Origin of the sequence: Microcoleus sp. MON1_C5 (assembly GCF_036701875.1) — a bacterium.
In the GTDB taxonomy this organism is placed as follows: Bacteria; Cyanobacteriota; Cyanobacteriia; order Cyanobacteriales; family Microcoleaceae; genus Microcoleus.
Genome location: NZ_JAUBRN010000048.1, coordinates 1 through 57,671, shown reverse-complemented (window position 1 = coordinate 57,671; position 57,671 = coordinate 1). Strand labels below are relative to the sequence as shown.

Annotated in this window: 46 protein-coding genes (2 of these 46 only partly in view); 23 read left to right on the top strand and 23 right to left on the bottom strand. The window is 47.0% G+C overall.

Annotated elements, in window-relative coordinates; translation table 11 throughout:
* A protein-coding gene (locus tag QUA71_RS21235; protein WP_190663637.1) for a KH domain-containing protein crosses the window boundary here: on the bottom strand, window positions 1–39 show its 5' portion. Its footprint begins 513 nt before the window's first position; the window shows 39 of its 552 coding nt (coding positions 1–39); the start codon lies at window positions 37–39; its stop codon lies beyond the left edge, outside the window.
* Window positions 1–262, bottom strand: partial view of a 30S ribosomal protein S16 gene (gene rpsP, locus QUA71_RS21230; protein WP_006633724.1) — the 5' portion only. Its footprint begins 23 nt before the window's first position; the window shows 262 of its 285 coding nt (coding positions 1–262); its start codon is at window positions 260–262; the stop codon falls past the left edge of the window. Before rpsP ends, QUA71_RS21235 begins: the two co-directional genes overlap by 62 nt.
* Before the next feature lie 81 nt (window positions 263–343).
* Window positions 344–1,678: a D-alanyl-D-alanine carboxypeptidase gene (locus QUA71_RS21225; RefSeq protein ID WP_333288000.1), complete on the bottom strand. Its 1,335-nt coding sequence runs from the start codon at window positions 1,676–1,678 to the stop codon at window positions 344–346.
* Between the two features lie 214 nt (window positions 1,679–1,892).
* On the opposite strand from QUA71_RS21225, the gene plsX reads away from it, so the two are divergent.
* The 7 genes from plsX (at window position 1,893) to QUA71_RS21190 (ending at window position 8,875) form a co-directional block, all read left to right on the top strand.
* A complete protein-coding gene (gene plsX / locus QUA71_RS21220; protein ID WP_333288008.1) occupies window positions 1,893–2,942 on the top strand; it encodes a phosphate acyltransferase PlsX in 1,050 nt (349 codons plus the stop codon).
* Between the two features lie 163 nt (window positions 2,943–3,105).
* A complete protein-coding gene (locus QUA71_RS21215; RefSeq protein ID WP_190663635.1) occupies window positions 3,106–4,107 on the top strand; it encodes a beta-ketoacyl-ACP synthase III in 1,002 nt (333 codons plus the stop codon).
* 405 nt (window positions 4,108–4,512) lie between these two features.
* On the top strand, window positions 4,513–5,394 hold the full coding sequence (fabD, locus tag QUA71_RS21210) for an ACP S-malonyltransferase (protein ID WP_190663634.1): 882 nt from the start codon (window positions 4,513–4,515) through the stop codon (window positions 5,392–5,394).
* Window positions 5,395–5,637: 243 nt separating this feature from the next.
* Window positions 5,638–6,351, top strand: a complete 714-nt coding sequence (locus QUA71_RS21205; RefSeq protein ID WP_333287997.1) for a PspA/IM30 family protein — start codon at window positions 5,638–5,640, stop codon at window positions 6,349–6,351.
* A 10-nt stretch (window positions 6,352–6,361) separates the two neighbouring features.
* Window positions 6,362–7,306: a phosphate ABC transporter substrate-binding protein gene (locus QUA71_RS21200; protein WP_333287995.1), complete on the top strand. Its 945-nt coding sequence runs from the start codon at window positions 6,362–6,364 to the stop codon at window positions 7,304–7,306.
* A gap of 242 nt (window positions 7,307–7,548) precedes the next feature.
* Window positions 7,549–8,187: a lysophospholipid acyltransferase family protein gene (locus QUA71_RS21195; RefSeq protein WP_333287993.1), complete on the top strand. Its 639-nt coding sequence runs from the start codon at window positions 7,549–7,551 to the stop codon at window positions 8,185–8,187.
* A gap of 154 nt (window positions 8,188–8,341) precedes the next feature.
* Entirely contained in the window at window positions 8,342–8,875 is a 534-nt protein-coding gene (locus QUA71_RS21190; RefSeq protein ID WP_333287991.1) for a hypothetical protein, read from the top strand.
* A 266-nt stretch (window positions 8,876–9,141) separates the two neighbouring features.
* Here the strand turns inward: QUA71_RS21190 and QUA71_RS21185 are convergent, their stop codons facing one another.
* The 9 genes from QUA71_RS21185 to QUA71_RS21145 all read right to left on the bottom strand — a co-directional run bounded on the left by QUA71_RS21185 (window position 9,142) and on the right by QUA71_RS21145 (window position 20,341).
* Window positions 9,142–9,687 (bottom strand): GAF domain-containing protein, encoded by a 546-nt coding sequence (locus QUA71_RS21185; RefSeq protein ID WP_333287989.1) that lies wholly within the window; start codon window positions 9,685–9,687, stop codon window positions 9,142–9,144.
* A 165-nt stretch (window positions 9,688–9,852) separates the two neighbouring features.
* Window positions 9,853–10,443 carry a YdcF family protein gene (locus tag QUA71_RS21180; protein ID WP_333287987.1) on the bottom strand — a complete coding sequence of 197 codons (591 nt, stop codon included), beginning with the start codon at window positions 10,441–10,443 and terminating at the stop codon, window positions 9,853–9,855.
* 710 nt (window positions 10,444–11,153) lie between these two features.
* Window positions 11,154–11,984: a GUN4 domain-containing protein gene (locus QUA71_RS21175; protein ID WP_333287985.1), complete on the bottom strand. Its 831-nt coding sequence runs from the start codon at window positions 11,982–11,984 to the stop codon at window positions 11,154–11,156.
* 154 nt (window positions 11,985–12,138) lie between these two features.
* The gene (locus QUA71_RS21170) at window positions 12,139–13,281 is read right to left on the bottom strand and encodes a hybrid sensor histidine kinase/response regulator (RefSeq protein ID WP_333287983.1); all 1,143 of its coding nucleotides are present in this window, start codon (window positions 13,279–13,281) and stop codon (window positions 12,139–12,141) included.
* A 151-nt stretch (window positions 13,282–13,432) separates the two neighbouring features.
* Window positions 13,433–16,081 (bottom strand): GAF domain-containing protein, encoded by a 2,649-nt coding sequence (locus QUA71_RS21165; RefSeq protein WP_333287981.1) that lies wholly within the window; start codon window positions 16,079–16,081, stop codon window positions 13,433–13,435.
* A 582-nt stretch (window positions 16,082–16,663) separates the two neighbouring features.
* Window positions 16,664–17,797 carry a glycosyltransferase gene (locus QUA71_RS21160; RefSeq protein ID WP_333218123.1) on the bottom strand — a complete coding sequence of 378 codons (1,134 nt, stop codon included), beginning with the start codon at window positions 17,795–17,797 and terminating at the stop codon, window positions 16,664–16,666.
* Window positions 17,798–17,825: 28 nt separating this feature from the next.
* Window positions 17,826–18,008 (bottom strand): hypothetical protein, encoded by a 183-nt coding sequence (locus tag QUA71_RS21155; protein WP_333287979.1) that lies wholly within the window; start codon window positions 18,006–18,008, stop codon window positions 17,826–17,828.
* Between the two features lie 483 nt (window positions 18,009–18,491).
* On the bottom strand, window positions 18,492–19,640 hold the full coding sequence (locus QUA71_RS21150; protein WP_333048204.1) for an NAD-dependent epimerase/dehydratase family protein: 1,149 nt from the start codon (window positions 19,638–19,640) through the stop codon (window positions 18,492–18,494).
* 110 nt (window positions 19,641–19,750) lie between these two features.
* A complete protein-coding gene (locus tag QUA71_RS21145) occupies window positions 19,751–20,341 on the bottom strand; it encodes a chromophore lyase CpcT/CpeT (protein ID WP_190663621.1) in 591 nt (196 codons plus the stop codon).
* Between the two features lie 233 nt (window positions 20,342–20,574).
* On the opposite strand from QUA71_RS21145, the gene QUA71_RS29340 reads away from it, so the two are divergent.
* Entirely contained in the window at window positions 20,575–20,724 is a 150-nt protein-coding gene (locus QUA71_RS29340) for a KTSC domain-containing protein (protein ID WP_445243814.1), read from the top strand.
* A 347-nt stretch (window positions 20,725–21,071) separates the two neighbouring features.
* Here the strand turns inward: QUA71_RS29340 and petL are convergent, their stop codons facing one another.
* On the bottom strand, window positions 21,072–21,173 hold the full coding sequence (gene petL, locus QUA71_RS21140) for a cytochrome b6-f complex subunit PetL (RefSeq protein ID WP_006633742.1): 102 nt from the start codon (window positions 21,171–21,173) through the stop codon (window positions 21,072–21,074).
* Window positions 21,174–21,250: 77 nt separating this feature from the next.
* Between petL and aroB the strand changes: the two genes are divergently transcribed.
* Window positions 21,251–22,345, top strand: a complete 1,095-nt coding sequence (gene aroB / locus QUA71_RS21135) for a 3-dehydroquinate synthase (protein WP_190663620.1) — start codon at window positions 21,251–21,253, stop codon at window positions 22,343–22,345.
* Between the two features lie 96 nt (window positions 22,346–22,441).
* On the opposite strand, the gene QUA71_RS21130 is transcribed toward aroB, so the two are convergent.
* Complete coding sequence (locus QUA71_RS21130; RefSeq protein WP_333287976.1) at window positions 22,442–23,212, bottom strand: tetratricopeptide repeat protein; 771 nt, start codon at window positions 23,210–23,212, stop codon at window positions 22,442–22,444.
* Between the two features lie 192 nt (window positions 23,213–23,404).
* Here QUA71_RS21130 and QUA71_RS21125 point away from each other — a divergent pair, with 192 nt between their 5' ends.
* Window positions 23,405–24,247: a stomatin-like protein gene (locus QUA71_RS21125; RefSeq protein WP_333218116.1), complete on the top strand. Its 843-nt coding sequence runs from the start codon at window positions 23,405–23,407 to the stop codon at window positions 24,245–24,247.
* On the opposite strand, the gene folP is transcribed toward QUA71_RS21125, so the two are convergent.
* The 5 genes from folP to QUA71_RS21100 all read right to left on the bottom strand — a co-directional run bounded on the left by folP (window position 24,238) and on the right by QUA71_RS21100 (window position 28,385).
* Entirely contained in the window at window positions 24,238–25,107 is an 870-nt protein-coding gene (folP, locus tag QUA71_RS21120; RefSeq protein ID WP_333287975.1) for a dihydropteroate synthase, read from the bottom strand. The two genes, QUA71_RS21125 and folP, sit on opposite strands and share 10 nt — an antisense overlap.
* 108 nt (window positions 25,108–25,215) lie before the next feature.
* Complete coding sequence (locus tag QUA71_RS21115) at window positions 25,216–26,154, bottom strand: formylglycine-generating enzyme family protein (RefSeq protein ID WP_333287973.1); 939 nt, start codon at window positions 26,152–26,154, stop codon at window positions 25,216–25,218.
* A gap of 190 nt (window positions 26,155–26,344) precedes the next feature.
* The gene (gene tpiA / locus QUA71_RS21110; protein WP_333288007.1) at window positions 26,345–27,070 is read right to left on the bottom strand and encodes a triose-phosphate isomerase; all 726 of its coding nucleotides are present in this window, start codon (window positions 27,068–27,070) and stop codon (window positions 26,345–26,347) included.
* Window positions 27,071–27,145: 75 nt separating this feature from the next.
* The gene (locus QUA71_RS21105; RefSeq protein ID WP_333139202.1) at window positions 27,146–27,331 is read right to left on the bottom strand and encodes a PCP reductase family protein; all 186 of its coding nucleotides are present in this window, start codon (window positions 27,329–27,331) and stop codon (window positions 27,146–27,148) included.
* A gap of 100 nt (window positions 27,332–27,431) precedes the next feature.
* Window positions 27,432–28,385 (bottom strand): hypothetical protein, encoded by a 954-nt coding sequence (locus QUA71_RS21100; RefSeq protein ID WP_333287971.1) that lies wholly within the window; start codon window positions 28,383–28,385, stop codon window positions 27,432–27,434.
* 873 nt (window positions 28,386–29,258) lie between these two features.
* Between QUA71_RS21100 and QUA71_RS21095 the strand changes: the two genes are divergently transcribed.
* Both QUA71_RS21095 and QUA71_RS21090 read left to right on the top strand, forming a co-directional pair.
* The gene (locus QUA71_RS21095) at window positions 29,259–30,263 is read left to right on the top strand and encodes a PleD family two-component system response regulator (protein WP_333287969.1); all 1,005 of its coding nucleotides are present in this window, start codon (window positions 29,259–29,261) and stop codon (window positions 30,261–30,263) included.
* A 350-nt stretch (window positions 30,264–30,613) separates the two neighbouring features.
* Window positions 30,614–36,652 (top strand): response regulator, encoded by a 6,039-nt coding sequence (locus tag QUA71_RS21090; RefSeq protein ID WP_445243813.1) that lies wholly within the window; start codon window positions 30,614–30,616, stop codon window positions 36,650–36,652.
* A gap of 318 nt (window positions 36,653–36,970) precedes the next feature.
* Here the strand turns inward: QUA71_RS21090 and QUA71_RS21085 are convergent, their stop codons facing one another.
* Window positions 36,971–40,828 (bottom strand): GAF domain-containing protein, encoded by a 3,858-nt coding sequence (locus QUA71_RS21085; protein WP_333287965.1) that lies wholly within the window; start codon window positions 40,826–40,828, stop codon window positions 36,971–36,973.
* A 321-nt stretch (window positions 40,829–41,149) separates the two neighbouring features.
* On the opposite strand from QUA71_RS21085, the gene QUA71_RS21080 reads away from it, so the two are divergent.
* Complete coding sequence (locus tag QUA71_RS21080) at window positions 41,150–41,371, top strand: hypothetical protein (RefSeq protein ID WP_333287963.1); 222 nt, start codon at window positions 41,150–41,152, stop codon at window positions 41,369–41,371.
* Window positions 41,372–41,381: 10 nt separating this feature from the next.
* Here QUA71_RS21080 and psbC read toward each other — a convergent pair whose 3' ends face one another.
* Together psbC and psbD are read right to left on the bottom strand one after the other, a co-directional pair.
* Window positions 41,382–42,761 (bottom strand): photosystem II reaction center protein CP43, encoded by a 1,380-nt coding sequence (gene psbC, locus QUA71_RS21075; protein WP_190663611.1) that lies wholly within the window; start codon window positions 42,759–42,761, stop codon window positions 41,382–41,384.
* A 157-nt stretch (window positions 42,762–42,918) separates the two neighbouring features.
* Complete coding sequence (gene psbD, locus QUA71_RS21070; RefSeq protein ID WP_006633757.1) at window positions 42,919–43,977, bottom strand: photosystem II D2 protein (photosystem q(a) protein); 1,059 nt, start codon at window positions 43,975–43,977, stop codon at window positions 42,919–42,921.
* A gap of 205 nt (window positions 43,978–44,182) precedes the next feature.
* Between psbD and QUA71_RS21065 the strand changes: the two genes are divergently transcribed.
* The 7 genes from QUA71_RS21065 to QUA71_RS21035 all read left to right on the top strand — a co-directional run bounded on the left by QUA71_RS21065 (window position 44,183) and on the right by QUA71_RS21035 (window position 52,985).
* Window positions 44,183–44,749 (top strand): photosystem I assembly protein Ycf4, encoded by a 567-nt coding sequence (locus QUA71_RS21065; protein WP_190661038.1) that lies wholly within the window; start codon window positions 44,183–44,185, stop codon window positions 44,747–44,749.
* Window positions 44,750–45,065: 316 nt separating this feature from the next.
* On the top strand, window positions 45,066–45,851 hold the full coding sequence (locus QUA71_RS21060) for a peptidylprolyl isomerase (RefSeq protein WP_333287960.1): 786 nt from the start codon (window positions 45,066–45,068) through the stop codon (window positions 45,849–45,851).
* A gap of 218 nt (window positions 45,852–46,069) precedes the next feature.
* Window positions 46,070–47,326: a beta-ketoacyl synthase N-terminal-like domain-containing protein gene (locus QUA71_RS21055; RefSeq protein WP_333287958.1), complete on the top strand. Its 1,257-nt coding sequence runs from the start codon at window positions 46,070–46,072 to the stop codon at window positions 47,324–47,326.
* 336 nt (window positions 47,327–47,662) lie between these two features.
* Entirely contained in the window at window positions 47,663–48,766 is a 1,104-nt protein-coding gene (locus QUA71_RS21050) for an ATP-binding protein (RefSeq protein ID WP_333287956.1), read from the top strand.
* 188 nt (window positions 48,767–48,954) lie between these two features.
* Window positions 48,955–50,832, top strand: coding sequence for a DNA mismatch repair endonuclease MutL (gene mutL / locus QUA71_RS21045; protein ID WP_333287954.1), 1,878 nt, complete (start codon window positions 48,955–48,957; stop codon window positions 50,830–50,832).
* Window positions 50,833–51,154: 322 nt separating this feature from the next.
* Complete coding sequence (locus QUA71_RS21040) at window positions 51,155–51,979, top strand: SirB1 family protein (RefSeq protein ID WP_333288005.1); 825 nt, start codon at window positions 51,155–51,157, stop codon at window positions 51,977–51,979.
* A 319-nt stretch (window positions 51,980–52,298) separates the two neighbouring features.
* On the top strand, window positions 52,299–52,985 hold the full coding sequence (locus QUA71_RS21035) for an alpha/beta hydrolase (RefSeq protein ID WP_333287952.1): 687 nt from the start codon (window positions 52,299–52,301) through the stop codon (window positions 52,983–52,985).
* Window positions 52,986–53,139: 154 nt separating this feature from the next.
* Here QUA71_RS21035 and QUA71_RS21030 read toward each other — a convergent pair whose 3' ends face one another.
* Window positions 53,140–53,604, bottom strand: a complete 465-nt coding sequence (locus tag QUA71_RS21030) for an SRPBCC family protein (RefSeq protein ID WP_190661051.1) — start codon at window positions 53,602–53,604, stop codon at window positions 53,140–53,142.
* Between the two features lie 147 nt (window positions 53,605–53,751).
* Between QUA71_RS21030 and QUA71_RS21025 the strand changes: the two genes are divergently transcribed.
* The 3 genes from QUA71_RS21025 (at window position 53,752) to QUA71_RS21015 (ending at window position 57,189) form a co-directional block, all read left to right on the top strand.
* A complete protein-coding gene (locus QUA71_RS21025; RefSeq protein ID WP_333287950.1) occupies window positions 53,752–54,969 on the top strand; it encodes a transposase in 1,218 nt (405 codons plus the stop codon).
* A gap of 84 nt (window positions 54,970–55,053) precedes the next feature.
* Window positions 55,054–56,730 (top strand): mechanosensitive ion channel, encoded by a 1,677-nt coding sequence (locus QUA71_RS21020; RefSeq protein WP_333287948.1) that lies wholly within the window; start codon window positions 55,054–55,056, stop codon window positions 56,728–56,730.
* Between the two features lie 303 nt (window positions 56,731–57,033).
* Window positions 57,034–57,189, top strand: coding sequence for a hypothetical protein (locus QUA71_RS21015; RefSeq protein ID WP_333287946.1), 156 nt, complete (start codon window positions 57,034–57,036; stop codon window positions 57,187–57,189).
* Window positions 57,190–57,671: the final 482 nt, after the last annotated feature.

The window sequence follows — 57,671 nt, the reverse complement described above, 5'->3', positions numbered from 1 at the left end:
ATTCAACGTTGGCTCCGGCTCCGACTTGTTCAAATACATGGGCTTTTCTCAGGATGTCACGCACGGTGTCAGTTGGCTGAGCGCCTTCTTGCAGGCGCTTGACAATCGCTGGAACATCCAGCCTGGTTTCGTTATTTCTGGGGTTGTAATAGCCGAGCTCTTCTAGGGGACGGCCGTCGCGGCGAGTAGAACTGTTCATCGCTACAATCCGGTAGCTTGTCTCGCGTTTTTTCCCGTATCTCTTCAATCGCAGTTTGATCATCTTCTTGCACAATAGTCTTGTTCCAATTCTAAGCTATTTTGTCAATGCTCCTTCCCCGAACCCCAACTCAACCCGTATTTCTTAACCTCCGACCAAAATATCGCTACGATTTGCTGCCCCCAAGGCAGGTCTGGCGCCGTCAATGTGCGGTGTAATTGCTAGTGGCAAAATCGATGCTGTTCCCCACTGCTGCACCAATTTTTGCAAAAATATATCCTGCTGTGCTCTCAAAGAGTCCCAATCTGTGCCGCGATTAATAATTGCAAACCAAACTAAACCCCGATCGCGCGTGGGTATGGCTCCAGCCAAAGCAATCACCGTGTCCAAAGTACCAGTTTTCACCACAGCCGACGGCGGAATGTGCCGATGTTCCACAGTGCCTTTATCGCGCCCGGACACCGGAAACAAGTCAGCAATCGTCAGCCCAGTAGTCTGAAGGTTGCGGGCGATCGCCTGCATCATCCCACAAGCCGCCCTCGGAGACATCTGATTTTCCAATCCCAATCCCGAACCGTTAACTAATTGAAGTTCCTCCTCCGGCACCCCCGCAGCCCAAATCGCTTGCTGCTGGACTATTTTTGCCCCGCCCAAATCGTCTGCCAGCATCTGAGCTATTTCATTATCGCTGTGGACGTTCATCTGCTTGAGAATTTCGGCTAAAGGAAGCGATCGGCGCTTCAGCAGCAAACGCCCCGAAGTCACAAATTTCTCAGCAATGACGCTGCCGGCCACCGTTACTTGCGGCTTTCTAGTTCCTGGAGCCATCTTAGAATACATTGCCACCACGTCCGCAGGCCAATTGCTACCCTCAAGAGCTTGCCGCAGTATCTCCCCCGCCACCAAAGGATCGGACTGGTAATTCATGCGGAAATTGCCTGTCACCACCAAATTTCCCACCACGCGCTCGATACCCATTTGATTGAGAGCATTACCCACGGCGATCGCCTCCTCCCACACAAACAGCGGATCGCCCCCGCCACTGACCACCAAATCTCCCTGCAATACACCATTGCTAATCGGCCCCGTTGCTCGGAACCGCGTTTCAAACTGATAATCCGGGCCCCAAGTCTCCAGGGACGCCAGAGAAGTAGCAATCTTAGTCAGCGAAGCCCCAGGCATCAGCGTCTTGCCCTGCTGACTTACCAGCGGCACCATTCCCGCTTGCACCCAAATTCCCTGATTCCCATCAATCAGGTTCTTGTCTTTCAAATCTTTTAAATATTCCCGCACCGTCGCTTCTGCTGGCAAGTCTGGATTTGCCGCATCTATTCCCCCAAAAGCCAAATCTTCGGCCACCACTAACCCGGGTATCCCTCCCCGCCAAGCCAGCACTGACGCAGCATTAGGCCCGACACTGCGTACCCCAGCCATGTCCAGCCACAGAGACACGATCCCTGAGCTAAATAAATCCAGCATTTTTTACTCCTAAAGTCATGTAAACTATTGCATTGATTTTTTCAATTTGCAGTCAAAAATAGTAAAGTAGTGACAAAACAAGTTCTATCAGAGTAGTCGGAAATGAGAATTGTCCGATCGCCGTTGCGAGCGGATTTTAGTTCTTTATTCAGACTTCTGGATTCACGCTCCTGACTTCCTGGTAGAATTTTTAGTGTTTCTCAAACATTGGTCAATGGGATCGACACGCGCAAGAATTGCAATAGACGCTATGGGCGGGGATCATGCCCCCGCCGAAGTTGTAGCTGGAGCGCTTAAGGCACAAGAAGAATTAGGCGTAGAGATTTTGCTCGTGGGCGACCCGCAGCAAATAGAAGACTCGCTCCGGCAACAAGACGCGATCGGCCGCGTCTCTACAGGTCAGCTAGAAATCGTTCCTTCTGAAGGAGCGGTGGAAATGCACGAAGAACCTTTGAGTGCCCTCAAACGCAAGCCCAACGCTTCGATTAACGTAGCGATGAACTTGGTAAAGCAGCAGCAAGCTGATGCTGTGGTGTCCGCCGGTCACTCCGGCGCGGCAATGGCTGCTGCCCTGCTGAGGTTGGGGCGGCTCCCCGGAATCGATCGCCCTGCGATCGGTGCGGTTTTACCGACAATGGTAGCGGGCACCTCTGTACTCATTCTCGATGTCGGCGCTAATGTGGACTGCCGCCCCAAATTTTTGGAGCAGTTCGCTCTTATGGGAACTATTTACAGCCAGTGCGTGCTGGGCGTCGCCGAACCTAAAATCGGCCTTCTCAACATTGGCGAAGAACCTTCTAAAGGCAACGACGCAGCGGTGCGTACCCACCAGTTATTGGTGGACAACCCGAACATTCCTTTTGTGGGCAATGCCGAAGGCCGCGACGTGCTGTCGGGGAAATTCGACGTGATTGTCTGCGACGGGTTTGTCGGCAACGTGTTGTTGAAGTTTGCCGAAGCGGTGGGCGAAGTCGTCGTGCAAGTGCTGAAGGAAGAATTAGTCAAAGGACTCCAACATCAAATTAACGATCCTCTGCTGCAAAAAAGCTTGCAAGGATTTAAGCAGCGGGTAGACCACGTTGAACACGGCGGCGGTTTGCTATTGGGCGTTGCTGGAGTTTGCATTATCAGCCACGGTTCGTCTCAAGCTGGCTCGATTTTTAATGCCATTCGTTTGGCGAAGGAGGCTATTGACAACCAAGTGCTGGAGCGAATTCGATCGTCCAATCACCAAAGCGCTCTGGAACAAGAAGCTGTGAATTAGAGGCAGTAAGTAGGAATTAAAAATTAAAAATGTAAAATTAAAAATGTCAGATTAAACCAACTGTTTTGCTTAAAATAAAGTAATTTCAGCAGTTTAAAAAATAATTTTAATTGGTAATTTTTAATTTTTAATTTCTCGATCTATCGCTCATAAATGGAGAGGAATGTTGCAGCAATCAGGGTTCGGCATTGCCGTCACGGGTAGCGGTTCTTGTACACCGCAGGTTTCGCTGGATAATAACGGTTTGAGTCAGATAGTAGAAACTTCTGACGAGTGGATTGGGGCGCGGACGGGCATTCGCTCCCGCAGGCTGGCAGACGATCGCACTTCTTTGTGCGATTTAGCCTCGGAGGCATCGCTTCAGGCGATCGCAATGGCAGGAATTTCGCCGACAGATATCGATTTGATTATTTTGGCCACCTCAACTCCTGACGATTTGTTTGGCACTGCCAGTAAAATTCAATATCAGTTGGGCGCGACAAAAGCAGTGGCTTTTGATTTGACAGCAGCTTGTTCAGGCTTTGTTTTTGGTTTAGTTACAGCCTCGCAGTTCATTCGGACAGGGGTTTATCAAAATGTTTTGCTGATCGGAGCCGATATTTTATCTCGGTGGGTGAATTGGTCGGATCGGGGTACTTGCATTCTCTTTGGAGACGGTGCAGGTGCTGTGGTATTACAAGCTTCAGAAGTCGATTCCTTTTTGGGATTTGAAATTCGCAGCGACGGCACGCAAAATTCGTCTCTCAATTTGGCTTACAAAGCCGAGTCAAAAGAATTAATTGAGGGCGTCAGCGTCGCAGTTGGCGGATTTCATCCCATCACAATGAACGGTCAAGAAATCTATCGCTTTGCCGTAAAAAAAGTGCCGGAAGTCATAGAAAAAGCTATGTTTCGGGCTAATATTAACGCTGCAGAAATTGACTGGCTGCTGTTGCACCAAGCCAATCAGCGGATTCTCGATGCAGTTGCCCAAAGACTAAAGATTCCCCCCGAAAAAGTAATCAGCAATTTGGCAAAGTACGGCAATACCTCAGCGGCTTCAATTCCCATTGCCTTAGACGAAGCCGTGCGTCTGGGTAAAGTTAAACCGGGCGATACTATTGCTGCGGCTGGTTTCGGTGCAGGTTTGACTTGGGGGGCGGCGATTTTTAAATGGGGAAGGTAATATTTGGCGGCCGGCTGTAAACTTGCCCTGCTTATTGTCGGGGCTGTGACACTTGCAAAATACAAATCCTTGAACGCGCCATACATAGGGCAAGGTGCACAGCCGCACACCCCCGGGGCAGGTGTTATTGACAAGCGCGCCCGGAAATAGAAAATCCTCTATTCTTCGATCGACTTTCCCCACCTAGAAGGTGGAAAATTTTGTTACTGCTATTAATTTAATTAAAGTAGCAAAAAAAATATAAACTTCGTAAAAACTGCAATTATTATGTTATAATTGTGAGTCGCGAGTAGATAGTTCGTTAACCGAAAGATAGCGGATACCAGCGAGCGAACTTAGAAGCGGGAAACAAAGAATTTTTGCAATCACCAATTAGCAACCACCAATTAGCAGATTACCGGAAAAATGACTAAAACAGCATGGGTATTTCCCGGGCAAGGTTCCCAGGCGATCGGGATGGGTGCAGACTTATTAAACTTGCCAACAGCCAAAGCCAAATTTGAGCTCGCTAAAGAAATTTTAGGTTGGTCTGTCGCGGAAGTTTGCCAAAAAGAAGAAGCAAAACTATCTCGGACTCTCTACACTCAGCCTTGCTTGTTCGTAGTAGAAAGTATTTTGACCGACTTAATGCGAGAAAAAAGCGATCGACCAGCGGTAGTTGCCGGTCACAGTTTAGGAGAATATGTTGCCCTCTACGCAGCAGGCGTCTTTGACTTTGAAACCGGATTGCGCTTAGTCAAACGGCGCGCCGAACTCATGGACACTGCCTCCGGCGGTCAAATGGTGGCTTTGATCGGGTTCGACAGGCAGGAACTAGAATTGCAAATTCAATACAGCCGAGACGTAGTGCTGGCAAACGACAACAGCGAAGCACAAGTCGTGATTTCTGGAACGCCCGCAGCAGTAGAAGATTTGCTTGCCAAAATCAAAGTCAAACGCGCCGTTAAATTGAATGTTTCTGGTGCGTTTCACTCTCCCCTGATGGCCGGGGTGGCGGCAGAGTTTCAACTAGCCTTAAAGTCTGCAAGGTTTTCCGATGCTAAAATGCTGGTGCTCTCGAACGCAGAACCGTCAGCCACTACCAGCGCAGCCACTTTAAAGCAGCGGTTGACTCAGCAGATGACCAAAGGCGTGCGGTGGCGAGAAATTTCGCTGCAACTGCCGCAGCAAGGAATCGATCGCGTAGTGGAAATTGGCCCCGGCAAAGTTCTGACAGGTTTGATCAAACGGACTTGTCCGGATTTAGCGCTGGTAAATGTTAGCAGTTTTGCAGATTTGCCCGCTTAATCTATTTTTAACCTGCGATCAAATCGCAGGCCATAAAATTCAGAGTTAACACTCCCTAAGATTGCCCAAAAATGAATCGCACAACAGGCAACTCCGAATATTGGCTGTTGTGCAAATTGGGGATAGACGATCCAGACAGCTAGAAAATCTTTATCAAAAATGTAGATATCGATCGACCTGACGGGACGATCGACAAATCCTGATGTAAACTAGGCGTAAAAACCAAGCTTATCTGGTATTTATATGAAAAAAGTTCTTTACTGGTTGATGGGCGACAAGGCAGGCAGAACCATAGTAGGTGCCTGGAATTGGATGTGGGGACTGCCCGTAGAATCCGGCGGCAAAGTGTCGGTAGCGGTAGCCGAAGAGTCGCTGCGATCGATGCAAGAATCCGTGCAAAAGCTAGCAGCAGCAGTCTCCACCCAAGTTGCAGCCTACCAGCGCGCCAAAACGAAATATGAAGAAAAAGTTAGAGAAATGCAAACCGTAGAGCGCCAAGTCATCACAGCCCAGCGCAACGGCAACGAAGAAGCAGCCCGCTTGGCAATGGCGAAGGTAATTCAGACAGAACAAATTCTGCCGCAGTTAGAAGCTCAAGTAAAACAAGCCGAACAGTACGTCAACGCTTCCAAAGACAAGCTAAATCGAGAGCGGATGAAGCTGGAAGCCTACAAAACTGATATGCAAAATATGAAAGATATGGCTGAGATTAACGAAGCTCTCCGATCCATATCCAAAGTCAACAACGACCTCAGTATCGATTCAGCTCGATCGCAATTTGAGCAAGCCAAAAACGCCGTCCACGGCCGGAACCTCCAACAGCAAGCTTTAGCAGAACTATCTGAAAACCCGCAAGAAAGACTTCAGGCAGAATTAGAAAATATGACCTTAGACGATGAAGTTAATCGCAGGCTAAAAATGTTAGACGACCCCAACAACAAAGAACTTCCCAGCTAAGGAGAATTTTATGGCTAAGAGCGGGCCTCCCCCCATAGTTTTTATCCTGTTATTTCTCTTGCTAGCCGGTGGTGGCTGGTTCTTTTTTCTGAACAAACCAGCAGCACAGGATGCTAATAATACACCCAGTGCCACACCCTCAGGCGGTAGTGGAGCCAATCTGCCTCCCGTAGCGCCAGTAGTCGGCGGTGCTTCACCTGTGGCAGCTAGTTCCTTTGCGCTTCCTGCTTCCGTAGCTGCGGGTACGACCGTGAGAATTGACGGTTCTACCAGCATGGTGACAATCAATCAGAACCTCAAGAACGGCTTTCAAGGCAAGTTTTCCGGCACGACAGTCGATACCAAAGCGAACGGTTCTGAAAAAGGAATTCAGGATTTGGCGGGGGGAACAGCCGATATTGCAGCGGTATCGCGACCTTTGACGGCTCAAGAACAAGGTCAGGGTTTAGCAGCGGTGCCTGTTGCCCTAGATACGATCGCCCTTGTAGTCGGCATTAACAACCCCTTCAAAGGAGGTTTAACCTCGGCTCAAGTTCAAGATATCTTCAAGGGAAATGCTCAAGACTGGTCGAAAGTCGGCGGCCCGGCGGGCCCGATTAAAGTAATTAACAGACCGGCAGTTAGTGGCACTCACCAAACGTTTAAAGAACAAGTGCTCTCTGGCGCTAATTTTGGCACGGGGCCCAATATCACTAAGCTCGATCGAGATGCGACAACTCCCCTGCTGCAAGCTTTAGGCAACAACGGCATTGGCTATGCGACTTTCGCTCAAGTAGCCAATCAGAAAACTGTGCGCGTTGTTCCGGTCAACGGTGCGACGCCGGATGCTGGTAACTATCCTTACAAGCGACAGTTGTACTACGCCTACAAAAACCCTCCTAGCCAAGCAGTTAAGGATTTCTTGGGCTACGCGACTTCTTCGGAAGGACAGAAAGCCATGCTGACTGGAAATTGAGCCTTTGCAGAGTTTTGACATTGAGGAATTCGCCAGAATTTATTCTGGCGCTACACAAGCAAATAGTCCGCCAGAATAAATTCTGGCGCTGCACAAGCAAAGTCCGCCGGCGCGGACTACATTCTTCAGTGCGCGCAGGCGGACTTCGTTTGACAAGAAGCGGTTTAAACCGCCGAATAATCTCAAACGGACTCGATCTGATAGGCTAATATGCGATGTAATTTAAAATCTAAGGTTTTTCTGTGAACAAAAGTCGCGAACCAGTCGAAAGTTTACTTCTCTACTATTTATTCAAATGGTCAATTGTCAGCCCGATGCTGCACCTGTACTTTCGGGGCCGCATCTACGGTGCAGAAAATGTTCCAGCAGAAGGGCCGGTGGTAGTTGTCAGCAATCACGCCAGCGATTTTGACCCGCCGATTTTGTCGAATTGCATGAGGCGACCTGTCGCATTTATGGCAAAGGAAGAGTTATTTAAAGTTCCTATTTTGAAGCAGGCAATTACGCTTTACGGTGCTTATCCAGTGAAGCGGGAAAGTGCCGATCGCAGTGCCATTCGATCGGCTATCCACTCTTTGGAAAATGGCTGGGCGACGGGTGTATTTTTGCAGGGAACTCGCACGCCAGATGGCAGAATTACTGAACCGAAATTAGGTGCTGCGCTGATAGCTGCTAAGGCTAAAGCGCCGCTTTTACCTGTTAGCTTGTGGGGAACTCACGCCATTTCGTCCAAAGGTTCGGCAGTGCCGCGTCCGGTGCCGCTGACGGTGCGAATTGGCAAGCTAATTGAAGCGCCCGGTTCGTCGGATCGCGAGGAGTTGCAAGCGCTGACTCAAAGATGTGCGATCGAGATTAATGCGATGCACGATTTGGGGCGCTAATTTTATAACTTTTGTTGCTGTTTCTCAGGTTATATCTACAGATAGATGAATGCTGAAGATAAACATCGAAAAATATCAATATAAGTGATTGAAAACAAGCGCAATAATTAGGCTTGAATTTGAGTTTAATTTTACAGGGGATAAGAAGAAAGATATGGTAACAAGCAATCAAACCCGCGCGTTGGGATTGTTTTCTAACCGCGAAGATGCCGAGCAAGCTCTGACAGAATTGAAATCTTCCGGGTTTCCAATGGATAAAGTTTCGGTTGTTGCTAGGGAGGCCGGCGAGTCTGTAGGCGAGACTGAAACGATCGCTCAGGTGGGCGATAAAAATCTAGACACAGGAGCAGGAGTGGTAGCAGACACTCTGACAAATAGTGCTTTAGCCACCGTGCTAGTGGGTCTCGGAAGTTTAGCTATTCCCGGAATCGGGCCGATAATTGCAGCGGGTACTTTGGGCGCCTCACTGGTGGCTAGCGTAGCAAGCACTGGCGTCGCGGCTGTGGCTTTCGGTGGAGTGGTGAAGGCCTTGACTGACTTGGGAATTCCCGAAGAAACAGCTAGAACTTACACGGATCGCCTGCGGGCGGGAGATTATTTGGTGGTAGTAGATGGCGCTGAGGATGATATTAGTCGGGCTCAAGGGGTTTTCAGCAGTCGGGGCATTCAAAATTGGGGCGTTTTTTAAACAGGAATTGTGTACCAGCTCTATCTGTAGGGCGATGTACACCCCACCCTTGGTGATAACAACCAGCTCACATTTAGTACCCGACTTTTGTGTGAAAATTAGCGCATAGATCCCCCCTAACTTAAAAAGGGGGGAACCGGAAATGCTCTTTTGTCCCCCGGGAAGGGCATTGAGATTAAGCTAAAACCACGCTCTAGAGGTGGTTTTAGTCTTAAATTTACATTCATTCATTGCCCACCCCCTCGCTACAAGTCAATTATTGATTGTTATCGCTCATCTTTTGATGCTGAGGCGGTGACATAAGCGACAGCTAAAGGCGAAATTTTTTCTGTAACTGCTGCGATAACTTGGCGATCGAAGTCAGTCCAAACTCTGGGGCGATCGAACATACAAGGCTGCAAAACCCCCCACAATAAGCCGGTAGCACAAAGGTGAGCGTGAATCAAAGCTCGATGGCCGAACTCTTTTGCCTCAAAATTTTTGTTGACAACTTCAGGATTTGCTGTTTCAACATCCTCAACAAAAATCGAAGGTTCAGTTCGCAAAGCTGCTGCAAACAAAGGGTCTTCTTCCCCTAAAGATTCTGGTTCTTTTTTCCATTCTGCGTCCCAAACCTCTGGAATGTTCGAGTTGTGACGCCAGCAGTAAGGTACTCTGCCCATTTGCGTTTCAGGATTGCGGAGGTAGAGGAAGACGCGATCGCAATTTAATACCTCGCCTAAAGTCGGTACCAAAGCCGAAAAAACAGCATCCGGTGTTTTGGTGTCACTCAAAATTTTATCCAGAACTTGTGGCAGAATTTGCTCGGTCATTAACTTTGGCTCTTGAAGTTCATATACTGATTTTAAACTACTCGTTCTCTTCTGTTACGCATTTATCATCAGCATCTTCCCCGTTCCTTAAATAGCTATAGAAGACAAGTTTTAAAAGCTGAGCGAATGGCAAAAAATTAACAATTGCTCAATGCTTCCCTGTGTTTATTCAATTCGGGCTTGGCTGAAGTCAGCACCCGTATAACCGATTGTCAGCCAAAGAATAGCCCTAGCGCCGTCGCGAACAGCTTTTTCCACCGGTTCGGGGGTTCGCCCAGACGGAACTGCCACCGGCTTAAAGCTAATGCCTCGACTGCCGAGTACGATTTCGCCGATAATCTGAGCTCGCCGCATATGATCGTCAGAAGTGATCAGATACACGCTCTCAATCCCTTGAGCTTTCAATTCATCTACCAGGGTGGTAAAATTTGTTACCGTATCCACCGCTCTGTAGTCTAAGTGCAGGCGATCGGACTCAATTCCCGCTTCTGAAAATACCCATTCCGCGAACTCCGGATTGCTCCCAGACGACACCCAAATCGGCAATTCAGGATGATCCCGAGCAAATTTGGCGGCAAACACCTCTCGCTCCGTAGCCCCACCTAGAACTAACACAGCTTGGGGTCTCTGAAATTCGCTCTTAACCTGCTGATAGCCAAACCAACACGCCATCAAAAGCCCTACTAGGAACCAAAAACTGCGTGAAGTGTTCAAACGCTTGTAACGCTGCGTGTTTGAATTGATTCTTAACCACATCTAAACCTATAAAAATTTTATGTAACTCACAAAAAAACCATAACAAAAAATACCGCACGTATAGCCCACTAACAGGAATTAAAAATTAAAAATTCAAAAAGGGCCGGGGGATCATAGATTTTAGATTTTAGATTTTAGATTTTAGATTTTAGATTGACTCTACGCTTGTGGTGGGGCTTAAACAGGTGATTTGAGATTTTAGATTTCAGATTTATAGCAACCGCCAAGCGGTTGCTATAGTTGTCTGGCAGCCAATTCCTTAGCGGATATGCAAAAAGGAGGGGTAAAACTTAGCCTTATCCCTCCTGCTTTTAATTTTTCTTGATTTTTAACGGGACTGGCCGGGTTCGAACCGGCGACCTAGCGCTTCAGATTTGTGTGAGTTTCCCCACTCTCTGGACTATACCTTCACCATATGCTTGCAGCTTTTAGGTGGTGACCGTCTAGTCTCTAAACCTTCCTGATTTCAATATAGGCGATTGTTTAATCGCGCTGAACTCAGGCTTGGCTTGGTATTGCCTTAGAGTCATAGGAACCCACGAACTCTTTAGGTTTCACCAAATTTGACCACATTCACTCCTAGAGTTTCCTCGCAGGGTGCCCGATTCTTCAGGAGGCGCTTGCTCTATCCATCTGAGCCACAGCCCCAGTTGCGGAACCGTTTTGATTATAGCAGTTAATGTCGATTTTGATTTTTTTATTGTGGAGGATTACCGATCGCCGGCTACCAGTTTCGCAGCGATGCGGGCAAAGTTTTCTGCTGCGGTGAGTTTACCAGCACCGTAACAGGCGCGCTGTCTCCATGCGGTGACGGGGAGATGTCCGGGGGGAGCATCTTCGTTGAATGAGAGTTCGCTGTAATATTTCCAATTTTCCTTGACTCGCCAGCCGACTCGATCGCAAAATTCAGTATAATTTGCCTCGGTACTTTCCCAAATCTGCTGCTGCACGCTCAACCCGAACCGCCCGCTGCTGTATTGTTGCCAAAGTTGGTCGATCGTGCGAAGGTCTGTAGGAGGAAAACTGTCAATATCGGCTGCACTCAGCCAGCCTTCGTCTTCCCTGACAGCGATTTTCAGCAAGATTTCCCAAGTGTGTTCATCAGCTTTGCGCCATTTTCCGGTTTCTAATAGTTTTGTTAGTTGGCGGTAGTCCATCCCCACTTCGGAGATAGCCGGAGTTGAGTCAGGTATGGCGCCGATTTTGTCTTCCAGTCGCAGTAGAGTGCTGACAATCAATTCGGGGTTTAGTTGTTCGAGGCGGTACAGAACCCATTCTAACTGAGATTGAATGTATGCGCGGGCGATCGCCCCTTCCTGAAATTCACTCTGCAACTGCTCAAATTTAGCTGACCAATTTTGTTGATTGCGAGCCAATTCCCACATTTGTTTGGCCCACTGCAATCTAACTTGTTCTTTTTTTAAATAAGTTTTGGAAGGCTTAGCACGTTGCGGGTAGGGAGTCAAATCCCAACCGCAAATCGAGCAAAACTCTGCTTTTTCTTCTATGTATTCAGCATCGCACACTGGACAGTTAGACATATTGCCATAAATTCGGTTGCCAAGTAATTACATGACATCGGGATAAATTAACCATAATTCGATTAGGTACGCACTTTGCAGCCTACAATTACAGTTTATCTGCTGTAGTAATGTGCCCTTTTCGCGCCCCAAAGTTAGAGTTAATTATACCGATCTAACAAGGCAAGCGAATAGTAAACAAACTGCCTTTGCCCAAATCTGATTTTACCTCGATCGTGCCGCGGTGAGCTTCGACAATTTGCCGACAGAGGTGTAGTCCCAAACCTGTACCGGATCTCTTGTGAGTTCCCGGGCCAAACCTTTCAAATAACTTTGCTTTTTCGGTGGGAGAAATGCCGGCGCCGGTGTCTTTGATTTCTATGATTACCCATGCCAGCGGTTGGTTTTTGAAGCTCGTATAAGCAGGTGAATTGGCAGCTTTTAAGGTGACATCTATTGAACCGTTGTCGGTGAATTTAATCGCATTTCCGATTAAATTTGTCAGCAAGCGGTGCAGTTCCAGACGATCGCCCGGATACTTGGCAATCGGTGCACTTTCTGCACTTTCAGTCAAGTCTAAATTTATTGACAAACCTTTAGCATCGGCTAGGGCAGCTAGTTCTTCAGCTACCTCAGTAATAAGCTGGCGCAAGTCCACGGGAGCAAAACTTAGGGATTTGCCGCCTGCTTCGTAGCGGTAGACTTCCAGCAACATATTTACCATCGTAATCAGGTTTTTGTTGCTGCGAACCATCGTCCCGAAAGCGTCGCGCATGGGAAGGGAAATTTCTCCCAACGCTCCCTGCTGCATTAAAGTTAGCATTCGATCGGCTGCTACGAGGGGCGTCCGCAAGTCGTGAGCGAGTCGGGAGACAAAATCTTCGCGCTGGAGGGCGATCGAATTGCGCTCGTCTACACTGTGTTTTAGTCGCAGGAGCGATCGTACCCTCGCCAGCAGTTCATCCATTTCGACTGGTTTGCGGATAAAATCGTCTGCTCCCATGTCCAACCCCTGCACTACGCTCGCACTGTCGTGAGCCGTGATCAGCAAAATCGGGATAAAGGGCAATTCCTTATTTTGTCGGATTCGTTTAGTGACTTCGTAACCGTCCATTCCCGGCATCATCACGTCTAGCAGTACCAAATCCGGGGCTGACTTGTCTATTTGACTCAAGGCAGAAAAGCCGTTTTCTGCCGTGCTAATTTCGTAACCTTCTTCTTCTAGGATTGTTTGAACCAACAAAACATTATCTGGTGCGTCGTCTACCACCAGAATCCGATCGGCTTTTGTGGCATTCGGAACAGATAAATAACTCATTTAATTGCTAGCCTGGAAATAAATACTAAACTTTAATATGGCATCCGATTTATGTTTTCACATTTTTACACTTGTTAACTCTGTCATAAGGAAGATCTCACGCCTTTACCAAATCTTTTTACTTTTGATCGCTCGGATGTAATATAATCTACTACTTGCTTGTCATCGTATGCACGCCGTCCCAATCATCGGGCGGGGGTACTTCCAAATAGCTCAGGGATCGGTCGAGGTGAACTTCCACAGGTCGATCGCTGGGTCGCATTGCTAAAGCCGCTTCAAAATAACTAATAGCTTTCTGAAAATTTCTAGCAATATAAGAATCCCTACCGTTAGTGTAAAGTTCCAAAAACCGAAGGGTTTCCCCATCGATGGGTTCAGAACTATTTTGCAGCAACTCGTAAATACCCACTGGCTGATTTTGGCCCTTAACCCGCACCTTGTCTAACTCTCGCACCCAAATCCCTTCGGGGCACAAACTGTATGTAAATTCGCTCAAAATTATATCGCAACCGTACTCCTTCGTAAGCTGTTCCAATCGCGAACTCAAATTCACCGCATCCCCGATTACCGTGTAATCCATCCGCTTTTGGGAACCAATATTTCCCGAAACCACCTCTCCGGAACTAATCCCAATTCCGAAGCGAAACGGAACTTCGCCGGGGCGAGAATCATTAAACTCTTTCAAACGCCGGCGCATATCTAAAGCCGACTGAACCGCCATCCAACCGTGACTTTCCGGGGGATTCAGCGGCAGGGGCGCGCCGAACACCGCCATTAAAGCATCGCCGATAAACTTGTCTAAAGTGCCTTCGTAGTGGAAAACTGCCTCCACCATCGTCTCAAAATATTCGTTTAGCAGGGATACCACCTCGGACGCTCCCAGATTTTCCGTCAGCGTGGTGTAGCCGCGAATGTCGGAAAATAAAATAGTCACTTCTTTGCGTTCGCCCACCATCATGGCGCCTTCACCCAAGGCCATCACTTTATCTACGACTCCAGGAGTCAGGTAGCGGTACATCGTATTTTTCATCCGCTTTTCGCGGCTGATGTCTTCGAGTACCACTAAACCGCCGCGCACGCCACCCTCTGGATTGATCAGCGGGTTGACAGTCAAATTCAAACTACGTTCAATTACTTTAATTCTAGAGGCGGGGATGGGCAGCGGACAATAAGGGTGATACAGGGCAGAATTTCGCAGCGAAAATAGAGATTGGGCATTAGCTAATTCTGCCAGCGCTACTTCCTCAGTCCACGCGCTGTTTTCGCCCCAAGCGTAATATAAATTCGGATCGGCGCGATCGGGCACGGCCAAAATATAACTTTCTTCTTCTTCTTTTTGTTGGGAATTTAACGTTTTTTCTACCAACAGTCCTACAGTTAAACTTTGTTCGGGAACGTAATGTCGGGCAGCATTGTTGAGACTGTCTTCGAGTCGAAATTGCAAATTTTCGATCGGCACAACTTCCCAAACATACCGATTCACCAGTTTATCTTCCCAAATCTGGGGATTGTGTTTGCTTTTAGCTTGATTGACCGGACAGCCCAACAATTCTAAGGCTGCTTCGTTGATCGTCACAACTCGCCCCTTCAAATCCGTGGAAATCACTGCATCAGAAAGACTTTGCAGCATATCTTTTTGATACTGTTTTTCCACCATCACGTTCTGAAACAGTTGAGAATTTTGCAAGGCCATTCCCGCTTGGGAATTAAACGCTCGCAAAAACTCTTCGTCGGAAGGGGTGAAAGTACCTTGGTTCTTATTAATTAGCTGAGTCACCCCGATGAGCTCACCTTTAGCGTTGTGCACCGGCATACACAAAACAGTGCGAGTGCGGTATCCCGTTTGCTGGTCTGTAGAGGGGTCAAAGCGGGGATCGTCGTAAGCATCTGTAATATTTAGAGGTTGACCAGTCGAAGCCACGTAGCCAGCAATTCCCTTATTAGCAGCAATGCGGAGATCTACCATCGTTGTGCCGTCGGCCTTGGCGACTTTTGTCCAGAGTTCGTTGGTTTCCCGATTTAACAAAAATAGCGTGCTGCGATCGGCTTGCATCAAGTCGCGAGCTTGATCCATGACAGAGCGCAAAGTTGTTTCCAAGTCAAGACTTTGACCCAAAGTGGTGGTGGCTCTCAAAAGTGCAGCAACCCCTCGCTGGTTGCGGGCCACGACGTAGAAAGACTGACAGCTTTCGAGAATAATCCCGATCGAATCTGCAAAAGCCTGGAACTGCTGTTCGTCTTCTTCGCTAAAAGGGATATTGCCAGCTTTATTTAAGAGTCTGACCACCGCTACGGGTTCGTGTTGGCTCTTGCTGCTAAAAATCGGCATACAGAGCATGGTCTCGATCTGGTAGCCCGGTGGTTCGTCTACTTCGGAATTAAAATGCTCGTGCGATCGAGCTTCGGCGACATTGATCGATTTTCCGGTTGTTGCTACGTAGCCTAAAATGCCTGCATCCATAGGCAAACGAACTTCTAAATCTTCGCCAAGCAGATCGACTGTTTTGTGCCACAGTTGTTTTTTGTTGCAGTCAACCAAAAAAATTGTTGTCCGGTCTGCTTGCAGAATTTGACCAATTTTGACAGTGAAGGCATCTAAAAGTTGCTCTAAGAGACTTTCGAGTGCTTCATTGTTAATCAGGTCCATCGCCCGGATAAATTGCTGAAATTCAGCCGTGATAAAGTCGAGCAGGCACACTAATTCAGGAACTGGCAGGCTCTTAACGCGGGAGGTCAATGCCCCCATAAAATTGACTTGAGTCAGTGTAGCCAGAACGCTACCAGTATTGGAGAATGTCATGATTAACTGCTTGCTCAGAGGGGTAAACTGACTGCAGGTTGAGCGGCGCTAGATTCGGCGGCAGTGCAAACTCTTGAATTTGTTTGCAAGCGCATCGCCACTCGCTTGTCGCTTTAATGAATCGTGAGTTCAAAAGTGTCGCACGCAACTTCAGTTTGCTTGTTATGTATGCTCGATCGATCTTTTTTACAACCTCGATACTGATGAGGGTTCGTCAATTCAAGCTGAACTTGAGTTCGCAAAACTGCTAGCCTGAAAATTAGGTGACAGGCTTTAGTTCGATCGAGAGTGCAGTGTGGATTTGACGCTCTGTGCTCGGCCCCAGCGCGCGGTGTGACTGTTTTAGCGCACTCGGCGACCGTATCCGGTCAGGTAAAGGGCGCTATGAAAGCAGCGCGCAAGGCATTCCTACAGAGCTTACTCATAGTTTAATGGTAAACGCAACAGCAGGATAACGACGGTAATTTATGCAGCAAAAAAGTTCGATCGGTCTTTGAAAACATCTCTGCTCACTACCAACTGACGATCGAACACCGAAGCTAAGCTGGCAGTGATGTTTAAAGGTGCTACAGATCCTGACATTTAGGCCGCTCTGGGCATGGACTCGGCAAACACCACTGATTGATAGTACCGCTGGAGTTGTGCGGCGGCGGCGGCCCAACCCCAGCGTTCGGCTTCTCGGCGAGCGTTATGGCGCAGGGTTTCCCGTTCTTCGGGATTGGCAAACAGACGCTTGGTGGCGGCGAGTGCTCCTTCTTCGTCGGCGGGGTCAAATAAATATCCGTTAACGCCGTCGGTGACGATATCGGGAATTCCGCCGCTGCGCGCCGCCACTACGGGCGTCCCCGCAGCCATTGCTTCTAGGAGCACTAAGCCCAGGGTTTCGGTGCGGGAGGGAAAAATGAAGGCGTCGGCTGATGCGTAAGCTGTTGCGAGTTCTTGCCCCTTGAGGTAGCCGACAAAATTGGTGGGGGTACCGGCAAAATATTGTTCCAGGGTTTGCCGGTGCGGGCCGTCTCCCACTAGGGCGAGACGGGCGTCGGGAATCGCTGCGAGGACTGGTTTGATGCGTTCGATTTCTTTTTCTGCACCCAGGCGGCCGACGTACAGCAGCAGGGGACTGTCTGGGTTATTTTGAGAAAGGCGCGATCGCATTTCTCGACTTGCCAATTCCGGGACAAACATTTCAGTATCTACGCCCCGCTGCCACAAATCTACTCGCTCAATGCCGTGGGTTCTCAATTCCTCCACCATTGCTGTGGAAGTACACAGATTCAATTCTGCTTGGTTGTGCGCTCCTTTGAGCAGTTCCCACAATAAAGGTTCGAGGACTCCGAAACCGTAGTGGTGCAAGTATTTCGGCAGATGCGTGTGGTAAGAAGCCAAAATCGGAATGTTGAATTTTTTGCCGTAATATATACCCCCCAATCCCAAAATTGCGGGATTGACAACGTGAATAATATCCGGTTTAAACTGCTCTAATTGGCGACCGACAGCCGGAGAAGGAAGTGCCATTTTCAGTTCCGGGTACATCGGCAAAGGCAAACCCTCCACCCCGTAAACTCGGGCGCCTTTGTATTCTTTAATCCCGTAATCTGGAGAAAATATCAGAACTTGTTCGCCCGCCCGCTGCAAGTGATCTACAGTGTGAATCAGGCGCGTCACAATGCCGTCTATTTTCGGCAGAAATGTTTCAGTGAACAGAGCAATTTTCATAAAAATAAGTTACTTAGGGAGCCGATAATCATAGCCTGCGGCCAAGGTCATCGGTAACAGGATACACTGTCTCGCGGGGAGCTAAGTCATGGCGTGCGATCGGCTGCTTTTCTACACTTCTTCTTTCTGTTTCACTACCGCTAATTTCGAGCGAGAGGTTTTTGGGATAAGATGCAAATTCCCGGAATGCCAATTGATAAAATTCTCCCACCTAAAAGCCATCCCCCGCTTTCGGCAAAGCAATTAATTCTGTGAATTTCCTGTGCTGTTCTGGCAATTTATAATATTGCTGTTTCAGTGGCAGATTGGGCTTCCCTAACTCGCTCGGCGCTAATGTTGATAACTCGCCGTTACTGCAACCCCTTCGGCTATTAAATAATAAGCACAAACTGCACTCGCTGACAATCCAGGCAGAACAACCAAAAGCCACAGAACGAGAATTTGACTTTTCACGGCTTTATTCCCAAAAAACCAGCCGTAAAAACCTTATGGCATTTTTCAATTAAGCGCAGAGGACGCAGAGAACACAGAGCAAAAGAGCAAAAAGATAGATATGAAAAAATTAATCTACAAAGAAACCCATTCTGAACTTGCAAACATTTCTCCTCTCTTCCCTTCTTTTCTTTTACTTCGCGCCCTTCGCGCCTTCGCGGTTCGTTAAAAAATCTCTTCCCCCGCAGGTAGATACCAGAACTTACTTCCAAGAAACCTTCGGCAAAATCTGGTTTTTATCGACACGGTGCTGATATTTTGTAGCAAAATTCAGCAGAGAATCGAGCAGGGAATCTGAGAGATAGTGCGGTTGCAAACCGAGGTCTAGCAAATTGGTGTTTTTGGCATTGAAATAATGTTCTTCTTTCTCGACTCTGGGATTTTCGATGTTGTTGATTTCTACTTTTAATCCCATTGCCATGCCTGCTTTTTGCACCAAGGAGGCTAAGTCGCCGACGCTGAATAGTTCGGTGAATTGGTTGAAGACGCGGAATTGTCCGGCTTCGGCGGGGTTGGCGATCGCCAATTCCACGCACCGCACGGTATCCCGAATGTCTAAGAAGCTGCGGGTTTGTCCGCCAGTTCCGTAAACTGTCAGAGGATGACCGATCGCAGCTTGGATGCAAAATCTGTTCAACGCTGTCCCGAATACTCCGTCGTAGTCCAAACGGTTGATCAACAGTTCGTCCATGCCAGTTTCATCTGTGAGCACGCCGTAGACTACGCCCTGATTTAAGTCGGTGGCTCTTAAACCCCAGATTTTGCAAGCAAAATGGATGTTGTGGGAGTCGTGGACTTTGGACAGGTGGTAGAAACTGCCTGGTTGTTTGGGATAGGGTAGTGTATCCTTGCGGCCGTTGTGCTCGATCGTGATGTAGCCTTCTTCAATGTCAATATTCGGGGTGCCGTATTCGCCCATTGTCCCCAATTTCACTAGGTGACAATCGGGGAAGTCTTCGCGGATGGCGTACAGCAGGTTGAGTGTCCCGACGACGTTATTGACTTGAGTGAGGACTGCGTGTTCGCGATCGATCATCGAGAAGGGGGCGGAACGCTGTTCGCCGAAATGGACGATCGCCTCTGGTGCAAATTTTCTCATGCTTTTGCTGAGAAAATCGTAGTTGGTGATGTCACCGACGAACAAGTCGATCGACTTGCCCGTTAAATCTTGCCATCGCTGGAGTCGTTGCTGAATCGGTGCGATGGGAGTGAGGGTGTCGCTGCACAGTTCCAGATCCCAGTGCCGCCGCACGAAGCTGTCGAGGATGCCAACTTCGTAACCTTTGTTAGAAAGGTAGAGTGCGGTTGCCCAACCGCAATAGCCATCGCCACCAATAACCAGGACTTTCATAAATCAACGGTGAATCTTGCTTGCCAATACTGGGTTAATGTACCAGGTATTGGTGCATTCTGAACCTTTAATCAAGCGTGTTCGCCCAGGAGGGACTCTGTTTTTTTAGATTAAACCGGAATTTCGTCGGCGAAACTGGCCCGGCGGGTGAATTCAAAGGGGCCGGCCTGGGCTCCCCAGACGTGGGCGTCGGTTTCTGGGTCGCGTCCGCGATCGTGGCTAATAAATTTGTCTTGGTCTATCTCGAATTCGCTGTCTAGATAGGTTTTTTTGCCCTTTCTGACAACCATGCAGCCTTTTCCGGGTTCGACAGACCCTTTGAAGCTGTGCCCCGTCCACTGCGTAATAAAGGTGCAGCCGGGAAGCAGTGTCAGTTGTGCTTTTTTGATTTCTTGCAGCCGTTGCGGGTCGCGGGAAGCGCCGTAGAATTGTTCTTCGTTTTCTATGGCATAATTTTCGATCTCGATGCGATCGTCCACCGGGACTAATTTCAAAACTCGGACTCGGTACGGTACATTCAGTTCAATATCGTAAGCTTGTTCTAGGTACAAGCTGATCCCATCCAGAAGTTCGACGGGCAAAGGCCTCATGCAGACGCGGATGTGGGCGAAGAATGGCGGGTTTTCAAAGGCTTGGGCTTGGTTGCTGAAGTCGGCAGCCATCCAGCGGGCGAGGGTGACGATATCGGTGGAATGAGTCATTTCGATTTTAGATTTTAGATTTTAGATTTTGGATTGAGGGAGTAGAAATTATTTTAGGGGAAATTCAGGTGCGATCGCACTTTGGATCGCTGACTTCTTAAATAAGTCGGGAATCTGGGTATTCTGTTTTTTCCAGGTAGCCTTACTTATCAGGAAATCATGAAACTATAAGCAGTCGAATCTAGCACGATCGAAGCTGTAGGTTATGACGAAACCACGTCAACCTTGAGGTTATTTTCAATAGTGGCAAAACCTATCGATACTTTGAAGTTCCCAAGACTGTCTGCTTGGAACTGATGGAATCTGATTCCAAACGTAGTTATATGCTATCTGACGTTATTGATTGTTTTCCCTATGAACAAGTAAAGCAACGGCGACGATAAGTAAGGCATTAATCTAGGCTGGGGATACTTCTCATTTTCAAGGCTAATAGACCTCAGATTTAGCGTTTCTCTGAATATATTGCTGATAAGCTGCCTCTAATTAATCATTTTACTCATCTTCTAGAGCATAGGGGAATCGAGCGATTTTATATTTTATATTTTATCATTAACCAAATTACTTATGGTCAAATATTAAATTAGTCAATTGTAGCATCAAGTTCTATGAAACAAAGTATTTGCGCCGTCAATCTACAGATAAACCTAGAGATTTTTGGCGCAAATACTTTGTCAAACTGAGACTTTTGCCAGAGATTAAATACTCTGGTTCAGACATCTAAATTAGCAAATTAGATGAGTTTGACAGCCCGCAGACCAAACATCAGCACTGTCGCCAAGCCGATCATGCCGCCAAAAATCCCAAAATAAGTTATTGCTCCGCTAAGAGTCATTGCAATTTCTCCAAAACAATCAATAAAAAGACCTATAAGAACTATAATCTAAAATCTAATATCTAAATTAGATAAATATGCAATCCATAATTAAAGTTGACTTGGGGCCACAATCTTACAATGTTTGCGTGCGATCGGGCGGCTTAGACGAACTCGGCAGTATGATGGGCGATCTAAGTTTGGGCAAAAAAGTGCTGCTGGTGTCGAATCAGTCGATTTTTCGGCAGTACGGCGAAAGAGCAACAGCAGCCCTCGAATCATCCGGTCTGGAAGTCAGTAGCTGCATTTTACCACCGGGAGAACAGTACAAAACTTTAAATTCAGTGCAGAAAATTTACGGTGCGGCTTTGGCAAACCGTTTAGAACGTTCCTCGACAATGGTGGCTTTGGGCGGCGGGGTTGTGGGCGATATGACGGGTTTTGCTGCGGCGACTTGGCTGCGGGGAATTAATGTCGTGCAGGTTCCGACTTCGCTGCTGGCGATGGTTGATGCTTCTATTGGGGGCAAAACGGGGGTAAATCATCCTTTAGGGAAGAATTTAATCGGGGCTTTTCACCAGCCGCGCTTGGTGTTAATTGACCCGGATGTACTCAAAACTCTGCCGGCGAGGGAGTTTCGTTCGGCGATGGCGGAAGTGATTAAGTACGGGGTGATTTGGGATGTTGAATTGTTTGAAAAGTTGGAGAATTGCAAGCGTTTGGATCAAATGCGCTATGTGAAGGCGGATTTGTTGGCTGAAATTTTGAGCAGGTCTTGCCAAGCTAAGGCTGAGGTGGTAAGCAAAGACGAGAAGGAATCGGGTTTGCGGGCGATTTTGAATTACGGGCACACGATCGGTCATGCTGTGGAAAGTTTGACCAATTACAAGGTGATCAATCACGGGGAAGGAGTGGCAATCGGCATGGCTGCATCAAGCCGATTGGCTGTGGAGTTGGGAATGTGGGACGCTGAGTGCGATCGCCGTCAGTCTGCTTTGATTGAAAAAGCGGGTTTACCTGCCAAATTGCCGGCGAATGTGGATGTTGAGGAAATTTTGCATACTTTGCAACTCGATAAAAAGGTGCAGGATGGCAAGGTGCGGTTTGTGCTGCCGGTGCGCTTGGGTGAGGCCGCTGTGAGCGATCGGGTGGATGGGGATTTGATTTTACAAGTTTTGAAGGAAATGCTTTAGATTCCCGTTTTTGGGGTTGTTTAACCGCCGCTGAACGCTGATTAACGCCGATCGCCAAAGATGTTTTTTCTTTCAATCGGCGATCGGCGGTTGAGTTTAGGAACCGCTCGACCGCGAATTAATTTCGTCCAAAATTTTATCTACTCTGTTAGCGGCTTGAGTTCTGCCTTGCTTGATAAATAACTCCTTAGCTTTTGTGAGACTGGCTACGGCCTCGGCTTGGTTTTCCTGACCTCCTTGCTGGTACAAACCGACTCCTAAATTGTTTAAAGCATCGGGATATCGATCGTTAATTTTAACGGCTTGTCTCCACTGAACAATTGCCTCGGGCAACTGCCCCTGACTTGCCATCGCCACGCCTAAATCGTTGTGAGCTTTGGCGTGCTGTGGGTTGACTTCAATTGCTTTTTGGAATAGAACGATCGCATCGCTCATTTTACCTTGCCCCGACAGCATAGTTCCCAGCTTGTAATAAGCATCCGCTTGTTTGGGATAGCGAGCGATTAGTTGCCGGTACAAAGCTTCGGCATTCACAGCATTTCCTTGACCGTAAAGGTCGTTAGCAGTTCTCAAGCCCACCGTGTAGCCTTTACCTACAACTTGGCACTTTTTCTCGGAGTTGCCTTCCTGCTTGCAAATCCTGAGTTCGTCTCCCTTCATTTCGTAGGACATAACTTCTCGAACAGCCGGGCCTCGGCGGGGGGGCTGCAAGTTCTGCGACTGCAAGTTTTGCGAGAGTTGCAGGGCGATTGGCTCAGCTTGTGCCGGTTGGGCCGCTGCGGCATTCCAGATTCCTGCACCTACCAAAATGCTTGGGGCAATCCACCTCAAAGGTTTGAACAAGCGAAACTCTCGATCGTTTTTCATGTCTTTTGTGGAAACGTGTTGTTGATATCCTGGGTTTCACTAGCGCCGTAAGAGTCGGAGCAGATCAGGGCCCACCCGATGAAATAGTTAGTTATTAACAGTCGAGATATTTTAGCACTGTGTGACCGAGTTTGAGTTAAATTAGAGTAGAATTCCGATCGATTCTCAGTCAACCTTAGCAGGAAAATAGAAATGGGGCAGTCTATTCTTACCATGCTCTTTGCGCTCGTCCTCGGCTACGCTGTTAACTCAAGCGTCAAAATAGTCAGTGGTGGCGACGAAGCTTTAGTGGAACGTTTGGGTCAATACAAGCGCACCCTCAAGCCAGGATTCCACTTTATCAGTCCCCTGGTCGAAAAAGTCGTCTGCGTGGACACAAGCCGTGAAAGAGTTTTAGACATTAAACCTCAGTCAGCAATCACGGGAGATAATGTGGCTCTCGAAGTCGATGCCGTTGTGTATTGGCGGGTGGTGAATTTACAGAAAGCTTATTATGGAATCGATCAAATTGAAAATGCGATCGCCAACTTAGTTTTAACGACGTTTCGCGCTGAAATTGGTCGATTGCCAATGCAAGACATCTTGGCTTCCCGAGATGACATGAATAAAAAGTTACTCAAGAAGTTGGACGAAGCTACTGAAACGTGGGGTGTCAAAGTAATTAGGGTAGAAATTCAAAGCATTACACCTCCTAAAAGGGTGCAAGAAGCTATGGAATTGGAGCGCGCTACCAAGAGCGAGTGGCAAGCAATGGTCAATAAGGCGATCGGCACTAAGGAGTACATGAGGCTCTTAGTTGAAGCTTTAGACTCCCATCCGAATAGCACGCAAGTTTTGAATTACTTAGTAACCGAAAAATACTTAGAGGCTCAACAAAAATTGGGCGAAAGCGACAATGCCAAAATTCTGTTTATGGACCCGAGAAATATGTCAGAGGCCCTCAACAATTTGATGGAGTCTATCCCTGATGTTCCTTCGGAAGCTGGCGGCGGCGGGGAAATGAAACTTATGGATACTCCAACTTCTCAAGACTGATATCGGAAGATGGCGTCGGCTACCTGAGAGACATCGCGCATTTCTCTGACATCGTGAACGCGCAAGATATCTGCCGAATTTGCGATCGCACCTGTACAAGCCGCCGCTGTCCCCCAAATTCTTTGTTTAGCTTCTGGCTGATTCACAATGTGACCGATGAAGCTTTTTCGCGATACTCCGACTAATATCGGACAGTTTAAAAGACTGAATTTTCGCAGATCTCGCAGGATTTCTAAGTTTTGACTGTAAGTCTTGGCAAAGCCAATACCAGGGTCGAGAATTATTTGAGATTTGTCAATCCCCGCAGCAACTGCCGCCGCAATTCGACTCTCTAAAAATTCCTTAATTTCCCCAATTAAATCCCGATAATCTGTGAGTTTTTGCATCGTCTCGGGAGTTCCCCGAATGTGCATTAAAATTATTGGCACTTTTAACTTAGCAACGGTTGACAGCATTTCTGAGTCAAAAGTTGCTCCCGAAATATCGTTAATTATATCAGCTCCCGCCTCAACCGCAGCTTTGGCAACCTGCGCTCTGGTAGTATCGACCGAAATAGGAACTGAGCCAAAAATATCGGCTTTTTGTCGCAGTATTTGTACTAGAGGTATAACGCGATCGATCTCCTCTGAAGATGATATTTCCACTGCACCAGGTCGAGTAGATTGACCGCCAATATCAATAATATCTACCCCCGATTTTACCATACTTTCCGCTTGCGCTAAAGCCGATTCTAGGGTGTTGAAATCTCCGCCGTCACTAAAACTGTCAGGGGTTACGTTCAAAACGCCCATTAAATAAGTGCGTTTTCCCCACTCGAAAACTTTATTTCTAATTGTAATTTTTTTGAGGTTATTTGTCATATCAAACCCGTTGGCATTGGAATTATGTAGTGCGAGCTTCCCCCTCGCGATTTGGGTAGCGAGCTCTTAAGCTCGCACTGACATCATCCAAATTATTATTCCGATCAGTTAGAGCATGGGCAGCAGATGTGCCAGACGCACATTGACACCAAGTTCTTCGCAAGCACCGGAGCCAGAGCGAACGGCAGAAAGCATACTCAGCCATTCGTAGCATCCCTGCCAAGGATAGATAACTGCTGCACCACCCCGTACAACGCGCTCGCCATTACTACTATTCCCACTAAGCCAAGGTGAGCCATCTGAGGGAGCGCCTTCATAGTTGTCGTGCCAAATGTCTGCACAGATGTCGCCGTGAAATCCCATGTTCACCAAGCCAAAGCGGTTGCTGGCGGCATCGTTGGCAACTTTATTGTTGAATTTTTCTACTAAGTAAAGGTTTGACAAATCGTTCCCCCAGAAAAACAGTGTTGTACTTCCTGCACGGCAAGCATATTCCCACTGCGATTCAGAGGGAAGAACGTGTCCACAGGCTTGTAACAAAGCTTCTACTTCCTCAATAGATAGATATGCTACCTCTGCATTAGGCATGGGCGACCCGTTCAAATAATCTCTGTATAAGAAGTTGCTCTCGTCAACGGCAATCAACTTATTGGCTTCGCTCCAGCGCAAGGGAAAACGCGCCAAGAGAAAGGGAGCAAGGTGTACGGGATGAACAGGATGCCAAAAGTTACTGTTGATGAAGCTGTCATTAATAATATCTACTACATCTTGTTCATCGTCTTCTATTAGTTGTCTACGAAGCTCGACCAGTGCCTGCTTCTGGGTCTCATCAAATCCCATCATGAAGGTGCCACCAGGTATCAGGAGAAACACAATACCTGTTGCTTTTTCGCGTATAGAGAAGATACGGATGGGCTGCTCTGAAGCATATGTTTTCGCATCAGCCACTTCAAAGCCATTGAGTTGCCAAACAAGGGCATTGACAATCTCGTCTTGTCGAGCCTTGCTTGCCGTAGCCCATTGCGCTGCATTATGAAGCTCTTTCATGGCCGTTGGGTGAGGAGGAAGCAAACTTTCTAACTAAATTGAAGGAAGTTGCAATCCCAAAAGGTGGTTAGTTGCCCCATCATCAACTGGTACAGGAAGATTTTCAGGTAACTGGTAGAGATTGTCATTTCTCAACATCAAAAGTCCCGCTACAACCACCACTTAGCAATTACCTATTAGCAATTACCTATTACTGATAATTGACAATTCGAGCAAAACTCGCAGCTTCCAAACTAGCACCACCAACCAAAACCCCGTCAATCTCCGGCTGAGCCATGACTTCATCAATATTCTCCGGTTTGACGGAGCCGCCGTACTGAATTGGCACGTCAGGATTAGTCAATTTACTGCGAATCAAACCAATAACTCGGTTAGCTTCCTTTGTTTCGCAAGTATCGCCAGTGCCGATCGCCCAAATCGGCTCGTAAGCAATGACTAACTTTTCTTGGTCAACACCAACTAAATCTTTTTCCAATTGAGAAAAAATGTGAGCTTCAGTTTCGCCTGCATCTCGCTGCTGCTTGGTTTCCCCAACGCACAGAATCGGAATTAAATCGTATTTCTGAGCAGCTTTCAGCCGCAAATTCACCGTTTCGTCAGTTTCCCCAAAATATTGGCGCCGCTCACTGTGGCCGATGATGACATAACGCACACCAAGTTCACTGAGCATTGGCCCGGAAATTTCCCCAGTAAAAGCTCCTGACTCTTGCCAGTGGACGTTCTGAGCACCGAGTCTGATCCGGCTGCCGTGCAAATTTTTCGAGAGGACAGCCAAGGAGGTAAAGGGAACGCAAAGCACGACTTCCCGTTCCTCTGGGGTTTCGGTCAGGCAGGACATGAATCCTTGAAGAAACTCTAGGGATTCAGCCCTAGTTTTGTACATTTTCCAGTTGCCAGCAATAACTATTTTCCGCACGGGTGACTCAGTAGCTCTGTGAACATCAAAATCAGGCAACTTATAGTTTAAAGCTTTAGCGTACATTTCGAGCCCTTATTGCCCAAACTCAATGCGAGCTTGCTCAACTAAGTCAACGGTGACGACTTCGGTTTCGGCTTCGCGGGCCAAGTGCTCGATGCGAACGCGAGCTTGTCCCCGGACAAAATAGGGAATATTTTTCAGCTTCGCCTTGGCTTCTGGCGTCCATTTTAAATCGTCGGAAAATTCGGAATCGGGCATGGCGTATTGAGCGATCGACTACAAGCCTTCATGGATCTGGCTTTGATGGAAAGCCTGGATGTATTAAATTTACCACGAATTGCGATCGGGCCACACCTTCTCACTCTGCCTTAATTTTGTTGCTTAAAATAGCCGAGGCTTCTTGTAAAAGCTGATTCTGCTCTTGTCGAATTGCCTCCAACCTTATCAAAATATTAGCAATTCGTTCCTGAGACTCCAAACTGTTTGATTCAACTCCCCTCAATTGTAAAGCTGAATTATTTTTGTCTTTGGGATTCTTTGAAACCAAGGAGTTTACAACCACTCCACCCAGATTACTTACAGATTTAGAGCCGAGACTCAAAACCCCTTGCATCAATTTTAAAGGGATTTGCAGAATAAATAACCATCCTTTTGCAAAAAAGTTACCTAAAGCCTGTAAGAAACCCAAGATAATGAATATAAATAGTAGCAACATTGCTAAAGATATCAGCGGGTGACTCACCAACCAGAAGACTACAGGATGCGAATCCATCCAATTTTTAAACATACCATCGATAGCACTTTGAAGGGCATTGGAAGTGGCATCGCTCATAATTCCTGCCTTTTGGAGGCTATCTTCTAATGAAGCCTTAGCCTTTTCTGGAGCTTGAGTTACACTCTCTACAGCTTGGCTAGTGCTTTGATTCAGAGTAGAGACGACCGAGTTAGTAGTTTGATTAATAGTTTCTTTAGCAGTTGCCGCCGAGTGAGAAACTGCATCAACAGCTTTGTTGGTAGTTTCACTGACGCGACTAACGGCTTGATTCGCGACTTCAGATATAGAAATCCTCGCTTTTTCGGTTTTATCCGCTACAGTACCTAAAGCATTGTTCGTAGCTTGATTAACAGCATTTACGGCAGAATTCGTAGTTTGAGTGAGATCTTCTTTTGCGTGATTCGCAGATTCGGAGAGAGAAGATTTAGCTTGTGCGGTTGCTTGTAAAACCGAATCAACTGCTTTTCCGAATTTTTCTATAAAAAATTCTTTCGTTTTTTGAAAGCTTTGAGAAACATCAGACAGTGCTACTTCCATAGTAAGTGACCTCCATCAACTTAACTTACTGTTTCCAAGTGATTATAGTATAGCTTCTATTTTTAATAGCGGGACTTTAGCCAAAAATTGAGCGATAAATAGAGCTAAAATATATAGGGTAAGGTTTTTAGGCTAGTCTCTTGGCTGAGGGAATCTGAGGAGAGAAACAGTTTGGACATCCATGCTCCCATACTTTGAAAGATGGTGCCAACGCTTTGGCGATGTGTTCCCCACTCAAGCCCAAAGACAGGAGTTTAGACACTATCTGGGGAGATTATTGCGAGAAAAAAGAGAAAAAACCTATCCCAGCTCGCGCAGAACGCTGTAGATGTTTCTTAACAAAGCTTACGCCATTTTGCAGTCAGAGCTTCCTAGTGCGAACAAACGCTCAACCAAGGGCGAAGCTATACGCGATCGTGTGACCATCAGATGTATTCCCCAAAAATAAAGCGGGCGATCGCTCAAAGATGAGGCAGGAATTTGATGCACCTGAAAAAGCCTGAATTAAGTTGAGAAATATAGCATATTATCCGATCGGCGATCGCGGGAGAACGGGCGATTGTTCGAGGGAGAACGGGCGATCGTCCGTTAAAGCTCCCTCGGCGTTGTAAAAACTGTTTAACGCCGCCAAAAATAATTACATACCTACACAAATTAGCGCGGCTTACCAGACTTTATATCTCCGAAAAAAAGCGAGAAATTTTAAGTAGACTGTGGCTGTTGGTTTAACAAACCCGGCGCTGCCTAGGATGTTGTTGCGGAAGCTTAGCTGGCGTATTATTTCTGATATATTTGCCACAATTTCACTTTCCCTTCCAAGATCAAAATATGCTAGGCTAGAATTTTTCCACAGCTTAAGATACACCATGACGTATGTATCAATCATTAGAAGAGTCAGCCATTTCGACTAACCCATCTACGGAACCGTCCTCTCTAATTCTCATAGTGGATGACGATGCCTTGATTCGTTTGCAACTTCGACTGTATTTACAGAAGGAAAAATACCGAGTGGTGGAAGCTAGTGATGGGTTGACAGGGCTAGCAGCTTATGAGGAAGTACATCCAGACCTGATCCTGCTAGATGCAGTGATGCCTACTATGGATGGTTTTGCTTGTTGTCAAAAATTATCTGAAGTGCCTGAGAGCGATCGCCCACCTATTTTGATGATTACTAGCTTGGAAGACCAAGAATCTGTCGATCGAGCGTTTGCAGCAGGAGCGGCTGACTATATCACTAAGCCGATTCACTGGGCTGTTCTGGGACAGAGAGTGCGGCGGTTGATTCAGCAATTCCACTTGCAACAGCAACAAACCCTACTTTACAAGCAGCTAGAGGCCGCCAATCGACAATTAAAATACCTAGCCTCAATAGACGGTTTGACTCAGATTGCCAATCGCCGTCAGTTTGACGAACACCTAGAGCACGAGTGGCGACGCATGACGAGGCAGCAAACTCCTTTGTCACTAATTTTGTGTGATATCGATTTCTTCAAGCCTTACAACGATACTTATGGACACCAGGCAGGGGATGTATGTTTACAGCAAGTTGCCGCAGCTCTCAATGGCAGTATTAATCGAGCTGGAGATTTAGTCGCACGTTATGGAGGTGAAGAATTTGTAGTGATTTTGCCCGACACAGAGCTTGAGGGAGCCGTACACATTGTTAAAAAAATGCAGGCTAGCATCCAAGCTTTAGCAATAGTCCATAAGAGTTCTCCGAATCATTGCATTACGCTCAGCTTCGGTATTACCACTGTGATTCCCACCCAACAGAGCCTGCCAGAAACTTTAATTACTGCTGCCGATGCAGCACTTTATCAAGCCAAAGACCAAGGTCGTAATACTTTTTGTACCAAGACTCATACAGTTAATGAGTGAACTCATTAAATCATAAGAATAAAAACTATGCCTCCCGTAATTTGGAATAATTTTTTCTTAAAAGTTGAGCGAAATATCAAGTCCTGCATCAGTAAGCCTTGGTTTTAGTATAGCGGTTCTCAATAAAATGAGGTACACACCGCTTGCAACTGATGCCCACGGAGGCCACGGAGGCCACGGAGGCCTATGCCCGCCAGAGCACCTCCTGTTACTGAGAAAGGCTATATTAAAGCTTAAATAATCGGTGGTGCGATCTTCAGGGAAATTGTCAGGTAAATAACAGATCGGCTCTCTAGCGCTTTTTTTATCGGAATCAGGTCATATTCAGCAACTAGCGATTATCAAAGTTTATGGGAGGGCCTAGCTCAGTGCGTGATAAAAGATGGTTAGGTGCGATCGCCCTTCTCACTGGTGCGGGTTTTCTGGGCAACTATTTCAGTTTCTCTCTTTTATTTGGGGTTGATTTCCTCTTTGGCAGTATTGCAATACTGATTATTACTTACTACTTTGGCTGGGGCTGGGGAGCCTTGGCCAGTCTAATAGCAGGCAGCTATACTTATGTCCTTTGGAATCATCCATACGCCACAATTATTTTGGTAATTGAGGCTCTGTTTGTAGGGTTTCGTTGCAAGAAGCGCAAAGATCCGAACCTCCTTTTAGTTGATGGGATTTACTGGTTCTTAATTGGGATGCCTCTCGTTTGGCTTTTCTACCGTCAAATGCTGCACATGGAAGCGGCTCAAGTCCTGCTAGTTATGTGCAAACAAGCAGTCAACGGCATTTTTAATGCCTTAGTTGCCAGCTTTATCATTGTTTATGCACCCGTTGATAAACAGGTTGATCGTTCAAAGAAGATCCATGCCCTCTCATTAAAACAAACTATTTTTCATCTGTTGGTTGCTTTTGTCTTTATTCCAGGACTGCTCCTATTAGTTATTGATGGTAGATACTGGCTCGCTCAAATTCAGACGACCGTGCAAACTGAGTTACAAACAAACGGGACAAATCTCTGTAGCGGTGTATCTAGATGGTATCAGCAACATCTCTTAGCCTTGAATACATTAGCTGAAAAAGCGCTCATCCCTGAAACCGCCACTGCTGCTAATCAAGCGATTCAATCATCCGATCGACTGCAACAAGACATTAGCCTGATCGAGCAGTGGTTTCCAGATTTCGAGAACATTTATGTGGCTGATTCATCTGGAACAGTTTTAGCAGCCTCTTCTCCTTTAAATCAAACCCGTCGGCGGTTGATTGAACAAAGCACCCAACATAAATCTCTAATTACCCTGGCTCAACAGGGGTTGAGACCTTGGATGACTCCTATTCACAACGATTTATTAATTGACGAACCTCATGTAGCATTGAATGTTCCCCTGCAAGTTCAAGGTCATTTCCTTGGGCTGATCCACGGTTCATTAGCATTGAGCCAGATCCAATCTCTATACATTTTCCAGAAAAACAATCAGCAACTACGCATTACATTGCTCGATCCAAACAACCGACTGATTGCCAGCAATCAATCCGACCAAAAGCTTTTGAACTCTGTTCAGGAGTCAAAAGATGGCAGCACTCGCACCTTAGAGGGAACCTTGCAGCAGTGGGTTCCTAGCAAGGGCAACTATCCGATGATCCGTTGGAAAAACTCTCTATATATACAGGAATTTACGATTAACCCTGCTGAGCTGAACTGGAGATTACGCTTAGAAATTCCAGCAGAGTCCTATGTAGAAAATTTACAAAGTCGCTACAGGATAGATCTGATTATTCTTCTGGTCATCACAATGTTGGCATTTTTGTTGGCAACGGTGGTTAGCGAACGACTGGTCAAGCCGTTATCCTTTTTAGCTTTGGCGACTACTGACTTACCCAACCAGCTTTCAGAAAAAACATTTGAATGGAAACATAGTTCTGTTACTGAAATCAATGAGCTTGCTAGCAATTTTCAATTGATGGCGATCGCGCTAAATCAAAAATTTAGGGAGATTAAACACGTCAACGCTACATTAGAACAGCGGGTTCAAGAACGAACGCAAAGATTATCCAAAATCAATCGCTCTCTGAAAGCTGAAATTAAGAGACGTAAACAAGCCGAAGCTGAACTAAGAACAAGAGAGGCGGCAATACGAGCTTTATATCAAGTCACTGCTAGCCAAAATCTCAACTTTGAGCAGCGCATCCAAGCCTTGATTGACATGGGATGTCAGACCTTTCGGCTTGAATGTGGCATCTTGGCTCGCGTGCAAGATAATCGTTATGAGGTGATGGTGGCACGATCGCCGGATGGAGTCCTGAAACCAGGTGATGCCCTTGAGATTAGGCAAACTTTGTGCTGTGAAGCTTTAGACACAAATGAACCCCTAACCATCCAACATACAGGCACCTCAAAATGGCGTTACCATCCTGCCTATCTTGCCTTTGGCATAGAAGCTTATATTGGAACACGAGTTTTAGTTGCAGGCAAAGTCTACAGTACCCTCAGCTTTTCTAGCAAATATCCCCGTGCAGGCAGCTTTAAATCTGCCCATGTGGAATTGCTGAAGCTGATGGCTCAGTGGATTGGTAGTGAAATCGAACGGCATCAGGCAGAAGTCGCTCTGCAAGCGAGTGAAGAGCGGTGGGAACTCGCCCTACGCGGTAGTAATGATGGGGTATGGGATTGGAACATAAACACCAATGAAGTATTCTTCTCGGCTCGGTGGAAAGAAATGTTGGGCTACGAAGACCATGAAATCCCCAATTACCCGGACGAATGGACCAAGCGGGTGCATCCCAACGATCTCGGTTGGGTGATGCAAGTAATTCAAGATCACTTTGAGGGCAAAACTCCCTTTTATATTACAGAACATCGAGTGCTTTGCAAGGATGGGAGCTACAAATGGATTTTGGCTAGAGGGCAAGCGCTTTCGGATGAAGCGGGCAGAGTTGTCCGTATGACTGGTTCTCACAGCGATATTACCGAGCGCAAAAAGTTAGAGCAGGAAATTCAAGCCCGAGAGCAATTATTGAATGCTTTCTTTAAAGGAGCTTCTCTGGCAGGAGTGGGGCTATGTATCCACGATCGGCAGTTTCGATTTTTACAAATCAATGAGGCACTAGCTGAGATTAATTGCCACTCTGTGGAGGCTCACTTAGGTAAGACAACTGATGAGATGTTGGGGGAATTTGCTCCTGGTATAAATGCACTGTTACAACAGGTTTTAACGACAGGGCAACCTTCCATCAGCTTGGAAATGAGCTCAGAAGTATCCAGCCAAACAGATGCCAAGCGCTACTGGCTCGTTTCTCACTTTCCCATTTTCCAGGATGCAGAGCAGCCTATAGCAGTGGGTTGCATTCTGATTGAAATTAGCGATCGCAAACGCGCCGAAGCGGAACTGCAACAAATGAGTGCAGCGCTAGAAAATGCCGTAGCAGGCATTTCTCGGCTCGACCCTCAAGGAGGCTATATCTTCGTTAACGAAACTTATGCCACCATCTGCGGATATCAGCCAGAGGAAATGCTAGGGATGGAATGGCAAAGAACCGTTCATCCCGAAGATGTTGGCAGGATGGTGGCTGCTTATCAACAGATGTTGAGAGATGGCAGACTCGAAGTGGAAGCCAGGGGGATGCGAAAAAATGGCTCTATGTTCTATAAACAAGTGGTGATGGTCTCTGCTTATGACGAGCAAAATGTCTTTGTGGGGCATCACTGCTTCATGAAGGATATTAGCGATCGCAAGCAGGCAGAAGAAGCACTACAGCGACAGTTGCAAAAAGCCCTACTGCTGAAGCAAATTACCCAAGAAATTCGTCAAAGCCTCAATGCTCAGCAGATATTTGAAACGGCTGCTATTCAGATTGGGCAAACTTTTGGGGTCAGTCGCTGCTTAATTCGCACATACTTGAACCATCCACAGCCTCAGTTTCCTGTCGTTGCAGAGTATCTAGCACCCGGATTTGCCCCCAGCGGGGAGCATGACATTCTGGCCGCGAGTCCTGCTTATACAAAACAGTTGATGGCTGGGGATGAAGCGATCGCCTCCCCGGATGTCTATTGCGATTCATTGCTTAACTCTGCTCATTCTATTTGTACCAGTCTCGAATTGAGATCGACATTAGCAGTGCGAACTTCTTACCAAGGAGAACCGAATGGTGCCATTTGTTTGCACCAGTGCGATCGCTACCGTCGTTGGACTCCCGATCAAGTGGAGTTGCTAGAATCCGTCGCGGCTCAAGTAGGAATTGCCCTAGCTCAAGCCAAATTACTAGAGCAAGAAACTCGACAACGAGAAGAATTAACTCTGAAAAACTTTGCCCTGGAGCAAACTAGACGGGAAGCAGAAGCAGCGAGCCGAGCCAAAAGTGAGTTTCTGGCGATGATGAGCCATGAAATTCGCACTCCCATGAATGCGGTTATTGGCATGACGGGACTACTGCTCGATACAGAACTCAAGGCTCAACAGCGAGACTTTATCGAGACGATTCGCAATAGTGGGGATACCCTTCTGAGTATCATCAACGACATCCTGGACTTCTCCAAAATTGAGTCGGGCAAGCTGGAGCTAGAAATGTATCCCTTGAGCTTGAGAGATTGCGTAGAAGGTGCGATCGACCAACTTGCAGTTAAAGCAGATCAGAAGGGGATTGACTTGGGCTACCTCATTTACCCTCAGACTCCTAAGTTCATTTTGGGTGATGTCACCCGTCTGCGTCAGATTCTAGTTAACTTGCTCAACAATGGGATTAAGTTTACCGAAACTGGGGAAGTGACCATTTCGGTGCAAGCCTCTCTAGTTGATTCTGACAAAACGATTTCTGAGCCTGGGAACTTGTCAGAAAGCTTGTATGAAATCGAGTTTGCCATTCAAGACACAGGGATTGGCATTCCAGCCAACCGCCTCGATCGACTGTTCAAGTCTTTTAGTCAAGTAGATGCTTCGACGACTCGGCAGTATGGAGGGACTGGTTTAGGTCTGGCGATTAGTAAGCGACTTTGTGAAACGATGAACGGCATGATTTGGGTCGAGAGCCGAGGCCACGTCGCAGGAACCCCTTCCCCAAAATGGCAAGCCGCTCAGCCTCATCGAATCACAATGGGTTCTACCTTCTACTTCACGATTGTCGCACCCGCTGTTGCTACTGAGTTAGAGGAACCAATGGAAATAGTACCAGAACTATCTGGCAAGCGTTTATTAATCGTGGATGACCAGCCCACTAACCGACAAATTCTGACGCTGCAAGCCCAGAGTTGGGGGATGCAGAGTCTGGCTGCCCAATCGGCTGTGGAAGCGCTCAACTGGCTTGAGAGTGGAGAAACGTTTGATGTCGCTATTTTAGATATGCAAATGCCACAAATGGACGGCCTCACACTCGCCTCAGCCATCCACCAGCATCCTAAGTCCCACCGTTTACCTCTGGTGCTGCTGACTTCAATGGGCAAACCAGAAGCGAGTTCTTCAGCGCTCTCCACCCACTTTGCGGCTTGTTTAAGCAAACCCATCAAACAATCCCAGCTCTATGAAGTGCTGACTCAGGCACTACAAGCTCAACCGACAAAAGTTCAACAGCGGCCCCCTAGCTCTGTTCAGGATGATATTAAATTGGCTCAGAGACTCCCGCTGCGAATTCTGTTAGCAGAGGATCATCTGGTGAATCACAAGGTGGCACTGCTGCTGTTAGAGCGTTTGGGATACCGGGCTGATGTTGCTGCCAATGGATTAGAAGTCTTGGAAGCCCTGCACCGCCAGCCTTATGATGTAGTGCTGATGGATGTACAAATGCCAGAGATGGATGGACTAGAAGCCAGCCGTCGTATTGGTGAGGAGTGGCCTGCTCATGCTCGTCCCTGGATTATTGCAGTGACGGCGAATGCCATGCAGGGCGATCGCGAGCTTTGTCTGGATGCTGGCATGAATGACTATATCAGTAAACCGATTCGAGTAGAGGCTCTCATCCAAGCGCTGAGTCAGTGTCCACCCAACCAGGAACAGCAGCAGGCCCAAAAGCAGGAATCAGATAGCAACAAGCCAGAAATTGATGTGCCAGCGGTTAACCTTACAGAACTGCAAGCCTTCTGTAGCAGCATTGATGAAGATTCAACCCAGATTTTGAGCTTGCTGGCGAACTGCTACTTTGAGGAATCTCTCAAGTTGCTACAAGCTATGAAATTAGCGATCGCCCAAGCGGATACTCAAAGCCTAAACCGAGCCGCTCATACCCTCAAAGGCAGCAGTGCGAACCTAAGCGCGGCTCCTCTGGCCCAGCTTTGTGCCGCGCTAGAAGTTATGAGTACCTCGGGTGAACTCGATCGAGCCTCAACCCTTTTGGCTCAAATCGAGGTTGAGTACGATCGTGTCAATAATACTCTCCAACAAGAACTACAAAAGAGCGAAACTAATCTATGAAAGTCAATTAAATAGGCATCTTTTGGCATCAGGACTTAGGCAACCGTCACACGCCATGCCGCAAGCCGGCTATGCGATCGCATACGCACGATCGAGCCTGATTCCAAATCTGTTAGCATCGGAATTTTTCATATTTCTCTGCTTTTCATCTGCGTGAATCAGCGTCAATCCCTTGTCATCTGCGGTTAATACATTCTCTTTTTTTAACCGCACCTGAGGGCAGACTAACACAGATTAACGCAGATTAATTATATCAATTATGGTGGCAGCGTCCGTGATTGTTGATTGTTGACTCTTGGCTGGATTTTACAATAATGACTAATGAGGAATGACTGCTGGCTGCTGTCGAAGCGGAATCTCGATGGCAAACTCAGTACCTTTCCCCAATTCCGAATTGCATTTTAAAACGCCACCGTGTTTTTCTACCACAATTTGGTAACTAATTGACAGTCCCAATCCTGTACCTTTCCCCACCGACTTAGTGGTGAAAAAAGGGTCAAATATGCGTTTTCTCATAGATTCCGAAATTCCCGTGCCGTTGTCAGAAATCCGAATCACCGCGCTAGGAATAGTGCCATTAAGTTTCCCGACCGAAGTAGAGATTTTAATTTGAGGAGCCACCGATTGGTCAGCGAGCAACTTGTGCGAATCTAAAGCATCGATCGCATTCCCAATTACATTCATAAACACCTGATTCAACTGTCCAACATAACACTCAACCAAAGGCAAAGTGCCGTATTCTTTCACTAGCACAATGTTTGCACTGTCCCCATTAGATTTCAGCCTGTGCTGTAAAATTAACAGCGTGCTGTCAATCCCTTCGTGAATATCAACCGCCTTCATTTGACTTTCGTCAAGACGAGAGAAATTTCTTAAAGACAGAACTATTTGACGGATGCGATCTGCTCCCACCTTCATTGACGATAGCAATTTTGGCAAATCTTCTAGCAGAAACTCCACGTCAATATCTTCACTCAATTTGTCTATTTCAGGACTAGAATCGGGATATTGCTGCTGGTAAAGTTCCAGCAAACTCAGTAAGCTAGCAGTATATTCACTAGCGTGATTGAGATTGCCGTAAATAAAATTAACCGGATTGTTAATTTCGTGAGCAATTCCTGCTACCAGTTGCCCCAAACCAGACATTTTTTCAGTTTGAATCAATTGAGCTTGAGTGTGCTGCAAATCTTTTAAACTTTGAGCGATTTGTTCTGCTTGGCGTCTAGTTTGAGCTAGCAAATCGGCTTGTTGGATAGCTACGCCTAACTGATTGCCAATCTGAGCTAAAAAGTTAACTTCTGAACTTTCCCAACAGCGGGGTCCAGAATGTTGATAGGCTGTGAGCAAACCCCAAAGTTCTTGTCCTACAAAAATCGGCGCGATCGCATAAGCCTTCACTTGGAATTGCTCTAAAATACCGACAACACACTCCGAGTGGGAAGCTTGATATATATCGTCAACGGCTAGAGTTTCATTATTGACATACCTGCCACCTCGGTTTTCCTGCAAATAAGTATCTTGCCAAACCGTACTGATACCTTCCCCTATCAATTTTATCCAGCCATCTTTCACAAACTCTGCAACATATTGGCCGCCCCAATCAGGATTAAAGCGATAGACAGCAATTCTATCGACTTGCATAAACTGACAAACTTCTTGGGTTGCAGTCTTAAAAATTGCGTTGATATCGAGAGATTCTCGAATCTTTGCCACCACTTCAAACAGTATCCGCTGTTGCTCGGCTGCCGCCTGCAAATCGATCGTTTGCTGGCGCGTTTTAGCAAGCAAATCTGCTTGTTCTAATGCTACGCTCAACTGAGATCCTACTTGCGTAGAAAACTGGATTTCCGAACTGTTCCAATTGCGGGAACTGCCGCACTGGTGCACGCACAGCAAGCCCCAAAGTTCGCTGCCCTTCATCAGCGGCAGAATCAACTGAGATCTAATTTGAAATTGAGCTAAAATAGCAGCGTGGCAGTCGGAGAGTCCCGCACTTTCGATATCTGGCAGCACTTGAATGCGTCCCTGGCTGTATTTATTTGCATAGTTCTCTCCAAAACAACGATCGCGAATTTTCACATCCATTGCTGAAGGAAAATCTGGCAAAACATCTTCGGTAATAAATTGACCTTCATTAAAATTTGAGTCCGTATCGAAGCGATAAATGCAAACTCTATCTGCCTTTAAAATGCGCCGCAGTTCTGTAGTTGTAGTACGAAAAATTGTATCTAAATCTAGAGATTGTCGAATCTTAGCAACTACCTCAAACAGTATCCGCTCCTGCTCGGCTGCCCGTTCCAACTCAACTGCTTGCTTCTGAGTTTGAGCGAGTAAATCTGCTTGTTCTAAGGCGATGCTGAGCTGAGCGGAAATTTGGGTAGCAAACTTAATTTCGGAAGATCCCCAGTTGCGGGGAGCCGAACATTGGTGTAGGCACAGCAACCCCCAAAGGTCGTTGCCTTTCATAATCGGTGCAACTAAAGTAGCTTTGACCTGAAATTGCTCCAATACTTGCTCATAACAATCTTGCAGTCCGGCCTGTCTGATGTCGGACATTGCGTGAACTCGCCCCTGAGAGTAGAGATTGGCGTAGTTTTCTCCAAAGCAGCGATCGTGCACTTTGACTGCCATTGCTGACACAAAATCTGGCAAAACATCTTCGGCAACGAATTCACCGTCGTTAAATTCCGACGCGGGATCGAAGCGGTAAACCGCAACTCTATCTGCATTTAAAGCCCGCCGCACTTCCTGGGACATCGTGCTAAAAATCTTGTTCAAGTCGAGGTATTTCCGCATTTTTGCCACCACCTCAAACAGCACTCGCTGCTGTTGGGTCAACTGCTGCAGTTGAGCTGTGCGCTCTTGAACTTGATTTTCTAAATTAGCGTTAAGTGCGTCTATTTCTTGGTGTAGTTGGTAGCGGTTAATTGCCTCAGCAAAGTGCCTGCCCAAAGTTTGTACTAATTCTATTTCTTCAGCCTTCCATTCGCTAATTTGGGCGGTTTTTGACTCTTTCCACGCTTCAAAAGATATCCGAGATTGGGCGAGCCGCTCGTCACTATCAAACTGTCTGGCCCAGAGAGTTTCGGTGTCAAATTCTTCTCGAAAAATGCTCAAGTAACCGAATATTTGCTGGCGGGTTGTGAGCGGTACGATTAAAATGCTCCGAATTTTGGTCGATCGAAATGCAGGTTGCAGGCTTCTCAAACTGCTAATTTTGTACAAGTCGGGAATTGCCCAAAACTGTTGCTCGCCGGATTTAAAATATTCGTGCCAGACGCTGTATTGCTCCAGGTGGGGGTATTTTGCCAAAATTTGCATCTTCGGCCCCTCCCCACAAGTGTAGACTTTGAGTGCCTGAGTGGAACTGTCCGAATAGGGAACTAAACTCGTAACCTTGCTGCTGTCGAAAATGAATGGTGTGGCGAAAATGCACAGCCTGCCGCCGGCTGCCTCTAGTGCTGCTACCGATTCTGCCAAAGCTGCTTGCAGTTCCATCGCCGGCTGGGAGTTAAGGGCTGCGACGACGCGGTTGACGGCAGTTTCCCGCATCGCTTTCGCCTGGGTTCGGGCGAGGAGGGTTGATTGGGCTATGGCGACGCCTAGCTGATCTGCCACCATCTGAACGCCTTGCAGTTCGTGTTCTGCGAAACTCCGGGACTCGGAGTGGTGAGATACCAACAACCCCCATAATTCTTCGCCGTGAAAAATTGGTACTACCAAGCAAGCCTTGACGCCGAGTGCCATCAAGTATTCAGCATGGCAGGGGTCAACCGGGCGAAAGCGCACTTCGTCGGGCAGCAGTTGACCGGAAACCGCGTCGCGGTGGGGACTTTGGCCTAGCAGCCCGGAATCTATATCGACGATCGATCGCACCTGTACTTGCGCGAACAGTTCGCGGGCGTGAGGGGGAATATCGTCGGCTGGAAAATGCAGTCCCAATAGGGATGGCAAGCGGTTGCCGTTAATTGATTCGGCAATCACTTCACCACTGCCGTCGCTATGAAACTTGTATATTTTTACTCTGTCGGTTCCCAAGAACGATTGAACTTCCGCTGCTGTTGCGCTCAGAATTTCTGGCAGTTCTAGAGAGCGGCGAATGCGGTTTGCGATGCGATCGAGTAAATTTGCTCGATCGAACATCGCCTTGAAATTTTCGATCTTTAATGAGTCCATTATTAATCTTTTGCTTTCCTAGCAATAACAGTAAGCCGCCCAAAAGTTTTGTGCCTGTTAAAAAATTCGGCAAGCACAGCCATTTAATAAAATATAAATATCCTGATGGCGATCGTCGATTAGTTTTTCACCTGTAGCGATCGGCCTTAAAATTGCAACTTTCCATTGTGTGGAATTAAAACTTTTGTACTTTAAATATAAACTTTGTAGAGCCTGCCTTGCAAGCTCTTTACCCCAACGGATTAAACTTGTCAAGTTTCAAGACTTGCAGAGTCATTCACCGCCACCGATGAAGGTCGCACCGAAATATCTCAGTCCTGGATGCAAAAGCTGGCTGAGGAACGAGCTGAGGGAAAGAAACAGCATGGAATTCAAAAGGTTAACTCAGAAACCGGATTTCTACGTCTAGGATTTTATCTGCTGCTAGCGGGCTGGGAGAACAGTCGATCGACAATCCGCAGCTTGTTCCAGATATTGGAGCAAAAAAAAGCTCCCGCCGTTAAGCAGGAGCCTTTTTCAACTAGACCATCAAATCAGAAATAAATTCGATCGATTAGTCCAAGTTAGGCATAGACAGCACTGGTTCATTTTCGCGATCGATACCCTTCTCAAAGCCAGCGACAGCCGCGCGAGCGCGACCAGCGTGCCACAAGTGGCCGACCAAGAAGAAGAAACCCATCACAAAGTGGAAACAGGACAGCCAAGAACGAGGAGAAGTGAAGTTAAACGAGTTAACTTCAGTCGCCACACCGCCCACAGAGTTCAAAGAACCCAGAGGAGCGTGAGTCATGTATTCAGCCGCGCGGCGAGCTTGCCAAGGCTGAATGTCATTCTTGATTTTGTTCAAGTCCAAACCGTTAGTACCGCGCAAGGGTTCCAACCAAGGGCCTTGGAAATCCCAGAAACGCATCGTTTCACCACCGAAAATGATTTCGCCAGTAGGAGAGCGCATCAGGTATTTACCCAGACCGGTGGGGCCTTGTGCAGAACCGACGTTAGCACCCAAGCGTTGGTCGCGGATCAGGAAGGTCAAAGCTTGCGCTTGAGAAGCTTCCGGGCCCGTCGGGCCGTAGAATTCGCTGGGGTAAGCAGTGTTGTTGAACCAGACAAAGCAGCAAGCGATGAAGCCCATCAGGGACAAAGCGCCCAAGCTGTAAGACAGGTAAGCTTCGCCAGACCAGATTAAGGCGCGGCGAGCCCAGCCGAAAGGCTTGGTCAAAATGTGCCAAACACCGCCAGCGATACAAATCAGGCCAACCCAGATGTGACCGCCGATGATATCTTCCATGTTGTTGACGCTGACAATCCAGCCTTCGCCACCAAAAGGAGAGCGAGTCAAGTAGCCAAAAATCACAGCCGGATTCAGAGTGGGGTTAGTAATGACCCGCACGTCGCCGCCGCCCGGAGCCCAAGTGTCATAGACACCGCCGAAGAACATGGCTTTAGCTACGAGCAGCAGAGCACCGCATCCCAACAGAATCAGGTGGTAGCCGATGATATTGGTCATCTGGTTCTTGTCTTTCCAGTCGTAGCCGAAGAACGAAGAGTATTCTTCGAGAATTTCCGGGCCGCGAACGGCGTGATAAATGCCGCCCAAACCGAGAACAGCAGATGAAATCAAGTGAAGAACGCCAACGACAAAGAACGGGAAGATATCCGTAACTTCACCGCCGGGGCCGACGCCCCAACCCAAAGTAGCGATGTGGGGCATCAAAATTAAGCCCTGTTCGTACATGGGCTTTTCTGGGATAAAGTGAGCGACTTCAAACAAAGTCATTGCTCCGGCCCAGAAAACGATCAAACCAGAGTGAGCGACGTGTGCGCCCAGCAGTTTGCCAGAGAGATTGATTAAACGAGCGTTGCCAGACCACCAAGCGAACCCGGAGGATTCTTGGTCGCGACCGCTTGCGTAGGAATTAGAGAGCGTTACCACGCGGTAGAACCTCCAACGATTTTAGATTTTGGATTTTGGGTTTTTTTGTTTCCCTAGTAGGGCACGGGAGTACCGCACCTGCCCCAGGGAATAGGGATGTGGATTTCATATTAGTTTAAAAAACTTAAATTAATCTGAAATCCAAATCCTGATTTTTTTAAAGTGCGTTACCGCGAGGCAGAACTTCTTCAGGGAAGATGTAGTTTTCGTGAGGTTGGTCCGTAGGAGCCATCCAAGCACGAATGCCTTCGTTAAGCAGAATGTTCTTAGTGTAGAACGTTTCAAACTCAGGATCTTCAGCAGCGCGCAATTCTTGCGATACGAAGTCATAGGCGCGCAGGTTCAATGCCAAACCGACGATGCCAATGGAGCTCATCCACAAGCCTGTGACAGGTACGAACAACATGAAGAAGTGCAACCAGCGCTTGTTGGAGAAGGCAATTCCGAAGATTTGCGACCAAAAGCGGTTAGCTGTAACCATCGAGTAGGTTTCTTCTGACTGAGTTGGGTTGAAGGCGCGGAAGGTGTTTGCGCCTTCGCCGTCTTCAAACAAGGTGTTTTCTACGGTTGCACCGTGGATAGCGCACAACAGCGCGCCGCCCAAGATGCCTGCAACGCCCATCATGTGGAACGGGTTGAGCGTCCAGTTGTGGAAGCCTTGCAGGAATAACAAAAAGCGGAAAATTGCTGCGACGCCGAAACTGGGGGCGAAGAACCAGCCTGATTGACCCAAGGGGTAAAGCAGGAACACCGACACAAACACGGCGATGGGGCCGGTGAATGCTAGGGCGTTGTAGGGACGGATGCCTACCAAACGGGCGATTTCAATCTGACGCAGGCAAAAGCCTATAAGTGCGAAGGCGCCGTGGAGGGCGACGAATGTCCACAGCCCGCCGAGTTGGAACCAGCGGGTGAAGTCCCACTGTGCTTCCGGGCCCCACAGGAACAGCAGGGAGTGTCCGAGGCTGTTGGCTGGGGTGGAGACTGCTACGGTGAGGAAGTTGGCTCCTTCGAGGTAGGAACTTGCCAAACCGTGGGTGTACCAGGATGTGACGAAGGTGGTGCCTGTTAACCAGCCACCGATGGCTAGGTAGGCGCAGGGGAATAGCAGGATGCCAGACCAGCCTACGAAGACGAAGCGATCGCGTTTGAGCCAGTCGTCGAGTACATCAAAGATGCCTCTTTCGGTCTGGGCGCGTCCGACTGCGATTGTCATTGGGGTAAAATCCTTTTGCTTGTTAAAAGACCAAGGTTTCTAATTAAAGTTAACATAACTATATATTAGAAGTTCAGAATTTTTCAACATAATTAGCAGGTGTTGATACACAATCCCGATCGGTCGCTGACGCGATCGCGTCAGCGAAGCGTGACGCTCGGTGGACTAATTGAATTAAGATTTGGCTTTAAGGCTGTTTAATTTTATGACTGCAAAAACAACGACCTCGATCGATTCTGTCCTGCGCTACCCGGTTTTGGGCTCCCGCCGCTTCAGCAATTACTGGTGGGCGACGGTGGTCAGCATTGGAGGGACTGGTTTCCTGCTGTCGGGCATTTCCAGCTACTTGCACGTTAACCTCCTGCCTTTTGCTGACCCGACTCACCTTGTTTTCATCCCCCAAGGCATTGCGATGGGTTTCTACGGTGTCTGTGGCGTGCTGTTGGCGCTCTACCTGTGGCTGACTATTCTCTGGGATGTCGGTGGCGGTTACAGCGAGTTCGATCGACAAACTGGCAACATTCGGATCTTTCGCTGGGGTTTTCCCGGCAAAAACCGCAAGCTTGATTTTACTTGCAAGATATCGGACGTGCAATCTGTGCGGGTAGACATTAAAGAAGGTCTCAGTCCCCGCCGCAGTATTTATCTTAAGCTCAAAGACCGCCGTCAGTTTCCCCTGACTAGAGTCGGACAGCCGATTGCTTTGTCGGAAGTGGAAAATCAAGCAGCCGAATTGGCTCGATTTTTGCAAGTTCCCCTAGAAGGACTTTAGGGATTTTCGATTTGCGATTTTAGATTTTAGATTGGTAATGTCTCGTAGGGTGCGCCGGGCCGCGCACCTTACCTACCTGGTAAGTGAAAAAGATCGATCTGCGAGTAAGCCCGTTACCAATTTTTGAATCTATCAATTAACAATACTTCGGATAGTTTTTGATGGCCAACCGTAGAATAAGGGTTTCAAGGCTCCAATGCCTGTTCGCTACCAAAGCAAAATCGCGGGTTTCAGACTAGGAACTAAAAACAGTTCGGACTATTGAATTAAAATCTTTAGTTGCAAAGTCCGTAATTGACTCAAAGTGAAAATACAAATGCAAATGCAAATCAAAATTCAGCGGTGGTTGTTCTCACTTTTAATAATTGGCGCGTTGTTGGTCGCAGGATGCAGTAGTTCCCCTGTGGCAGACTCGACTGCGACATCGAATCCGGCGTCGGGTGAAAATATTTCTTTGTCTCCGTCTCCTTCTCCTGCTGCTGTAGCGGCGAGTTCACAATTTAGCAACTTGCCGCGATTGGAAGGAAAAGCAACGGTGGTGATGACGGTTAAAGGTGCTCCTATTACGATCGAACTCGACGGCACAAATGCGCCAATTACTGCGGGCAATTTTGTCGATTTGGTTCAGAAAGGAGTCTACGACGGGCTGGTATTTCACCGAGTCGTGCGGGAACCTCAGCCTTTTGTAGTTCAGGGCGGCGACCCTCAGGGTAAAGACCCTAAATTCCCTACAGCGCGACTGGGAACTGGCGGTTTTATTGACCCGAAAACTACTGCCGAACGCAGGATTCCTCTGGAAATTAAAGCTAAAGGTGCTGCCAATCCGACTTACAGCCAAACGCTAGAAGAAGCTGGGGTTAAGGAGAAACCCGTGTTGGTACACAGTCGCGGGGCTGTTGCTATGGCTCGATCGCAGAGTCCTGATTCGGCTTCTTCTCAGTTTTACTTTACTTTGACCGATGTACCGTTTTTGGACGGCAGCTATGCGGTTTTTGGGTACGTGAAACAAGGCATGGATGTGATTGATAAGATTGAAGCGGGCGATCGCATTGAGAAGGCTACTGTTACTCAGGGTTTGGAAAATTTTAAGCCTGTTCAGTAGTCAGTAGTCACTCGTCACTCGTCATATCAATTCCGGTTGCACGATCGAAATGATTGTTGACTGTTGACGGTTGACTCGATTTTATTATTCCGATGCAACCGGGAACGATATCAGTCGTTGGTCGTTGGTTAGTAGTTAATAATTAGTTCCAATCATAAATAACTAATGACTAATGACTAATGACTAATGACTAAAAATTTGGGAATCTGAGGGCAGATGTGGATGTTGTTGTTACGGGAATTGGCCTGGTTTCTGCTTTAGGCACTCTGGATGGTAGCTGGAAAAGATTGTTGTCTGGGGAATCAGGAATTCGACAACATCAACCTTTTATAGAACTTGAACGGCGACCTTTGGCTTTAATTTGCACAAAACCTGTCGATTTAATAACTTTAATTCGGCAGGTTTTAATAGATGCTGTGCAAGATGCTAATTTGACTTTGCCTTTGCCCGATTGCGGAATTGTGATCGGTTCTAGCCGAGGCTTCCAGGCAAATTTGGAACTGTTGGCAAGCGAAGGAAGAGGGAAGAAGGAAGAGGGAAGAAGGAAGAGGGAAGAAGGAAGAGGGAAGAGGGAAGAGGGAAGAGGGAAGAAGGAAGAGGATAGAGAATTCTCAATTACCGATTCGCAATGCCAAATGCCCAATGCCCAATGCCCAAGGCCCAATTCTCAATTTGTGAATTTTTTGCCTCACATGGGGGCGATCGCAGCGGCGAGGGCAATTGGTTCGACTGGGCCGGTACTGGCGCCGATGGCTGCTTGTGCGACGGGTATTTGGTCGATCGCCCGCGCTGTTGATTTAATCCGCACCGGTGAGTGTCAGCGGGCGATCGCAGGTGCTGTCGAAGCCCCTATAACACCGCTGACTCTGGCTGGATTTAGCCGGATGGGTGCTTTGGCAAACAATGGATGCTATCCCTTTGATGAAAATCGGGAAGGCTTTGTTCTCGGTGAAGGCGGGGCTTTATTTGTATTAGAATCTGCCGAGTTGGCAAGGCGTCGTGGTGCTAAAATTTACGGTCAAATTTCCGGTTTTGGCTTGACAAATGATGCTTGCCATGCTAATTCGCCGGTTCTGGGAGGGAAAAGTGCGATCGCGGCGGTAAATCAATGTTTGAAACGCAGCAATTTAGCGGCGATTGATATAGATTTTATTCACGCTCACGGTACTGCAACTGAGTTAAATGACCGACACGAAGCACTGTTAATTGAGAAGTTATTTCACCGAGGAGTTGCTGTTAGTTCGACTAAGGGGGCTACGGGTCATACTTTGGGAGCTTCCGGAGCTTTGGGCGCGGCTTTTTGTTTGATGAGCATTAAATATCAGATGTTGCCGCCTTGCGTTGGAATGAAAAAACCGGGGTTTGAATTAGATTTTGTTCGTTGTGCGCGATCGGCTATTGTCAGAAATGCGGTTTGTTTAAGTTTTGGCTTTGGCGGGCAGAATGCTGCGATCCTTTTATCCGGTGAGCGTTAATTTTTGTAAACTCGGTCGCTCGACATTTAAATTACACGATCTCTCTACAGTTAAAATCTTCTGAGGTGGCCGGAGAACCCCCCGCACATCCAATTTAAATCTCAAAAATAGTACAATACTTATGTATTTTAGTCAATTAACTGAGGATTTTGGTGAGATTGCTGGTGCTGCTATGCTAGTCTGGCTCTGCATCCCGACGCTGATGCTTGTGTCAAAGCCTAGGAGGCTCGAAAAGAGAGGCAGATTAAAGCAGTATTGTATTTTATTAACGCACTGATGGCGATCGGCGAAAATAGAAAAAAGAAACTGTTTAAATTAAGCCTCAGGTATTTTCACATGGATCTAGCCTCTCATCGATTTATGTCTTATTTTGAACCCGAGCAAGCTGCTCACCTTTACCAAATAGCTGTTTTGGAGAGTTTTGCTCAGGAAACGCTGGTTTTTGAAGAAGGAGAAACAGCGGATTTTTTATATCTAGTTTTAGAAGGTAAAGTCGAGTTTAGCAAGCGTCTTGAAAATCATAAATATCAAACTGTTGCTGTGGCTAAGCCAGACGATTATTTTGGCGAACTCGGAGTTTTAGACGGAGAACCTCGCAGTGCTAGAGCTGTGGCAGTTGCAGGCTCGACTTTGGCCAAAATAGCCCGTGAAGAACTAATAGCAACTCTCCAGTTTGCTAAAGGCAGTTCGGTACTGCAAATGTTTAGTTTCATTACTAAAAATTTACGAGAAACCACGGATCACTATGTTAGCCAGTTGGTACACAAACAAAAAATGGTATTGGTAGGAGAAATGGTGAGTACAATTATTCACGATTTCAAAAGTCCTTTTACCGGAATCAAACTCTCCATTGAAATGCTCAAAGAAATGCACGAAGATGAGGAAACTCAGGAGTGGTGCGAACTTATTCAATTGCAGGTTCAGCGAATGTTGGGGATGGCTGAAGAAGTGTTAGAATTTTCGCGCGGTAATTCTGTATTAAATAAAAAACCAGTTAATCTAATTCAAACGTTGCAGCATTTTGAAAAGTTGAACAGAGTTTATTGTGAAGCAGCAAACGTAGATTTGATAGTACGGGTGACAGAAGTCATAGTGGAAGCGGACGAAAATAAGATTTTGCGTGTTTTACAAAATTTAGTTGGGAATGCTGTTGAGGCTTTTGCTGGAAGGGGCGGTCGGGTGGAGATTGCGGTGAAACAAAGTGGGGAGTGGGCCGAAATTAGCATTTATGATAACGGCCCAGGCATTCCACCGACAATTAAGGAAAAGTTATTTGAACCGTTTGTGACTTATGGCAAGCGGACTGGTACTGGCTTGGGAACGGCAATTGTTAAGTCGATAGTTGAGGCTCACAAAGGGAAAATTACTTATGAGTCAGAGGACGGAAAAGGCACAATTTTTTACATCCGCTTGCCGAAAAGCATGGCTTTAGCCGATTAAAATTAAGTAGGGAGGAAGATATATACTTAGGACTTTCTCACTAAGCCTCAGAGACTTGGTTGATGAGTAGATATCTTGTTATTAAACAATATTTTTATGAGAAACCGAGTTTAAGAACCTAATTCCTAATACTGTGTAGCGATTTGCAGAATCAAGTAGAATTGAATTAACGAACCGCTAAAAATCTGATGCCAGTTACTATTCAAACCTTACCCACAGAAGTTATCAATTTAATTGCCGCCGGCGAAGTGATTGACTCGATCGCCGCAGCGGTACGAGAATTAGTTGAAAATTCTCTGGATGCTGGCGCAACTCGCATCGTTGTTTCTGTGTGGCCGGAACAGTGGCGGGTGCAAGTTGCAGATAATGGTACGGGAATGGATCTGGAAAATTTGCGGCAGGCGGCTTCGCCTCACAGTACGAGCAAAATTACCACTGAAGCAGACCTTTACAAAATTGATACTTTGGGATTTCGTGGGGAAGCTTTGCACAGTTTAGCTCAGTTGGGCTGTTTGGAGGTTTTGAGCCGATCGAATGATTTGGGATTGGGGGATTTTTCGGAAAATCGAGAGTCGGCGCAAACCCCCGCTAAATCTTCGTTTAACAAGGGGGGAGTTGAAAATGCTCGATCGGGCTGGCGGGTGGTTTACAATAACGCGGGCGTTGCTGTGGAGGTGGAAACAGCGGCGATCGCTCCGGGTACGGTGGTGACTGTTGATAATTTGTTTGGCAATTGGCCTGTGCGTCGCAGTTTTTTGTCGCCGGCACAGCAAATGCGATCGATCCAATTAACCCTTCAGCAAATTGCTATTTGTCACCCGCACGTTAATTGGCAGTTGCGTCAAGGAAATACGCCTTGTTTGCACGTAACTCCAGGTAGCACAGCGGAACAACTTTTACCTCAATTCGTGCGCGGTGTGCGAGCGAGCGATTTGCAGTATTTAAAGTTAGATTTGCCGGCGAGTCCTCAAAATCAGAAAGCAGCAAATTTATTGATAGAAACTCAACTTGTTGGAGCTACAGTTAAGCCTAATTACCAATTACCAGTTGCCAGTTCCCATTTCCAAATGCCCAATTCCCAGCGTTTGGAGTTAGTAATTGGTTTGCCCGATCGGTGTCACCGCAGGCGGCCGGATTGGGTGAAAGTTGGGGTAAATCGGCGAGTTGTGCGCTCGCCCGAATTAGAGCAAACTATTCTCAGCGCCTTTGCCCGCACTTGTCCGCGCGATCGCTATCCCGTGTGTTTTGTCCACCTGCAAATCTCCCCTTCGGAAATCGACTGGAACCGCCACCCGGCTAAAGTGGAAATTTATCTGCACGATCCGAGTTTTTGGCAAGCACAAGTTAGCGCGGCTATTGCTCGTGCTTTGCACCTGAACGATGAAGTTTTGCCGCCTGTCCCAATTCCCGATCGAGTGGGAAAATTGCTGAAGGCATCGGAACAAAAAAGTGCTTACAGTGTCGGGATTTCGGCTAGGCAGAATGAGGACGGCGGCGAAGAGACAAAAGGTAATAAAATAGGATTGATGGAGTTGAGGGCGATCGCTCAAGTTCACAATACTTACATTGTTGCCGAACATTCCAGCGGAATGTGGTTGGTGGAACAACACATCGCTCACGAGCGCGTTTTATACGAGCAATTGTGCGCGGCTTGGCAGTTAAAATGTCTAGAAAAACCAGTGATTCTCAGTCAATTATCTGCGCTGCAAATTGAGAATTTATCCCGCTTGGGTTTGGAAGTAGAAAGTTTTGGCGAACAGCTATGGGCTGTCCGCGAAGTTCCTGAATTGTTAGCCGATCGAGATGACTGTGCGGATGCACTTTTTGAACTCAGTAAAGTCGCAGATTTACAAGCGGCTCAAGTTGCGACTGCTTGCCGTAGCGCTATGCGAAACGGTACTCCTTTGAGTCTTTCCCAAATGCAAAATTTGTTGGATGAATGGCAGCAAACTCGCAATCCGCGCACTTGTCCTCACGGCCGCCCTATCTATTTTGCTTTGGAAGAATCGACGCTGGCTCGGATTTTTCGCCGCAGTTGGGTAATTGGTAAAAGCCACGGGATTTGAAACTTGATTTGACATCCGAGGGCGTTCACCTCAATCTGGCTCGATTTAAAAAAAATCGTGAAGCTTTATTAAAAATAGTGGCTGATTTAGATGAAAAAAATTAGAATATATTAAAATTTAAATAATTCACTGTTTTTAAGATCTTTTGGGCAACAGACCAGATGGCTGTTTCACCATAAGAAGAGCCTGTTTTACAATAAAAAAGGTTAATCCTACTACAAAAAATGCCTGTTTTCCAGAATAATCTTTGTTGTGGAACAGTCATCTTGCCTGTTCATGATGTGGGTACAAAAAGTACATTAAAAATAAATCAATGATAAATATGGATTTTCCGATCGCCCGACAACTCTTTTATCGCGAAATAAACCAGCCTGATGGCTCGATCGACTTGGCGAAAGCTGCTCTTTATATGGCTTTGGAAGAATACCCAAATTTAGAGCCAGAGGAGTATCTCAACGCGCTCGACACGATCGCAGATGAAGTGCGCTCGCGCCTGCCGGCACAGAATTATCCGCTGCGGATTATCCAAACTATTAACGGCTATTTATACGGGGAATTGCAGTTTGCGGGCAATGATGTTGATTATTACGACCCCCGCAATAGCTTTTTGAATGAAGTGATCGATCGGCGTACTGGCATTCCGATATCTTTATCTTTGGTTTATTTGGAAGTTGCTCAGCGCATTGATTTTCCGATGGTGGGAATTGGGATGCCGGGACATTTTTTAATTAGACCGGATTTTGAAGATGCTGGTATTTTTGTTGATGCGTTTAACGGCGGCGAGATATTATTTCCTGAAGATTGTCAAGCCAGACTTTCTCAAATTTACGGTCAACCTATGGAGTTGCAGCCGACTTTTCTCGCTCCGGTAAGCCGCCGACATTTTTTGGGGCGAATGCTGGGAAATCTGAAGGCGATTTACTTGCAACAGGGAGATGCTGTGAGGGTACTCTCGGCGATAGAACGGATTTTGCTGCTGTTTCCCGATGCGCTGGGGGAACGGCGCGATCGCGGAATTCTCTATTATCAACTGGGACGCTTAGTCGAAGCGCGCCACGATTTGGAACTATACCTGAGAAATGCTCCGAATGCTCCTGATGCTGCTAGAATTCGCCAATTGGTCGATCGGCTCGATCGGGATATGTGAACTTAAATTTGGTATCGATCGCAGACTATAAGACATATTCAAGTGACACTCAATACACTGCTGCCCGACGACCAAATTTCGCTTTTATCATTTTTGCAAAGGTATGTAAAATTATTAAAAAAATAATTATAACATATTAATTGTTAATTAACACCTATCTTTTGATAGGTTGAATTTCCTTGACTTGACTGTAAAATTATAGGTCATTTACGGAAATCCCGAGTCTACTTTCCCGACTGGTACCCGCACAGATACCTGTACTCATACCCGCACAGACGAGCGATCGAAAAAGTATTTTGAAGTAAAGAGGCACAAACTCATGAACTTTCAGTTTCAACAAGGTTATCTCAACCGAATGCAACCGCTCTCAGCCCATTTAACCAAAAGAATGTTAAAGTCTTTATCTTTAGGTTTGGCTCTTTTACTGGGAACAAGTGCAGTATTCCTAAGCAGCGACAAAGCCTTTGCATTAGACAATCTTACCGTAAAATACGGTGCTGTTGACGTAACATTACCGATGAGCGACTTGCAAAGCTTTGCACAAACTGGCAAAGCATCATCTCAACTGCAAAGCGTTCTGAGTCTTGCGAAACAAACTCCCGAGTCGGTACGCGCCATATTAACGCGAGAAGTGCCTTTAGATTCCCAATTAGTAGCGCGGCTGGCAACTACTTATTTTGGGGAAATTGTTTTCAAACAATTGGGCGAGGTTGCTTATGCGCCGACTGCTCGGCTTCAAAGCGTGCCCGCACTGCGCGATGCTTTAGTCGCAGCTTCCAAAGATGGCAAAATATCGCTGATTGAAGTGATGCAAAATTACAGCCCTGCGGCTTTAGAAGTTGACGGCAATCAAGCTATTGCTATCTACGAGCGAGTGATTAAAGACGTGCAAGATTTGCAAGCTTTGTATCAGAATTCCCCGGCTTTGCAAAATACCGCCGGCCAAGCGGTGAATTCTGCCAGACAAATGATTTGTCAGCCCAGTCCATCAGGAAGTGTGAAGTAAATAACTGAAATTCCAGGGAATTGGAAATTGGGAATTGGGAATTGGGAATTGGAAATTGGTGCTTTTTTTCCTATTAGCTCTTAGTTTTCAGCTATTACCAATTACCAATACTTCGGCTACGCGAGCGAACAAGTTCCCAATTACCCCTTCTCCATTACCCTTTACCCATTTTTTGAGATAGTTGCTCCGCTACCCGCTTGAGTCGGCGGAGTTGGTCTTTCATATCTTTCTGCGTCCAAGGGGCTGCAAAGCGATTGAAACCAAATCTAATTAAACGATTGGGAATTTGAAATTCAAAGCGGTTAATCAAGAGAGTTCCTTGGATTTGGGGCTGGCATTCCCAGCGATCGCATCCTTTGAAAAATCCGTCAAACCCCCACACAATTAAACCGGGTTGTCGCTCCAACACAACACTCTCTAAAGTGGGTTGCAAAACGGGAATTTTTATGATAAATAAGCTGCGACTTCCTACAGCCGTATCCCATTCGCCCTCGGGTTCGCAGCGTAGCAGGGGATTAAGCCACTTGTGCATCAAAGTTCGATCGACTATACAGCGCTCCACCAGAGTAGCAGCAGCCTGAATTTCAATGGATTGCTCGAAAACTTGACGAATTGACATGAGAACCTGCAACAACGAGGGTATTACAAAACTTTGCTTACTTTATAGTCCTTTATTTACTTGTACCGTCAATTTTTCCAGAAATTAAAAGATTGACACACTCATAAAGACAGTGTATCATCTTGAATTAAAGTATATATACCGATTATGCAGTTAGTCGAAAGGCACGTCATTAAACCCAATCATAGGTTTTATCGAGAAGCCGATCGACTGTCTTGGCTGTCCAAAAATCTTTACAATAGCGCTAACTACATCTACCGTCAAAACTTTTTCGCCAGCCAACAAACAAACGCTCTGGCTGTTTATCACACGCTCAAAACAAGTCCTGATTACAAAGCACTGCCCGCCAAGGTAGCACAAAGCACGCTCGGCTTAGTCCTCAAAGCATGGACTAGCTATTATCTGGCGGTGCGGAACTATCAGGAAGACCCAACTAAATTTAAAGCCGCCCCGAAAATCCCTCATTATAAAGGTTCAAGAGAGCGAAAAAGAGAGGACGGGCGCTATGTAGTTGTATTTAATTGTCAAGCTGTCAGCAAAAGAGCCTTAAAAAAAGGATATGCTCGTCCCTCAGGGACAAATATTTGGTTGCCCTCAAAAGTTACCTCGATTCTGGAAATCCGGATTGTTCCCAAAGTAGGTTGTTATGTTGTCGAGGTGCTCTATGAAAAGTTAGAACAGCCTTTACAAGTTAATCAGAGAGTAGCTGCCATAGATTTAGGATTAAACAATCTGGCAACATTAACCTACAATGTTCCTGGGTTAGTACCGACAATCTTCGACGGGCGGGCTGTTAAGTCAACCAACCAATACTGCAATCAAGTTTCATCGGCCTTGAAATCATTGCTGCCCGCAGCGCAAAAAACCAGTAAAAAACTCGCCAAATTGTGGCACAAGCGTAACTGTAAAGTGGATTACTACCTCCACACGACGAGATCCGCAATTATTAAAGAACTCGTCAATCATCAAATTGGCTTGTTGGTTATAGGCTGGAACCAGGATTTCAAAGATGGGATTAAGACTGGCAAGGTTAATAATCAAAATTTTGCCTGTATTCCCCATCGCCGATTCGTGCAAATGTTGCAGTATAAAGGACAAATTGCGGGAATTAAAGTTGTGTTAGTAGAGGAGAATTACACATCCAAATGTTCAGCCTTGGATTGGGAACCAATTCAACAACATTCCGACTACATTGGCAGTAGGGTAAAAAGAGGATTGTTCAGAACCAAAACTGGACGCTTCATAAATGCCGATGTAAACGGTTCTTTGAATATTGGCCGAAAAGCAGTCGGAGATGGGTTTATCCCTAATTCGATAGAGGGTTTTGTAGTTAACCCAGTACGATTAAAAGCGTACAAACATTAAATTTAGGCGATGTCTAGATTTTGTGGAACTATTATTAAATTTTCCTCTTCTCCCTGTCAAATCTGACGTTAACCTGAGAAAAAAATGAATGAAACTTGGCAAGAGATAACTCAACCGGTATCGGGGCCAATAGCGGCTTTGTCCGATCGCATTTTGGCACAGGCCCAGCCCGGGAATGCCCTGACAGATGCAGAACGCGGAATTAACAATTTCCTTCAGGGCTCAAACATTGAAAATCTCCTCTGGGCCGTCGGTATCCTGCTAATTGGCTTGATAGTATCAGCCCTCGTCTCATCTGTAGTCGGGGGATTGCTCAAGAAGACTACGCTCGACAATCGGCTGGCGGCTTGGATTACCGGCCGACCGGAAGGAGCTGGAGCCCCGCAAGTGGAAAAATGGATTTCCACAGCGGTATTCTGGATCATTTTTATCTTTTTCCTAATTGCCTTTTTCAACCGCCTGAATCTAACGGCTGTCTCGCAACCCCTCAATACTTTTCTTAATCAAATTACCGGTTTCTTGCCGAAGTTAGCCGGCGCGCTAATTTGGTTGGGCATTGCTTGGGTGTTGGCAACTGTAGCCAAAATGGCCGTCTCGCGGGCGATGCGGACTTTTAGCGTGGACGAGCGCTTGAATCAGGAGGTGGGCACTGCGTCCACTGAGCGCCCTTTGCTGCTGAGCGATACTGTGGCGAATGCGCTGTACTGGTTCATTTTTCTGCTGTTTTTGCCGCTGATTCTCGACTCACTGGAAATGCAGCAGGCTCTGCTGCCAGTTAATAATTTACTCAACCAAATTCTGGCGGCAATTCCGAAAATTCTGGAAGCTGTGCTGATTGGGTTTGTGGGCTGGCTGCTGGCTATGGTGGTGCGGCGGATTGTCACGAATCTGTTGGCTGCTGCTGGGGCGGACAGTTTGGGCGCTCGGTTTGGAATTTCGCGGACTTCGGGCGGACAATCGCTGTCGTGGATTGTCGGGACGATCGTCTATGTTTTGATTTTGATTCCAACGGCGATCGCAGCTCTGAACGCTTTGGACATTCAGGCGATTTCGCAGCCGGCAATCGCGATGCTCAACGACATTTTGGGCGCGCTTCCCAACATTTTTACAGCAGCCCTAATTCTGGCGGTTGCTTACATTTTGGGCCGCTGGATCAGCGATTTGGTGACTAATATCCTGACGGGAATTGGCTTCAACAATGTCTTTTCTTGGTTGGGAGTGCAGCCACCGAAACAGTCGCTGAGGCTACCGCCAAGTTCGATCGATCCCGACGCAACGATTCTTCAGGAACCGGAACTTCCGGCTCGCACGCCTTCGGAATTTGTCGGCATTGTGGTACAGGTGGGCATCATCCTGTTTGCTGTGGTGGCGGCTACCGACGTGCTCGGGATTCCAGCGCTGACGGCGATTGTTAGCGGTATTGTGCTGGTTGCAGGTCGGGTGCTGGCCGGTTTGGTGGTATTTGCGATCGGCTTGTATTTGGCGAATCTGGCGTTTAGTTTGATTGCCAGTTCTGGAACTCGCCAAGCGCGGCTTTTGGGCCAAACGGCTCGGATCGCGATTATTGCCTTTGTTTCGGCCTTGGCGCTGCAACAGATGGGCATTGGCAGCGATATTGTGAATTTGGCTTTCGGGCTGCTGCTCGGGGCGATCGCAGTTGGTATTGCTCTAGCTTTTGGTTTGGGCGGGCGCGAGATTGCGGCCGACCAAATTCGCGAATGGTTAGCGTCGTTTAAACAAGATAAGACGCCGCGTTTGTAATTCTATAAAAAGGCGTTTGTCAAGTACAAACGCCTTTTTTTTATAATTATCGATCTTCAAAATTGATGGTGGGTCGATCCCGACGGGCTTCATCCATAGACAGCAACTGGGTTTGGATCATTTTAGGCTTATACTCGCATCACAGTGGCACAAGAGCCCTAAGCCAAAACCTCAACACGCCCGCCATGCCCAAAATCTCGGAATGCAATGGCTGCACTTTGTACCCAAACAACCCTTCCATCATTGCACCGGCAAACTAACTGAGTATTTCGCGTTTCTCCATGTCAAGGTTGTGTTGAGCGATTGGTACGAGATGAAACCCAAAGTGCGAGGGTGATTTTGAGTTGGATGCGATCGGCGATCGAGATGGAAGATGGGGTGAGTCAAAATCCAGATGTCAACCGATTAGATAGATGCGTCGGAAGGGGCGTAGCCATCGCTCCCAAGTACAGCTATTGACTCTTACACAGTTTAGAGAAGCGCTTTAGGCTCTTACTACTTGTTGAACTAACGACACATAGCCTCTTGGGCGATCGCGTTTTTAAGAGTGGGATTATGCGAGATCCCTCATACAGCAAGCGATGGCTATAGGAAACCAGCGATAGCCGACAAATCACGTCCTTACAGTGCTACACATCATCCGCACCGCATTTTGGGTACGGTTGGCAACACCGACCATACTTCCCCCGACGCTCGCGCCGTTCAGGGTTCACTCGGCAAGGTCATCATGGCGTTGGCACAGCATTTCGGTTTCTAGGAATAGCTTTGTACGGTTTTCTTCAATGCGAATTACTATGATTGTTTCGCACTAATTCTGGCAAATACGACTAACAAAGTGGGGTTTTCCTGACGGTCCCTCCCAGTTATAGCAACCGCCAAGGCGGTTAAGCCGCTGTGCGAAGCACGGCTTCCATTGCATCCCTGAGACAGTCGAATTTAAT

What these genes read in the sequence shown, in the direction of transcription:
- QUA71_RS21025 (WP_333287950.1), top strand. Translation starts at nt 53,752, where the DNA reads ATGCAGTTAGTCGAAAGGCACGTCATTAAACCCAATCATAGGTTTTAT.
- QUA71_RS21225 (WP_333288000.1), bottom strand. Translation starts at nt 1,678, where the DNA reads ATGCTGGATTTATTTAGCTCAGGGATCGTGTCTCTGTGGCTGGACATG.
- QUA71_RS21185 (WP_333287989.1), bottom strand. Translation starts at nt 9,687, where the DNA reads ATGACCGAGCAAATTCTGCCACAAGTTCTGGATAAAATTTTGAGTGAC.
- QUA71_RS21165 (WP_333287981.1), bottom strand. Translation starts at nt 16,081, where the DNA reads ATGACATTCTCCAATACTGGTAGCGTTCTGGCTACACTGACTCAAGTC.
- QUA71_RS21145 (WP_190663621.1), bottom strand. Translation starts at nt 20,341, where the DNA reads ATGACTCATTCCACCGATATCGTCACCCTCGCCCGCTGGATGGCTGCC.
- QUA71_RS21160 (WP_333218123.1), bottom strand. Translation starts at nt 17,797, where the DNA reads ATGAAAATTGCTCTGTTCACTGAAACATTTCTGCCGAAAATAGACGGC.
- QUA71_RS21020 (WP_333287948.1), top strand. Translation starts at nt 55,054, where the DNA reads ATGAATGAAACTTGGCAAGAGATAACTCAACCGGTATCGGGGCCAATA.
- QUA71_RS21180 (WP_333287987.1), bottom strand. Translation starts at nt 10,443, where the DNA reads ATGTGGTTAAGAATCAATTCAAACACGCAGCGTTACAAGCGTTTGAAC.
- QUA71_RS21150 (WP_333048204.1), bottom strand. Translation starts at nt 19,640, where the DNA reads ATGAAAGTCCTGGTTATTGGTGGCGATGGCTATTGCGGTTGGGCAACC.
- petL (WP_006633742.1), bottom strand. Translation starts at nt 21,173, where the DNA reads ATGACTCTTAGCGGAGCAATAACTTATTTTGGGATTTTTGGCGGCATG.
- QUA71_RS21095 (WP_333287969.1), top strand. Translation starts at nt 29,259, where the DNA reads ATGTATCAATCATTAGAAGAGTCAGCCATTTCGACTAACCCATCTACG.
- QUA71_RS21050 (WP_333287956.1), top strand. Translation starts at nt 47,663, where the DNA reads ATGGATCTAGCCTCTCATCGATTTATGTCTTATTTTGAACCCGAGCAA.
- QUA71_RS21030 (WP_190661051.1), bottom strand. Translation starts at nt 53,604, where the DNA reads ATGTCAATTCGTCAAGTTTTCGAGCAATCCATTGAAATTCAGGCTGCT.
- mutL (WP_333287954.1), top strand. Translation starts at nt 48,955, where the DNA reads ATGCCAGTTACTATTCAAACCTTACCCACAGAAGTTATCAATTTAATT.
- QUA71_RS21190 (WP_333287991.1), top strand. Translation starts at nt 8,342, where the DNA reads ATGGTAACAAGCAATCAAACCCGCGCGTTGGGATTGTTTTCTAACCGC.
- fabD (WP_190663634.1), top strand. Translation starts at nt 4,513, where the DNA reads ATGACTAAAACAGCATGGGTATTTCCCGGGCAAGGTTCCCAGGCGATC.
- plsX (WP_333288008.1), top strand. Translation starts at nt 1,893, where the DNA reads ATGGGATCGACACGCGCAAGAATTGCAATAGACGCTATGGGCGGGGAT.
- folP (WP_333287975.1), bottom strand. Translation starts at nt 25,107, where the DNA reads ATGACAAATAACCTCAAAAAAATTACAATTAGAAATAAAGTTTTCGAG.
- QUA71_RS21105 (WP_333139202.1), bottom strand. Translation starts at nt 27,331, where the DNA reads ATGCCCGATTCCGAATTTTCCGACGATTTAAAATGGACGCCAGAAGCC.
- QUA71_RS21125 (WP_333218116.1), top strand. Translation starts at nt 23,405, where the DNA reads ATGGGGCAGTCTATTCTTACCATGCTCTTTGCGCTCGTCCTCGGCTAC.
- QUA71_RS21130 (WP_333287976.1), bottom strand. Translation starts at nt 23,212, where the DNA reads ATGAAAAACGATCGAGAGTTTCGCTTGTTCAAACCTTTGAGGTGGATT.
- psbD (WP_006633757.1), bottom strand. Translation starts at nt 43,977, where the DNA reads ATGACAATCGCAGTCGGACGCGCCCAGACCGAAAGAGGCATCTTTGAT.
- QUA71_RS21205 (WP_333287997.1), top strand. Translation starts at nt 5,638, where the DNA reads ATGAAAAAAGTTCTTTACTGGTTGATGGGCGACAAGGCAGGCAGAACC.
- QUA71_RS21080 (WP_333287963.1), top strand. Translation starts at nt 41,150, where the DNA reads ATGCAAAAGCTGGCTGAGGAACGAGCTGAGGGAAAGAAACAGCATGGA.
- QUA71_RS21175 (WP_333287985.1), bottom strand. Translation starts at nt 11,984, where the DNA reads ATGTCTAACTGTCCAGTGTGCGATGCTGAATACATAGAAGAAAAAGCA.
- QUA71_RS21115 (WP_333287973.1), bottom strand. Translation starts at nt 26,154, where the DNA reads ATGAAAGAGCTTCATAATGCAGCGCAATGGGCTACGGCAAGCAAGGCT.
- QUA71_RS21215 (WP_190663635.1), top strand. Translation starts at nt 3,106, where the DNA reads ATGTTGCAGCAATCAGGGTTCGGCATTGCCGTCACGGGTAGCGGTTCT.
- QUA71_RS21170 (WP_333287983.1), bottom strand. Translation starts at nt 13,281, where the DNA reads ATGAGTTATTTATCTGTTCCGAATGCCACAAAAGCCGATCGGATTCTG.
- QUA71_RS21065 (WP_190661038.1), top strand. Translation starts at nt 44,183, where the DNA reads ATGACTGCAAAAACAACGACCTCGATCGATTCTGTCCTGCGCTACCCG.
- QUA71_RS21040 (WP_333288005.1), top strand. Translation starts at nt 51,155, where the DNA reads ATGGATTTTCCGATCGCCCGACAACTCTTTTATCGCGAAATAAACCAG.
- QUA71_RS21200 (WP_333287995.1), top strand. Translation starts at nt 6,362, where the DNA reads ATGGCTAAGAGCGGGCCTCCCCCCATAGTTTTTATCCTGTTATTTCTC.
- QUA71_RS21090 (WP_445243813.1), top strand. Translation starts at nt 30,614, where the DNA reads ATGGGAGGGCCTAGCTCAGTGCGTGATAAAAGATGGTTAGGTGCGATC.
- QUA71_RS21085 (WP_333287965.1), bottom strand. Translation starts at nt 40,828, where the DNA reads ATGGACTCATTAAAGATCGAAAATTTCAAGGCGATGTTCGATCGAGCA.
- aroB (WP_190663620.1), top strand. Translation starts at nt 21,251, where the DNA reads ATGCAATCCATAATTAAAGTTGACTTGGGGCCACAATCTTACAATGTT.
- QUA71_RS21035 (WP_333287952.1), top strand. Translation starts at nt 52,299, where the DNA reads ATGAACTTTCAGTTTCAACAAGGTTATCTCAACCGAATGCAACCGCTC.
- QUA71_RS21100 (WP_333287971.1), bottom strand. Translation starts at nt 28,385, where the DNA reads ATGGAAGTAGCACTGTCTGATGTTTCTCAAAGCTTTCAAAAAACGAAA.
- QUA71_RS21060 (WP_333287960.1), top strand. Translation starts at nt 45,066, where the DNA reads ATGCAAATGCAAATCAAAATTCAGCGGTGGTTGTTCTCACTTTTAATA.